General features: G+C 54.9%; 58 protein-coding genes, 1 tRNA gene, 1 other RNA gene and 1 other annotated feature (2 of these 61 running past the window's edge). Of the genes, 31 read left to right on the plus strand and 29 right to left on the minus strand.

What is annotated here, in order from left to right; genetic code table 11:
• A tRNA-Arg gene (locus AAGR08_RS13670) sits at window positions 1-43 on the minus strand; it reaches 34 nt to the left of the window's first position.
• Window positions 44-138: 95 nt separating this feature from the next.
• Entirely contained in the window at window positions 139-642 is a 504-nt protein-coding gene (locus tag AAGR08_RS13675) for a DUF1198 family protein (protein ID WP_345827123.1), read from the minus strand.
• A gap of 175 nt (window positions 643-817) precedes the next feature.
• Here AAGR08_RS13675 and folD point away from each other — a divergent pair, with 175 nt between their 5' ends.
• Complete coding sequence (gene folD / locus AAGR08_RS13680; RefSeq protein WP_097094650.1) at window positions 818-1684, plus strand: bifunctional methylenetetrahydrofolate dehydrogenase/methenyltetrahydrofolate cyclohydrolase FolD; 867 nt, start codon at window positions 818-820, stop codon at window positions 1682-1684.
• On the plus strand, window positions 1684-1896 hold the full coding sequence (gene ybcJ, locus AAGR08_RS13685; RefSeq protein ID WP_007890771.1) for a ribosome-associated protein YbcJ: 213 nt from the start codon (window positions 1684-1686) through the stop codon (window positions 1894-1896). Before folD ends, ybcJ begins: the two co-directional genes overlap by 1 nt.
• A gap of 144 nt (window positions 1897-2040) precedes the next feature.
• Here the strand turns inward: ybcJ and AAGR08_RS13690 are convergent, their stop codons facing one another.
• Complete coding sequence (locus AAGR08_RS13690; protein WP_345827124.1) at window positions 2041-3150, minus strand: AAA family ATPase; 1110 nt, start codon at window positions 3148-3150, stop codon at window positions 2041-2043.
• 32 nt (window positions 3151-3182) lie between these two features.
• The gene (cysS, locus tag AAGR08_RS13695) at window positions 3183-4568 is read right to left on the minus strand and encodes a cysteine--tRNA ligase (RefSeq protein WP_097094652.1); all 1386 of its coding nucleotides are present in this window, start codon (window positions 4566-4568) and stop codon (window positions 3183-3185) included.
• Between the two features lie 371 nt (window positions 4569-4939).
• On the opposite strand from cysS, the gene ppiB reads away from it, so the two are divergent.
• The 4 genes from ppiB (at window position 4940) to purK (ending at window position 7852) form a co-directional block, all read left to right on the plus strand.
• Window positions 4940-5434: a peptidylprolyl isomerase B gene (ppiB, locus tag AAGR08_RS13700; protein ID WP_097094653.1), complete on the plus strand. Its 495-nt coding sequence runs from the start codon at window positions 4940-4942 to the stop codon at window positions 5432-5434.
• Complete coding sequence (locus AAGR08_RS13705) at window positions 5434-6150, plus strand: UDP-2,3-diacylglucosamine diphosphatase (RefSeq protein WP_345827125.1); 717 nt, start codon at window positions 5434-5436, stop codon at window positions 6148-6150. Before ppiB ends, AAGR08_RS13705 begins: the two co-directional genes overlap by 1 nt.
• Window positions 6151-6281: 131 nt before the next feature.
• Window positions 6282-6791 (plus strand): 5-(carboxyamino)imidazole ribonucleotide mutase, encoded by a 510-nt coding sequence (gene purE / locus AAGR08_RS13710; protein WP_345827126.1) that lies wholly within the window; start codon window positions 6282-6284, stop codon window positions 6789-6791.
• A complete protein-coding gene (purK, locus tag AAGR08_RS13715; protein ID WP_097094656.1) occupies window positions 6788-7852 on the plus strand; it encodes a 5-(carboxyamino)imidazole ribonucleotide synthase in 1065 nt (354 codons plus the stop codon). The genes purE and purK overlap by 4 nt, the downstream gene beginning before the upstream one ends.
• A gap of 80 nt (window positions 7853-7932) precedes the next feature.
• On the opposite strand, the gene ybbP is transcribed toward purK, so the two are convergent.
• Both ybbP and ybbA read right to left on the minus strand, forming a co-directional pair.
• Complete coding sequence (gene ybbP / locus AAGR08_RS13720) at window positions 7933-10350, minus strand: putative ABC transporter permease subunit YbbP (protein ID WP_345827127.1); 2418 nt, start codon at window positions 10348-10350, stop codon at window positions 7933-7935.
• Window positions 10347-11033 carry a putative ABC transporter ATP-binding protein YbbA gene (ybbA, locus tag AAGR08_RS13725; RefSeq protein WP_097094658.1) on the minus strand — a complete coding sequence of 229 codons (687 nt, stop codon included), beginning with the start codon at window positions 11031-11033 and terminating at the stop codon, window positions 10347-10349. Before ybbA ends, ybbP begins: the two co-directional genes overlap by 4 nt.
• Between ybbA and tesA the strand changes: the two genes are divergently transcribed.
• The 6 genes from tesA (at window position 11001) to AAGR08_RS13755 (ending at window position 16158) form a co-directional block, all read left to right on the plus strand.
• Window positions 11001-11627, plus strand: coding sequence for a multifunctional acyl-CoA thioesterase I/protease I/lysophospholipase L1 (tesA, locus tag AAGR08_RS13730; protein WP_345827128.1), 627 nt, complete (start codon window positions 11001-11003; stop codon window positions 11625-11627). The two genes, ybbA and tesA, sit on opposite strands and share 33 nt — an antisense overlap.
• Before the next feature lie 238 nt (window positions 11628-11865).
• A complete protein-coding gene (locus AAGR08_RS13735) occupies window positions 11866-12942 on the plus strand; it encodes an acyltransferase (protein WP_345827129.1) in 1077 nt (358 codons plus the stop codon).
• A 71-nt stretch (window positions 12943-13013) separates the two neighbouring features.
• Window positions 13014-13787, plus strand: a complete 774-nt coding sequence (locus AAGR08_RS13740) for an SDR family oxidoreductase (RefSeq protein ID WP_345827130.1) — start codon at window positions 13014-13016, stop codon at window positions 13785-13787.
• Window positions 13788-13866: 79 nt separating this feature from the next.
• Window positions 13867-14721 (plus strand): co-chaperone YbbN, encoded by an 855-nt coding sequence (locus AAGR08_RS13745; RefSeq protein ID WP_097094660.1) that lies wholly within the window; start codon window positions 13867-13869, stop codon window positions 14719-14721.
• A 64-nt stretch (window positions 14722-14785) separates the two neighbouring features.
• Entirely contained in the window at window positions 14786-15700 is a 915-nt protein-coding gene (locus tag AAGR08_RS13750; RefSeq protein WP_097094661.1) for an SPFH domain-containing protein, read from the plus strand.
• Window positions 15700-16158, plus strand: a complete 459-nt coding sequence (locus AAGR08_RS13755) for an NfeD family protein (protein WP_345829920.1) — start codon at window positions 15700-15702, stop codon at window positions 16156-16158. Before AAGR08_RS13750 ends, AAGR08_RS13755 begins: the two co-directional genes overlap by 1 nt.
• On the opposite strand, the gene cueR is transcribed toward AAGR08_RS13755, so the two are convergent.
• Window positions 16134-16550, minus strand: coding sequence for a Cu(I)-responsive transcriptional regulator (gene cueR, locus AAGR08_RS13760; protein ID WP_097094662.1), 417 nt, complete (start codon window positions 16548-16550; stop codon window positions 16134-16136). The two genes, AAGR08_RS13755 and cueR, sit on opposite strands and share 25 nt — an antisense overlap.
• Before the next feature lie 93 nt (window positions 16551-16643).
• Here cueR and copA point away from each other — a divergent pair, with 93 nt between their 5' ends.
• From copA to ybaK, 3 genes are all read left to right on the plus strand, one after another.
• Window positions 16644-19154 (plus strand): copper-exporting P-type ATPase CopA, encoded by a 2511-nt coding sequence (copA, locus tag AAGR08_RS13765; RefSeq protein ID WP_345827131.1) that lies wholly within the window; start codon window positions 16644-16646, stop codon window positions 19152-19154.
• Between the two features lie 68 nt (window positions 19155-19222).
• Window positions 19223-20023 carry a TraB/GumN family protein gene (locus tag AAGR08_RS13770; RefSeq protein WP_345827132.1) on the plus strand — a complete coding sequence of 267 codons (801 nt, stop codon included), beginning with the start codon at window positions 19223-19225 and terminating at the stop codon, window positions 20021-20023.
• A 264-nt stretch (window positions 20024-20287) separates the two neighbouring features.
• Window positions 20288-20767 (plus strand): Cys-tRNA(Pro)/Cys-tRNA(Cys) deacylase YbaK, encoded by a 480-nt coding sequence (ybaK, locus tag AAGR08_RS13775; protein WP_097094665.1) that lies wholly within the window; start codon window positions 20288-20290, stop codon window positions 20765-20767.
• On the opposite strand, the gene AAGR08_RS13780 is transcribed toward ybaK, so the two are convergent.
• Complete coding sequence (locus tag AAGR08_RS13780) at window positions 20764-21633, minus strand: LysR family transcriptional regulator (protein WP_097094666.1); 870 nt, start codon at window positions 21631-21633, stop codon at window positions 20764-20766. The genes ybaK and AAGR08_RS13780 overlap by 4 nt on opposite strands.
• Before the next feature lie 90 nt (window positions 21634-21723).
• On the opposite strand from AAGR08_RS13780, the gene AAGR08_RS13785 reads away from it, so the two are divergent.
• Window positions 21724-22155 (plus strand): multidrug/biocide efflux PACE transporter, encoded by a 432-nt coding sequence (locus AAGR08_RS13785; protein ID WP_097094667.1) that lies wholly within the window; start codon window positions 21724-21726, stop codon window positions 22153-22155.
• A gap of 269 nt (window positions 22156-22424) precedes the next feature.
• Here the strand turns inward: AAGR08_RS13785 and ushA are convergent, their stop codons facing one another.
• Complete coding sequence (ushA, locus tag AAGR08_RS13790) at window positions 22425-24176, minus strand: bifunctional UDP-sugar hydrolase/5'-nucleotidase UshA (RefSeq protein WP_345827133.1); 1752 nt, start codon at window positions 24174-24176, stop codon at window positions 22425-22427.
• A gap of 163 nt (window positions 24177-24339) precedes the next feature.
• Here ushA and AAGR08_RS13795 point away from each other — a divergent pair, with 163 nt between their 5' ends.
• Both AAGR08_RS13795 and ybaL read left to right on the plus strand, forming a co-directional pair.
• Window positions 24340-25536: an MFS transporter gene (locus AAGR08_RS13795; RefSeq protein WP_345827134.1), complete on the plus strand. Its 1197-nt coding sequence runs from the start codon at window positions 24340-24342 to the stop codon at window positions 25534-25536.
• A gap of 221 nt (window positions 25537-25757) precedes the next feature.
• On the plus strand, window positions 25758-27446 hold the full coding sequence (gene ybaL, locus AAGR08_RS13800) for a YbaL family putative K(+) efflux transporter (RefSeq protein WP_097094670.1): 1689 nt from the start codon (window positions 25758-25760) through the stop codon (window positions 27444-27446).
• A gap of 123 nt (window positions 27447-27569) precedes the next feature.
• On the opposite strand, the gene AAGR08_RS13805 is transcribed toward ybaL, so the two are convergent.
• From AAGR08_RS13805 to AAGR08_RS13820, 4 genes are all read right to left on the minus strand, one after another.
• Window positions 27570-28871: an inosine/guanosine kinase gene (locus AAGR08_RS13805; RefSeq protein WP_345827135.1), complete on the minus strand. Its 1302-nt coding sequence runs from the start codon at window positions 28869-28871 to the stop codon at window positions 27570-27572.
• 58 nt (window positions 28872-28929) lie between these two features.
• Complete coding sequence (gene hemH / locus AAGR08_RS13810; RefSeq protein WP_097094672.1) at window positions 28930-29889, minus strand: ferrochelatase; 960 nt, start codon at window positions 29887-29889, stop codon at window positions 28930-28932.
• 120 nt (window positions 29890-30009) lie between these two features.
• A complete protein-coding gene (gene adk, locus AAGR08_RS13815) occupies window positions 30010-30654 on the minus strand; it encodes an adenylate kinase (protein WP_097094673.1) in 645 nt (214 codons plus the stop codon).
• Window positions 30655-30805: 151 nt separating this feature from the next.
• Window positions 30806-31636 carry a DUF6024 family protein gene (locus AAGR08_RS13820; protein WP_345827136.1) on the minus strand — a complete coding sequence of 277 codons (831 nt, stop codon included), beginning with the start codon at window positions 31634-31636 and terminating at the stop codon, window positions 30806-30808.
• Between the two features lie 187 nt (window positions 31637-31823).
• Between AAGR08_RS13820 and AAGR08_RS13825 the strand changes: the two genes are divergently transcribed.
• Window positions 31824-32693, plus strand: a complete 870-nt coding sequence (locus AAGR08_RS13825) for a LysR substrate-binding domain-containing protein (RefSeq protein WP_097094675.1) — start codon at window positions 31824-31826, stop codon at window positions 32691-32693.
• A gap of 43 nt (window positions 32694-32736) precedes the next feature.
• On the opposite strand, the gene htpG is transcribed toward AAGR08_RS13825, so the two are convergent.
• The 6 genes from htpG to AAGR08_RS13855 all read right to left on the minus strand — a co-directional run bounded on the left by htpG (window position 32737) and on the right by AAGR08_RS13855 (window position 38917).
• Window positions 32737-34605: a molecular chaperone HtpG gene (gene htpG, locus AAGR08_RS13830; RefSeq protein WP_345827137.1), complete on the minus strand. Its 1869-nt coding sequence runs from the start codon at window positions 34603-34605 to the stop codon at window positions 32737-32739.
• Between the two features lie 105 nt (window positions 34606-34710).
• Window positions 34711-35316, minus strand: coding sequence for a recombination mediator RecR (recR, locus tag AAGR08_RS13835; RefSeq protein ID WP_345827138.1), 606 nt, complete (start codon window positions 35314-35316; stop codon window positions 34711-34713).
• The gene (locus AAGR08_RS13840) at window positions 35316-35645 is read right to left on the minus strand and encodes a YbaB/EbfC family nucleoid-associated protein (protein WP_097097583.1); all 330 of its coding nucleotides are present in this window, start codon (window positions 35643-35645) and stop codon (window positions 35316-35318) included. The genes recR and AAGR08_RS13840 overlap by 1 nt, the downstream gene beginning before the upstream one ends.
• A gap of 50 nt (window positions 35646-35695) precedes the next feature.
• Window positions 35696-37681, minus strand: a complete 1986-nt coding sequence (gene dnaX, locus AAGR08_RS13845) for a DNA polymerase III subunit gamma/tau (RefSeq protein ID WP_097094678.1) — start codon at window positions 37679-37681, stop codon at window positions 35696-35698.
• Window positions 36293-36354, minus strand: a sequence feature (DnaX frameshifting element). Its footprint overlaps the gene before it by 62 nt.
• A 151-nt stretch (window positions 37682-37832) precedes the next feature.
• Entirely contained in the window at window positions 37833-38384 is a 552-nt protein-coding gene (gene apt, locus AAGR08_RS13850) for an adenine phosphoribosyltransferase (protein WP_097094679.1), read from the minus strand.
• A 149-nt stretch (window positions 38385-38533) separates the two neighbouring features.
• Window positions 38534-38917 carry a DUF454 family protein gene (locus AAGR08_RS13855; protein WP_345827139.1) on the minus strand — a complete coding sequence of 128 codons (384 nt, stop codon included), beginning with the start codon at window positions 38915-38917 and terminating at the stop codon, window positions 38534-38536.
• 57 nt (window positions 38918-38974) lie between these two features.
• Here AAGR08_RS13855 and AAGR08_RS13860 point away from each other — a divergent pair, with 57 nt between their 5' ends.
• The 3 genes from AAGR08_RS13860 to rsmS are packed head-to-tail and all read left to right on the plus strand — an operon-like array spanning window position 38975 to window position 39952.
• A complete protein-coding gene (locus tag AAGR08_RS13860) occupies window positions 38975-39487 on the plus strand; it encodes a primosomal replication protein (RefSeq protein WP_345827140.1) in 513 nt (170 codons plus the stop codon).
• A gap of 52 nt (window positions 39488-39539) precedes the next feature.
• Window positions 39540-39785, plus strand: coding sequence for a hypothetical protein (locus tag AAGR08_RS13865; protein ID WP_345827141.1), 246 nt, complete (start codon window positions 39540-39542; stop codon window positions 39783-39785).
• 8 nt (window positions 39786-39793) lie between these two features.
• Window positions 39794-39952 (plus strand): pleiotropic regulatory protein RsmS, encoded by a 159-nt coding sequence (gene rsmS / locus AAGR08_RS13870; RefSeq protein WP_097094683.1) that lies wholly within the window; start codon window positions 39794-39796, stop codon window positions 39950-39952.
• Here rsmS and acrR read toward each other — a convergent pair.
• On the minus strand, window positions 39939-40577 hold the full coding sequence (acrR, locus tag AAGR08_RS13875; protein WP_097094684.1) for a multidrug efflux transporter transcriptional repressor AcrR: 639 nt from the start codon (window positions 40575-40577) through the stop codon (window positions 39939-39941). The genes rsmS and acrR overlap by 14 nt on opposite strands.
• Before the next feature lie 142 nt (window positions 40578-40719).
• On the opposite strand from acrR, the gene AAGR08_RS13880 reads away from it, so the two are divergent.
• The 4 genes from AAGR08_RS13880 to ykgO all read left to right on the plus strand — a co-directional run bounded on the left by AAGR08_RS13880 (window position 40720) and on the right by ykgO (window position 45638).
• Complete coding sequence (locus AAGR08_RS13880) at window positions 40720-41910, plus strand: efflux RND transporter periplasmic adaptor subunit (protein ID WP_345827142.1); 1191 nt, start codon at window positions 40720-40722, stop codon at window positions 41908-41910.
• Between the two features lie 17 nt (window positions 41911-41927).
• The gene (locus tag AAGR08_RS13885) at window positions 41928-45077 is read left to right on the plus strand and encodes an efflux RND transporter permease subunit (protein ID WP_345827143.1); all 3150 of its coding nucleotides are present in this window, start codon (window positions 41928-41930) and stop codon (window positions 45075-45077) included.
• Between the two features lie 147 nt (window positions 45078-45224).
• The gene (locus tag AAGR08_RS13890) at window positions 45225-45482 is read left to right on the plus strand and encodes a type B 50S ribosomal protein L31 (RefSeq protein WP_097094687.1); all 258 of its coding nucleotides are present in this window, start codon (window positions 45225-45227) and stop codon (window positions 45480-45482) included.
• A 15-nt stretch (window positions 45483-45497) separates the two neighbouring features.
• On the plus strand, window positions 45498-45638 hold the full coding sequence (gene ykgO / locus AAGR08_RS13895; RefSeq protein WP_345827144.1) for a type B 50S ribosomal protein L36: 141 nt from the start codon (window positions 45498-45500) through the stop codon (window positions 45636-45638).
• 43 nt (window positions 45639-45681) lie between these two features.
• Here ykgO and AAGR08_RS13900 read toward each other — a convergent pair whose 3' ends face one another.
• From AAGR08_RS13900 to AAGR08_RS13910, 3 genes are read right to left on the minus strand one after another with little or no spacing between them, the layout of a single operon-like run.
• Window positions 45682-46560, minus strand: coding sequence for a metal ABC transporter substrate-binding protein (locus AAGR08_RS13900; protein ID WP_345827145.1), 879 nt, complete (start codon window positions 46558-46560; stop codon window positions 45682-45684).
• A gap of 21 nt (window positions 46561-46581) precedes the next feature.
• Window positions 46582-47421, minus strand: coding sequence for a metal ABC transporter permease (locus AAGR08_RS13905; protein WP_345827146.1), 840 nt, complete (start codon window positions 47419-47421; stop codon window positions 46582-46584).
• Window positions 47418-48074 carry an ABC transporter ATP-binding protein gene (locus AAGR08_RS13910; protein WP_345827147.1) on the minus strand — a complete coding sequence of 219 codons (657 nt, stop codon included), beginning with the start codon at window positions 48072-48074 and terminating at the stop codon, window positions 47418-47420. The genes AAGR08_RS13905 and AAGR08_RS13910 overlap by 4 nt, the downstream gene beginning before the upstream one ends.
• A 339-nt stretch (window positions 48075-48413) precedes the next feature.
• On the opposite strand from AAGR08_RS13910, the gene AAGR08_RS13915 reads away from it, so the two are divergent.
• From AAGR08_RS13915 to AAGR08_RS13925, 3 genes are all read left to right on the plus strand, one after another.
• The gene (locus tag AAGR08_RS13915) at window positions 48414-48767 is read left to right on the plus strand and encodes a hypothetical protein (protein WP_097094691.1); all 354 of its coding nucleotides are present in this window, start codon (window positions 48414-48416) and stop codon (window positions 48765-48767) included.
• Window positions 48768-48913: 146 nt separating this feature from the next.
• The gene (tomB, locus tag AAGR08_RS13920) at window positions 48914-49291 is read left to right on the plus strand and encodes an Hha toxicity modulator TomB (RefSeq protein ID WP_097094692.1); all 378 of its coding nucleotides are present in this window, start codon (window positions 48914-48916) and stop codon (window positions 49289-49291) included.
• Window positions 49292-49315: 24 nt separating this feature from the next.
• The gene (locus AAGR08_RS13925) at window positions 49316-49534 is read left to right on the plus strand and encodes an HHA domain-containing protein (RefSeq protein WP_007886938.1); all 219 of its coding nucleotides are present in this window, start codon (window positions 49316-49318) and stop codon (window positions 49532-49534) included.
• 130 nt (window positions 49535-49664) lie between these two features.
• Here the strand turns inward: AAGR08_RS13925 and ffs are convergent.
• Window positions 49665-49761, minus strand: an RNA gene (gene ffs, locus AAGR08_RS13930) — signal recognition particle sRNA small type.
• 179 nt (window positions 49762-49940) lie between these two features.
• On the opposite strand from ffs, the gene AAGR08_RS13935 reads away from it, so the two are divergent.
• Window positions 49941-50252, plus strand: a complete 312-nt coding sequence (locus tag AAGR08_RS13935; RefSeq protein ID WP_097094698.1) for an MGMT family protein — start codon at window positions 49941-49943, stop codon at window positions 50250-50252.
• A gap of 180 nt (window positions 50253-50432) precedes the next feature.
• On the opposite strand, the gene AAGR08_RS13940 is transcribed toward AAGR08_RS13935, so the two are convergent.
• Window positions 50433-50990 carry a YbaY family lipoprotein gene (locus AAGR08_RS13940; protein WP_345827148.1) on the minus strand — a complete coding sequence of 186 codons (558 nt, stop codon included), beginning with the start codon at window positions 50988-50990 and terminating at the stop codon, window positions 50433-50435.
• A 203-nt stretch (window positions 50991-51193) separates the two neighbouring features.
• On the opposite strand from AAGR08_RS13940, the gene tesB reads away from it, so the two are divergent.
• Complete coding sequence (tesB, locus tag AAGR08_RS13945) at window positions 51194-52057, plus strand: acyl-CoA thioesterase II (protein WP_345827149.1); 864 nt, start codon at window positions 51194-51196, stop codon at window positions 52055-52057.
• 70 nt (window positions 52058-52127) lie between these two features.
• Here the strand turns inward: tesB and amtB are convergent, their stop codons facing one another.
• The 4 genes from amtB to AAGR08_RS13965 all read right to left on the minus strand — a co-directional run.
• Entirely contained in the window at window positions 52128-53417 is a 1290-nt protein-coding gene (gene amtB, locus AAGR08_RS13950) for an ammonium transporter AmtB (protein ID WP_345827150.1), read from the minus strand.
• Window positions 53418-53450: 33 nt separating this feature from the next.
• Window positions 53451-53789: a P-II family nitrogen regulator gene (gene glnK / locus AAGR08_RS13955; RefSeq protein WP_007886947.1), complete on the minus strand. Its 339-nt coding sequence runs from the start codon at window positions 53787-53789 to the stop codon at window positions 53451-53453.
• Window positions 53790-54048: 259 nt separating this feature from the next.
• Window positions 54049-55824 carry a SmdB family multidrug efflux ABC transporter permease/ATP-binding protein gene (locus AAGR08_RS13960; protein WP_097094702.1) on the minus strand — a complete coding sequence of 592 codons (1776 nt, stop codon included), beginning with the start codon at window positions 55822-55824 and terminating at the stop codon, window positions 54049-54051.
• Window positions 55817-56143 carry the final stretch of a SmdA family multidrug ABC transporter permease/ATP-binding protein gene (locus AAGR08_RS13965; protein ID WP_345827152.1) on the minus strand. Its footprint extends 1443 nt past the window's final position, so the window shows 327 of its 1770 coding nt (coding positions 1444-1770); the start codon falls outside the window, past its right edge — the gene reads right to left on this strand; it ends in the stop codon at window positions 55817-55819. The genes AAGR08_RS13960 and AAGR08_RS13965 overlap by 8 nt, the downstream gene beginning before the upstream one ends.

Below are 56143 nucleotides of genomic sequence, written 5' to 3' on the forward strand. Positions count from 1 at the left end.
CGGCTTAGAAGGCCGGTGCTCTATCCAACTGAGCTAAGGGCGCATAGTGATTGGGTCGGATTATACGTCCAGCGGCTCGCGCGTCAACGTTTTTGCCTCCCACGAGCAGCGGAGTGCTGCAAGATTAACCTAAACCCCTTAATGCCGCTTGCGCCAGTCGCTTAACGACACCAGATTGCCGCCTGCTTCTGTTTCGCCTTCCATCTCAATCCCTTGCTGGGTGAAGCGCGCATTATACTGGTCGCGCAGCGCATGCAGTTCCTGGCTGTCCGGCTCCAGCTGGCGCAAGAACCCCAACGCCAGCAACAATTGCTGCCTCGATATCAACGCAGAAAACCCCGCGCGGCTCAAAATGCCATGCCAGCGCTGCATATTCTCGTCGCTGCCATCGACAATCAGCACCTGCCAAATCAGCAGCACCGCCGCGCCGTTGTGCAGATGCGTGTCATTATCGCCGGCGATGTAATCGGTGAACTCTTTTGCCGCTTCTTTGCCCATCAGCGATAGCATCGATTCGATATGCACCGGCGGCAGCTGCAACCGTTTATTGAGCGCCTGCACCGCATGGCGCGAGCTGGCCGTCAGCAGCTGAAAACCTACCACGAACACCACCGCCAGCGTGGCGAGAATTAACCAAATCATCACGTCATCCATCTCATTCACTGCCGGGCATGATAAGCGCTAACGCGGCTTGGCGCCACGGCGAAAAGTCGGGAAAGCACCGTAGAGGGCGAATCTCTACCTGACAGCCGCACGCGCTTCTGACAGAATAGGCGCCATCCCCGATTTAACCCTCTACAGATGGATTTCCTCTCTGATGGCAGCAAAAATTATTGACGGTAAAACGATTGCGCAGCAGGTGCGCCTTGAGGTTGCCGAAAAAGTACAGCAGCGTCTGGCGGCCGGTAAACGTGCGCCCGGTTTGGCAGTGGTGCTGGTGGGTGAAAACCCGGCTTCGCAGATCTATGTCGCCAGCAAACGTCGCGCTTGTGATGAAGTGGGCTTCATCTCCCGCTCCTACGATCTGCCGGCCACCACCAGCGAAGCAGAGCTGCTGGAGCTGATTGATACGCTGAATAACGACAGCGATATCGATGGCATTCTGGTGCAGCTGCCGCTGCCAGCCGGCATCGATAACGTCAAAGTGCTGGAGCGCATCGTGCCGGATAAAGACGTGGATGGTTTCCATCCGTATAACGTCGGTCGTCTGTGCCAGCGCGCGCCGAAGCTGCGTCCATGTACGCCGCGCGGTATTGTCACCTTGCTGGAGCGCTACAATATTGATACTTACGGCCTGAACGCCGTAGTGGTTGGCGCATCGAATATCGTTGGCCGTCCGATGAGCATGGAGCTGCTGCTCGCCGGTTGCACCACCACCGTCACGCACCGTTTCACCAAAGATCTGCGTCATCACGTTGAGCACGCCGATCTGCTGGTCGTGGCGGTTGGCAAGCCGGGCTTTATTCCGGGCGACTGGATCAAACCGGGCGCGGTAGTGATTGATGTCGGTATCAACCGCCTCGAAAGCGGTAAAGTGGTGGGTGATGTGGAGTTCGACGCGGCGGCTGAGCGCGCCTCGTACATCACGCCCGTTCCAGGCGGCGTCGGTCCGATGACGGTCGCTACATTGATCCAAAACACGCTGACGGCGTGCGAAGAATTTCACGACATTGAGGAGGCATAATGGCCAGTTTTTCTCTCGGTAAACATGCCCACGTTGATTTGTGTGACCTGCTGAAGCTCGAAGGTTGGGTACAGAGCGGCGCGCAGGCGAAAGCGGTGATTGCAGAAGGCGAAGTGCGCGTAGATGGCGCAGTGGAAACGCGTAAGCGCTGCAAGATTGTAGAAGGCCAGAAGGTTGAGTTTGCGGGTTTTAAGATTACGGTTGTCGCGTAATTAAGTGCAGTAATTGATACGGTCACCATGAATGGTGACCCTACGTGGATATCGCCGGGTTTTCGTAGGGTGCGCATTCATGCGCACCTGCATAAAGAGACTTTTTTTGCTCAAGTGAGCGGCATTACGCCATTCATGGCGACCTTATAAAAGCCGTTCGTCACCCACCACGCGCGTTTCCCCTTCGATTTGCTCCAGCTCGATATGATTCACCGCGGTATGTTCAGCAATCAGCGTTGCCAGTTTCGGTGAATGGCTGGTGATCCACAGCTGGCTAAACTGGCTGGCTTCAGCGATCAGGCGCGCCAGCGCCGGCAGCAGATCTTCATGCAGGCTGTTTTCCGGTTCATTCAGCGCCATAAACGCGGGCGGGCGCGGGCTCAGCAGCGCCACCACTAAGCAAAGAAATCGCAGCGTGCCATCAGAGAACTCGGCGCTCTCCAGCGGACGCAAAATCCCGCGTCGCGACATCAGCATCTGAAAACGCCCGTTCTGCACATCCACGTGAAATTCCGTATCCGGAAAAGCCTCTTCCATCACCTGAAACAACAGCTCGTGATGGCCACGCTCGACGATGGTGGCCCACGCCGCCGCCAGATTGCTGCCATCGTGGCTCAGCACCGGCGCGCGCACGCCAATCTGTGGCGCACGAATTGGCGAACCGGGCCACACGGCAAACTCATGATAAAAGCGCCACTGGCGCAGCCGTTCGCGCACCTGCGAAAGCTCGGGATAAAGATGCGGTTCGCCCAGTTGCCCAAATAGCGACTCTTCCGGATGCAGCACCGCCGGATAACTCACGCGCTCGCCATCAACGTTATGCAGAAAAGCCGTTTGATTGCTGCGTTGCAGAATGCAGGAAGAGGGACGTCGCCGCTGGCCGCTCATCCACAAGCGTTCCTCTTTCACCAGCGGATCGAGGTTGAACATGCTGGTGGCCAACGGCTCAGGGAACCCGACATCGAGCTGGTAATCCATGTCGTCCATTACCACTGCCAATGAAAGACGTTTCGGATCGTGGCGACGATCGCCGCGCCGCAAGCCGCCCGCCCACATCGCTTTCTGGATGCCGCCCTCTTCCGCCAGCGCCAACGCTAAGCGCCCGATAGCCGCTTCGTGCAATAGCCGCACCGCTTTATACAGGTTGGATTTGCCGCAGCCGTTGGGGCCGCTTACCACGTTGAGCTGTTTCAGCGGCAACGTTAAGTTGCGTACCGAGCGGAAGCCGTAAATCTGAATCTGTTCAATCGCCATAATAAAAAAGGGCGATTTCTCGCCCTCTCCGGTTATTTGCGTCGCCAGCTGGAACCTTGTGGCCCATCCTCAACGATCACGCCCAACTCGTTGAGCTTATCGCGCGCCACATCCGCCTGCGCCCAATCTTTGGCTGCACGCGCGTCGGAACGGGCTTTCACCCAATGTTCGATTTCCGCCACTTCGTCGTCATTAACCTGCGCACCGCTTTGCAGGAACAGCTCCGGATCCTGCTGCAGAATGCCGAGCACATCGGCGATCTGGCGGAGTTTCGCCGCCAACGCATCGGCCGCCGCTTTGTCTTCAGTTTTCAGGCGATTCACTTCACGCGCCATATCGAACAACACCGAATAGGCTTCCGGGGTGTTGAAGTCGTCATCCATCGCGGTGCGGAAACGCGCTTCGAACGCTTCGCCACCCGCCGCCGTAGCGTTGGCGTCGGTGTGACGCAGCGCGGTGTACAAACGCTCAAGCGCCGCACGCGCCTGATTAAGGTTATCTTCGCCGTAGTTGAGCTGGCTGCGATAGTGGCCCGACATCAGGAAGTAGCGCACGGTTTCGGCATCGTAATGCTGCAACACATCGCGCACGGTGAAGAAGTTATCCAGCGATTTCGACATCTTCTCGCGATCAACCATCACCATGCCGGAGTGCATCCAGTAATTCACGTACGGACCATCGTGCGCACAGGTGGATTGCGCCACTTCGTTTTCATGGTGCGGGAACATCAGATCCGAGCCGCCGCCGTGAATGTCGAAATGGGTGCCGAGCTGTTTGCAGTTCATCGCCGAACATTCTATGTGCCAGCCTGGACGACCGTTGCCCCACGGCGAATTCCATGCTGGTTCGTCGGCTTTGGACATTTTCCACAGCACGAAGTCCATCGGATTGCGCTTCACGTCCGCCACTTCGACGCGCGCACCGGCCTGCAGCTGTTCCAGATCCTGACGTGACAGCACGCCGTAAGCTTTGTCGCTCAGCACGTCGAACATCACGTCGCCGTTGTCGGCGACGTAGGCGTGATTACGTTCAATCAGCGTGCCGACCAGCTCGATAATCTCATCGATATGGCGCGTGGCGCGCGGTTCCAGATCCGGCGGCAGAATGCCAAGTGCAGCGAAATCTTTATGCATTTCGGCGATCATGCGATTGGTCAGCGTTTCAATGCTTTCGCCGTTTTGATTGGCGCGCTTGATGATTTTGTCATCAATATCGGTGATGTTACGCACATACTTTAGCTGATAGCCCACGTAACGCAGATAACGCGCCACCACGTCGAATGCCACAAAGGTACGCCCATGGCCGATATGACAGAGGTCGTAAACCGTAATACCACACACGTACATACCGATTTCACCGGCATGGATGGGTTTGAATTCCTCTTTCTGTCGACTCAGGGTGTTATAAATCTTTAGCATTGAACGGTTCCGTTTGTTTTACGTGTGCGGGAATAGAACTATCAAAAATCTAGCTGTTTATTGCGTCAGCCGATCGGTTAAGCATGGTATTCAATGACCGCACATTCCGTAGCGGCGCGATTTATCGCGCAATAAATTGCGCCGCTACGATGTCTGCGCTCTGTATGATCTGTTTTCATCGCTTAACTGACCAACGTCAAGCCGGTTATTGTGCCGTATTTTTCTCAGTTGTGCATCGCTCGCTTGCCAACTGCCGTTGGGTTACTGACGCGTTATTGGAAATTGTGATATAAGGAGCGTCTACAAAAATGCCCCGCCGCCTCGCTGGCGCGGCAGCTGATACTGACGACAACCTTTACAGGAAGAATATAATGGTCACTTTCCAGACGAACCATGGCGATATCGTAATCAAAACCTTCGATGACAAAGCGCCGGCTACCGTAAAGAACTTCCTGGAATACTGCGCGGAAGGTTTTTACGATAACACTATCTTCCATCGCGTAATCAACGGCTTCATGATTCAGGGCGGCGGTTTTGAGCCTGGCATGAAGCAGAAAGATACCAAAGCAGACATTCGCAACGAAGCGAATAACGGCCTGAAGAATACCAAAGGCACGCTGGCGATGGCGCGTACTCAGGCTCCACACTCAGCCACTGCCCAGTTCTTCATCAACGTAGCAGACAACGACTTCCTGAACTTCCGTGACGAAAGCCTGCAGGGCTGGGGTTACTGCGTGTTTGCTGAAGTGGTTGAAGGCATGGACGTGGTTGAGAAAATCAAAGCGGTGAAAACTGGCCGTAGCGGCATGCATCAGGACGTTCCGGTTGACGACGTTGTCATCCAGAAAGTGACCGTTAGCGAGTAATGTCGCGCACGCTGTTTATCGCAGATCTGCATCTGTGTAATGAAGAACCGGCAATTACTGCCGGTTTTCTGCATTTTTTGCAGGGTGAAGCGCGTTCGTGCGATGCGCTTTACATTCTTGGCGATCTGTTTGAAGCCTGGATCGGCGACGACGATCCGAATCCGCTGCATCAGCAAATTGCGGCAGCGCTCACAGCGCTACCGGTGCCAACATTCTTCATTCACGGTAATCGCGACTTCCTGCTCGGCCAGCGCTTTGCGCGTGCCTGTGGCATGACGTTGCTGCCAGAAGAACAGGTGCTGGAGCTATATGGTCAGTGCGTGTTGATCATGCACGGCGATACCTTGTGCACCGATGACGAAGGCTATCAGCGTTTTCGCGCCAAAGTGCATCAGCGCTGGCTGCAGCGCCTGTTCCTCGCATTGCCTTTGCGCATGCGCATGCGCATTGCTGCGCGCATGCGTAATGGCAGCAAGCAGGCTAATCAGCACAAGTCGGTCAGCATTATGGACGTCAATCAGCAGGCCGTTGAGGAAACGATGACGCGCCACAAGCTGCGGATACTGATTCACGGCCACACGCATCGCCCGGCGATTCATCACTTCCCGCTGCATGGCGAAAACGCCCAGCGCGCGGTGCTCGGTGCCTGGCATGAGAATGGCTCGATGATTCAGCTTGATGCCAGCGGCGTAAGCCTAATCGAATTCCCCTTCTAACATCCGGGCGTAAATGCCCGTTTTCCGCCTACGCAACCGTTTTCCTTGCTGCCATCTCATGCTATTCTCTGTGCCCTTCTTCACCTGCCCGCCCGGCCAGGTTCGTTTGCATATTCACAGGAGTTGACCGCATGTCATCCAACGCCACCCCGGCCCGTATCGCCATCGTCATGGGTTCTAAAAGTGACTGGGCTACCATGCAGTTCGCCGAGGAAATTCTTAACAGCCTGGATGTGCCCTTCCACGTTGAAGTGGTCTCAGCTCACCGTACGCCCGACAAACTGTTCAGCTTCGCGGAAACCGCCGCCGAGAACGGTTTTCAGGTGATCATCGCCGGTGCTGGCGGTGCTGCCCATCTGCCGGGCATGCTGGCCGCCAAAACGCTGGTGCCGGTGCTGGGCGTGCCAGTGCAAAGTGCCGCGCTGAGCGGCGTTGATAGCCTCTACTCCATTGTGCAGATGCCGCGCGGTATTCCAGTGGGTACGCTGGCGATCGGTAAAGCCGGTGCCGCCAACGCTGCACTGCTGGCGGCGCAGATCCTGGCGATTCACGACAGCGCGCTGGCCGCGCGCATCGCCAACTGGCGTCAAACGCAGACCGATGAAGTGCTGAATAACCCGGATCCGCGGGAGGAAGCATGAAGCCGGTTTGTGTATTAGGCAACGGTCAGTTAGGCCGCATGCTGCGCCAGGCGGGTGAACCGCTCGGCATCGCGGTGTATCCGGTGGGTTTGGATGCAGAACCGTCTGCGCTGCCGATCGCTGAAAGTGTAATTACTGCCGAAATCGAGCGCTGGCCGGAAACCGCGTTAACCCGCGAACTGGCTAGCCATCCTGCATTTGTGAATCGCGATATTTTCCCGCGTCTGGCCGATCGCCTGACGCAAAAACAGCTGCTGGATCAGTTAAACCTGGCCACCGCGCCGTGGCAGCTGCTGGCCGATAAAGCCGAGTGGCCTAAGGTGTTCAATACCCTTGGCGAACTGGCGATTGTCAAGCGTCGCACCGGCGGCTATGACGGTCGCGGCCAGTGGCGCTTGCGCGCCAATGAAACCGACGCGCTGCCGGATGAGTGCTACGGTGAATGCATCGTTGAGCAAGGCATTAACTTCAGCGGCGAAGTGTCGCTGGTGGGCGCGCGTGGACACGATGGCAGCACGGTGTTTTATCCGCTGACGCATAACCTGCATCAGGACGGCATTCTGCGCACCAGCGTGGCCTTCCCGCAGGCCGATGCCGCACAGCAACAGCAGGCTGAAACAATGCTCAGCGCCATTATGCATGAGCTGAATTACGTCGGTGTGATGGCGATGGAGTGCTTCATTACGCCAGCAGGATTACTGATTAATGAGCTCGCTCCGCGCGTGCACAACAGCGGCCACTGGACGCAGAACGGCGCGTCAATCAGCCAGTTCGAGCTGCACCTGCGTGCGGTGCTCGGTTTGCCGCTGCCGCAGCCGGTGGTGTTTGCGCCGTCGGTGATGGTAAATCTGATTGGTACCGATGTGAATCTGGCGTGGCTGCAACAGCCGCTGGTGCATTTGCATTGGTACGATAAAGAAGTGCGCGCCGGTCGTAAGGTGGGACATCTTAATCTGACCGATAGCGATCGCCCGCGTTTAGCCTTAGCGCTGAATGCACTGGTGCCGCTGCTGCCGGAGGAGTATGCCAGCGGGATTGCCTGGGCAGTGGAGAAGCTCTAAGTCACCAGGTCGCCATGAATGGCGACCCTACCTGCCTCGGTAGCATTTTTCAGGGGCGGCATTCAAGCTGACCCTGTGCATTAAGCCGCCTCAAACCGCCTGAACAGCGCCTTGCCTTGCAGCAACCTTACGCCCAGCCAACCGCCGCACAGCGATAACAGCAGCGCACCACCGATCGGCAACACGATCCATAGCGTCCAGTCTGGCTGCCATGGGAAATCAAAGATCTTGCGCTGCAATCCCCACAGCGCCGCTTCCGCCCCCAACGCCGCCGCAATGCCCGACACCACGCCAAGCAGTGCAAACTCGCACCACAGCGTCCCACGCAGCAGTCGTTTGCTGGCACCCAGCGTGCGATAAACCACCAGCTCCTGGCGGCGCTGACGCATGCCCACCTGAATCTGCGCCAGCAGCAGCAGTACGCCGCACACCGTCACCAGCACCACCATCACTTCCAGCGCCTGGCTCACCTGCGTCAGCACCTGGCCTATTTGGCGCAGCATGCTGCCAATATCCAGCAGGCTCAGCGTAGGAAACGCCCGATTAAGCTGGGCCAGCAGCGCCGGATTGTTATCCATGCGGAAGCTGGTCAGCCATGTTTGCGGCTGTTGATCAAGTGCGCCCGGCGGGAAGATGAAGAAGAAATTCGGGCGCAGACTTTCCCAATCAACCTTACGCAAGCTGGTAATTTTGGCGCTGAACTGCTGAGTATCGCCACTGAAGATCAAGGTATCGCCGAGCTTCACGCCAAGACGATCCGCCAGCTCGACTTCCATTGAGACTTCACCGGCTTTTGGCGGCCAGCTGCCGGAAATCAGCGGATTGTGATCCGGACGATCGGCTTGCCACGTCAGATTGAGCTCGCGATTGAGCGCGTTATCCAGCTTCGGATCCGCCTCTTGGCCGTTCAACTCGGTCAGGCGCGCGCGAACAATCGGATAGAAGGTTTCAGGTTTAATGTGATGCCCATTCATAAAATCGCGAACCTGCGGCACCTGCTCTTGGGTGATATTCAGCAAGAAATAGTTCGGGCTATCCGCAGGGAGCTGCTGTTGCCAGCGATCGAGCAGATCGCCGCGCATCACCAGCAGCAGCGCCAGCAGCATAAACGACAGCGAAAACGCCGCCAGCTGGCTGAGCGTCATTGCCGGTTGCCGCAGCAGGCGGTTTATCGCCAGCCGCAGCGCCAGATTGCGCACCACCAGCTTTCGCAGCAGCAGTAGCGTGCCCCAGCCGAGCAACGCCAGCAATAGCGCCAGCATCACCACGCCCGCCAGCAGCGCCCACAGCATTTTGCTCCCGTCCATGAGTAGCGCCAGCAGCCCCATGACGATCAGCGCCATGGCGGGCAGATAAAAGCGCAACGGCCACACATTTGCCACCGCATCGCGACGCAATACGCGCAGGGGCTGAGTAGCCATCAGCAGACGATAAGGACGCGAACCGACCAACAGCGAGATAACGAACATCGCGCCAATTGCCCACAGCCACGGCCAGAAACTGGCGGCCGGCAGCGCGGCGGGCAGCACCGGTTTCAGCATTAACAGCAGGATGACTTCAATACCCTGCCCCAGCGCGCTGCCGACGATGGCGGCCAGCAACAGCACCGCCAGCCATTGTCCGATGATTAATCGCTGCAGCGCTTTACGCGTCGCGCCCAGCGTTTTCAGCACCGCCACCAAATCGTAGCGGCTGCGGCAATAATGGCTCATCGCCACCGCCACCGCAGCAATCGCCAGCATTAACGTTAGCAGCGCAGAGAGCAGTAAAAATTGCTGCGCACGCTGCATCGATCGCCCTAGCGCATCTTCCGAATTCTCGACGCTGACCCAGCGCTGATCGGCGTTTAGCTGTGGTTCGATCCATCGATCATAGCGTGCCAGCGGTGCCGGTTCACCCGAGAACTTATAGCGCCAGCTCAGGCGGCTGCCCGGCTGAACGGCCCCTGTTTTCTCTACGTCTGCCAGATTCATCAGCAAACGCGGCGCAGTCTGAAACGGATTGAAGCCGCCATCCGGCTCCTGGATCACTTCACCGGCAATGCGCAAGGTGGTGTCGCCGACGTCTACGCTGTCACCCACTTTCAAATTCAATAACGCCAGCAAACGCGGCGCGGCCAGCACCGTTCCCGCTTGGGGGCGCAGCCCCGGTGGATCAGTTTGCAACGTGCCAAACATCGGATAGGCATCGTCAACGGCTTTAACGTCCGCCAGCTGCGGCGTTTCTTGCGCGAAAGTCATGGTCATAAAGCTCAGCTGGCGGCTGACAGACAAACCTTCGTCACGCGCTTTACTCAGCCATGCTTGCGGCGCGGGTGCGCTGCTGCGCAAGGTGCGATCGCCCGCCATAAAGTCACGGCTCTGCTGGCTCAACCCTTTTTCCATGCGATCGCTGATCGATCCCAGCGCCAGCACGCAGGCCACCGCCAGCGTGAGCGCCAGCCAGACTATCAGCAGCGAGGGCGATCGCCACTCACGCCAGAACCAGCGCCAAATCATGCTTCCTCCCACAATTTGCCGTCACGCAGCCGTAAGCGGCGGTCGCAGCGCGCCGCCAGTTGTTCATCGTGCGTCACCAGGATTAGCGTGGTCGCAAAATCGCGGTTGAGGGAGAACAGCAGATCGGCGATGCGATCGCCGGTTTTGCGATCGAGGTTGCCGGTGGGTTCATCGGCAAACAGCAGACCGGGACGACCGCTAAAGGCGCGCGCCAGCGCCACACGTTGCTGCTCGCCGCCAGAAAGTTGTGCGGGCAGATGATGCAGACGATCTTTCAGCCCCAGCACGCTCAAAAGCTCCACGGCCTGGGTGCGGCTTTCACGATCGCTATCGCCACGCAGCAGCGCCGGCAGCTGAACATTTTCCAGCGCGTTGAGCGTCGGCACCAGCATAAAGGATTGAAAGACAAAGCCGACTTCACGCGCGCGCAGGGCCGCTCGCTGCTCTTCGTTCATGTTGTGTAGCGGCTGGCCCAGCAGGTGCACCTCGCCGCTGCTGCCATCGTCCAGGCCCGCCAGAATACCCAGCAGCGTGGATTTACCCGAGCCAGATTCGCCAATTAAGGCGATGGTCTCGGCTGGTTTGACAACCAGCTCAACTCCGGTAAGGATGGTCAGCTGATGCTCTCCCTGACCGACGGACTTAGTAAGATGATGAACTGCAACAATGTTTTCCGCTGGCATTATCCCTTCCTGTTGTTATTGCTTCTGCTGGTGTCGCGTATCGCTGCCGCCGATACCTTGCTGGTGTTGGGCGATAGCCTGAGCGCCGGGTATCGCATGTCGGCCACGACGGCCTGGCCCAGCCTGCTGAATAAAACGTGGCAACAGCAGCCCAATGTGGTGAACGCCAGCATCAGCGGAGATACCGTAGGCCTTGGGCTGGCACGTTTGCCTGGCCTATTAAAACAGCATCAACCGCGCTGGGTGTTAATCGAATTGGGCGGTAACGATGGCCTGCGCGGTTTCCCTCCGCAGAACATCGCTGCCGATCTGACCAAAGTGATCGACGAAGTGAAAGCCGCTAAGGCGCAGCCGCTGCTGATGCAGATTCGTCTACCTGCCAATTATGGACGTCGCTATACGGAGGCGTTCAGCGCGATTTATCCGCGCCTGGCACAGCAGTACAACATTCCTCTGGTGCCCTTCTTTATGGAGCAGGTCTACCTGAAGCCGGAGTGGATGCAGCAGGACGGCATTCACCCCAATCCGGATGCTCAGCCGTTTATCGCCAATCTGATGGCGACCGAACTGGCTCCGTTAGTAAAGCATGATTAATCCAGACGCGTGATTTTAACGGGTAATTATATGAAATATAAACCAGCATACTGAAAGACGCTTGCAACGCGCTGCGTAATCGCGGCGCGTATGGGTATCGTCTCACTATTTATCGCAAATATCCTTTCGATAAGCCTACAGTCTTAACTTTTGGTGGTCTCATTCTTAACAAAATGATGTAAAATTCTTCTCTTTAGACAGCGTGTTAGCAAGACGCGATCCTGGCGAAGATTATTTTATGAACAGAAGTTATTTTAAAGGTGTTCAGGCACTCAGAGGACTGGCTGCCTTAAGCGTGATGTTATTCCATTTTCGCTGGAACATTAACGAATCATACCCAAACCTGGGTGACCGGCTGTTTGGTTGGGGTGCAACAGGTGTTGATCTCTTTTTTTTAATTAGTGGTTTCGTTATCGCTTTAACCGTTAAAACTACACCGGCAACCTTTTCTGGCGCTGTAAATTTTCTCAAACGCCGTGCATTCCGTATTCTACCTGCCTATTACGCTCTTCTTATTATTACGTTTATGTTGTCCGGCGCCATGAGTACATTCCATTATGAAGATAAAGCGCTTAATTTTTTTACCTCTTTAATTTTTCAGCCAGCTTATCACGATCATGCTCCTTTTTACATCGACGATAGTGGGATGTATGGCATTCGCTGGACACTCAATTATGAGGTTTATTTTTATCTGGTAATTGGATTGTTATTAATGTTACCAATGCGCTGGCTATTTATCACTCTTTGGTTTATCGCATCTTTGGTACTTCTTCCATGGTTCAATGGTTACGCTATAAATTTCTCTCCTACCGGCTATGGCTTCTCTAGCGGGCAGTTAAACCTTATTTCGAATCCGATGATTTTGCTTTTCATCGTCGGTATGATAATTGGTGCTTCCATTTCATATATCCAACGCATTAATAGCAAACTGATGGCACTATTAGCTTTTGCATCCTTAATTTTTGCCTATAGCCAATTCAGTGAAGGGAAATTTTTAGCGCATGGCTTATTATCTTCAGGCTGGATTTACGCGCTAGTATTGCTCTTTGTTATCGGTGCTGAAAGATCTATTGAAAACTGGGTTCCGCAATGGTTACTCAAGCTGGGTGATATTTCATTTTCTCTCTATCTTATTCACAATCTTTTCAATTACGGATTGGCCAAACGTTTCGACAGCACGGGTATCGAACCTGGTATGCTGCGTTTTACCCTCTCGATAGTGTTATCTTTGCTATTAGCATGGTTATCGTGGCGCTATATTGAAAAACCCGCCTATAGAATTGGCAAAAGGCGCGAAAAGATATCGGCCACATAATAGACAAGGGTTGACTATGTCATAGCAATTCATTGATTCTGATAATAATCAAAATCATTGACTTAATTGCTATGCAAAAAACAATTCTCATCACCGGCTGCTCCAGCGGCATTGGCCTGGTTGCCGCGAATGATTTACTGGCGCGTGGCTATCGCGTGATTGCCGCCTGTCGTCGCGCTGAAGATGTGGCACGCATGGAAGCGCTGGGATTTATTGGCGTGCAGCTGGATCTGGATGATGCCGCCAGCGTCGATGCTGCGGCCGATCGCGTGCTGGAACTGACCGATCATCGCCTGCATGCGCTGTTTAACAACGGCGGTTTTGGCCAGTATGGGCCGCTCAGCAGCGTATCACGTCAGCAGTTGGAAAAGCAGTTTTCCACCAACCTGTTTGGCACCCATCAACTGACCATGCGACTGCTGCCTGCACTACAAGCCAGCGGCAACGGACGCATCGTCAATACCAGCTCGGTGCTGGGATTGATCTCCACGCCGGGACGCGGTGCCTATGCCGCCAGCAAATGGGCGCTGGAAGCCTGGAGCGATGCGCTACGCCTCGAAGTGCGCAATGCCGGCGTGCGCGTCAGCCTGATTGAGCCGGGCCCGATCAGCACCCGCTTTACCGACAACGTGCATCAGGGCGAGCAAGACAAACCGGTGCGTAATCCCGGCATCGCCGCGCGCTTTACTCTGCCACCTGAAGCGATTTTGCCGAAACTGCGTCACGCATTAGAGAGCAAACATCCGCGCCTGCGTTATCCGGTGACGCTGGTGGCCTGGGCAATGAGTCTGCTGAAACGGCTGTTGCCAGGTTGGATACTGGATCGCATTTTGCGCAGCAACTAAGCTGCAACGCAGAATCGAACTTGAACATGGGCAGCTTGCCCCCATATCCTCAACACACTTTCTGCCAAGAGACGTACTCATGTCACACGCTTTGATTATCGACATCAACGAATCCAACCTGCAACAGACGTTAGAGCAGTCGATGCAGCTGCCGGTGCTGTTCTATTTCTGGTCCGAGCGCAGTCAGCACTGTCAGGAGTTGACGCCGGTGCTGGAACGTCTGGCGCAGGAGTATGCCGGACAGTTTATTTTGGCGAAGCTGGATTGCGATAAAGAGCAGATGGTGGCGTCGCAGTTTGGCCTGCGTTCCATTCCTACCGTCTACCTGTTCCAGAACGGTCAGCCGGTTGACGGCTTCCAGGGCCCGCAGCCGGAGGAAGCGATTCGCGCTCTGCTGCAAAAGGTCTTGCCGCGTGAAGAAGAAGTAAAAGCGCAGCAAGCCATGCAATTTATGCATGAAGGCAAACCGCTGGATGCGCTGCCGCTGCTGAAAGATGCCTGGCAGCTCAGCAATCAAAACAGTGAAATTGGCTTCCTGCTGGCCGAAGTCCTGATCACCCTGAACCGCAGCGATGAAGCGGAAACGGTGTTGGATAAGGTGCCGCTGCAGGATCAGGATACGCGTTATCAGAGCCTGGTTTCACAAATTGACCTGCTGAAGCAAGCCGCCGATACGCCTGAAATTCAGCTGTTGCAGGAGCAGCTGGCGAGCGATCCCGCGAATGCTGAGCTGGCTGCTAAACTCTCCTTACAGCTGCATCAGGTTGGCCGCAACGAAGAAGCATTAGAACTGCTGTTTAGCTTCCTGAAAAGCGATCTCAGCGCCGGTGACGGCCAGGTGCGTAAAATGTTTCAGGAAATTTTAGCGGCACTGGGCACCGGCGATACCCTCGCCACCCGCTATCGCCGCCAGCTTTACTCGCTGCTGTACTGATCGGTACCGCGCGTTAAACGGGCCGAAGCGACTCGGCCCGACAATCTGACAGCCAGGAGGTTATATGTTAACGGTGATTCCCGTCATTATTGTGCTCGCACTCGTCACCGTGTGGGCCGGAGTAAAAATTGTTCCACAGGGTTATCAGTGGACGGTAGAACGCTTTGGCCGTTACACCAAAACGCTGGCACCTGGCTTAAATCTTCTCATCCCGTTCATGGATCGTATTGGTCGCAAAATCAATATGATGGAACAAGTACTGGATATTCCCTCGCAGGAAATCATCTCTAAAGACAATGCCAACGTCACGATTGATGCCGTGTGCTTTATTCAGGTTGTCGATCCGGCACGCGCCGCCTATGAAGTCAGCAATCTTGAGCTGTCGATACTTAATCTGACGATGACAAATATCCGCACCGTGCTCGGCAGCATGGAGCTGGATGAGATGCTGTCACAGCGCGATAACATCAACACCCGCTTGCTGCATATCGTCGATGAAGCCACCAATCCCTGGGGTGTAAAAATCACCCGTATCGAAATCCGTGATGTGCGTCCGCCGCAGGAGCTGATTGCGGCAATGAACGCGCAGATGAAAGCGGAAAGAACTAAACGCGCCGACATTCTGGGCGCGGAAGGTGTACGTCAGGCCGCGATTCTGCGCGCCGAAGGTGACAAACAGTCGCAGATCCTTAAAGCAGAAGGTGAACGTACCTCGGCCTTCCTGCAAGCCGAAGCGCGTGAACGCCAGGCCGAAGCCGAAGCCAATGCCACGCGCATGGTGTCTGAAGCTATAGCCGCCGGGGACATTCAGGCGGTGAACTATTTTGTGGCGCAGAAATACACCGATGCCCTGCAAAAAATCGGGGAGGCTAACAATAGCAAAGTGGTGATGATGCCGCTTGATGCCAGTAGCTTGCTTGGCGCGATAGGCGGGATCAGTGAACTGCTGAAGGAGAGCCGTCAGGAGCGCAGACCATGATCCTCATGGAGCTGATTGCGCACCCCCACTGGTTCTGGCTCACTCTGGGCGGCCTGCTGCTTGCCGCCGAAATGCTGGGCACCAGCGGTTACTTACTGTGGAGCGGCTTAGCGGCGGTGGCCGTGGCGCTGATTGAATGGATTGTTCCCATCTCATGGACCAGCCAGGGAATTATGTTTGCGGTGATGACGCTGCTGAGCGTTTTTTTCTGGTACCGCTGGATGCGCTATCGTGAATCGTCACAGCAGCCCAATACGCTCAATCAGCGCGGCAGCCAATTAATGGGGATGCAGCTCACGCTGGATAACACCCTAAAAAATGGCCTGGGCCACGTGCGCATTGGTGACAGCAGCTGGCGCGTGCAGGCGGAGAGCGATCTGCCTGCCGGTACGCCGGTGATTGTGACCGGCGTCATCGGTATTACGCTAATCATTCAGCCGCGCTTTCCCTCGGCCTGATGGCAGCACCCCGCCAGATGATTGATAATCGGACACTCCGCACCGTCATCGCCCGGACAGGCTTCTGCTAGCGCCAGCAACCGCGCGCGCATGGCATGTAACTCTTCAATATGTGCGGCAATCTCGGCGGCTTTCTGCAAGGTACGCGCTTTTACATCGGCGCTGTGACGCGCGGGATTGTTAAAAAGCGCCACCATTTCACGGCACTCTTCCAGCGTAAATCCTACCTGTCGCGCCTGACGCAGCAGGTTGAGCTCATCAATATGATGCGCAGCGTAATGGCGATAACCATTGTCACTGCGCGCTGGCGGCGTCACCACGCCTTTCTCTTCGTAAAAGCGAATCGCTTTGCTGGTAAGCCCGGTTTTTTTTGCCACATCGCTGATGTTCATATTCACCTCTTGACCTTCCCCTGAATGGAAGGTTTAGGCTCTATATCTAATGCAAATTTTGCATGCAGTCAAAACCAACATGAGGAATAAACCATGTCACACACACAACTGCTGGCGCTGGACGGTTTGTCATGCGGCCACTGTGTAAAACGCGTTAAAGAAGCGCTCGAACAGCGCAGCGATGTCGAGCAGGCGGAAGTTACCCAGCAAGAAGCCCGTGTTATTGGCGCAGCCAGTGCCAGCGATCTGATCGCCACGGTGGAACAAGCTGGCTACCACGCCGTGCTGAAAGATGGCGCTGCCAGCCCAAAGCCTGATCCGTTGACAGCTACAGAGCCGCCGCCGGAGGCGCTGACAACGGAGTCGCAACCGGCAGAAGAAAATCTTGCCGTGCATCACTTACTAATTGGCGGCATGAGCTGTGCCAGCTGTGTCAGCCGCGTGGAGCAAGCGTTACAAAAAGTGCCCGGCGTGAGTCAGGCTCGCGTCAATCTCGGTGAGCGTAGTGCGCTAATCGTGGGTGATGCTACGGCCGAAGCGCTGGTTAGCGCGGTTGATCAGGCCGGTTATTCCGCCGAAGTGATCGATGATGAACAGACCCGCCGGGAGCGTCAGCAGGTTAGCGCTCAACAAGCCATGCGCCGCTTTAGCTGGCAGTCAGCGCTGGCGCTGCTGCTCGGCGTACCAATGATGATTTGGGGCATGCTCGGCGACAACATGATGCTGAGTGCAGATAACCAAACCCTGTGGCGTACGCTGGGTATCATCACCTTGCTGGTGATGCTGATTGCTGGCGGGCACTTCTACCGCAGCGCATGGCGCAGCCTGCGTCACGGCACCGCCACCATGGATACGCTGGTGGCGCTGGGAACCGGTGCAGCATGGCTCTACTCCATGAGCGTGGCCATCTGGCCAGAATTTTTCCCACATCAGGCGCGTCATCTCTATTTCGAAGCCAGCGTGATGATCGTTGGCCTGATTAATCTCGGTCATGCGCTAGAACAGCGCGCACGGCAGCGCGCCTCAAAAGCACTGGAACGACTACTGGATTTGACGCCCGCGCAGGCGCGCGTCGTTAATGAACACGGTGAAACGCTGCTACCGCTGAGCGATGTTCAGCCAGGCATGCGACTAAAATTGGTGACCGGCGATCGTGTGCCGGTAGATGGCGAGGTTGCCAACGGTGAAGCCTGGCTTGATGAAGCGATGCTCACCGGTGAGGCGGTACCGCAGGCCAAACAGCCCGGAGACAACATCTTTGCCGGGACGCTGGTGCAGGACGGCACGCTGCAGTTTGTCGCGCGCGCTACCGGTAGCCACACTACGCTGGCACGCATCATCAATCTGGTGCGTCAGGCGCAGAGCAGCAAGCCGGATATTGGCCGCCTTGCGGACCGCATCTCCGCAGTATTTGTGCCGGTAGTGGTGGCGATTGCGCTGCTCAGCGGCCTGATGTGGTATCTGGTTGGCCCGCAGCCACAGCTGGCTTATACCCTGGTGATTGTGACTACCGTACTGATCATCGCCTGCCCTTGCGCGTTAGGCTTAGCCACGCCAATGTCGGTCATCGCGGGCGTAGGTCGGGCGGCGGAACTCGGCGTGCTGGTGCGTGACGCCGATGCACTACAGCGCGCCAGCGAAGTTGACACCATCGTGTTTGATAAAACCGGCACCCTGACGCGCGGCATGCCGCAAGTGAGCGATGTGGTGCTGTACGGGGACTGGGATCGCCAGCAGGTTTTGAAGGCGGCGGCACAACTGGAACAAGGCTCCAGCCATCCGCTGGCCAAAGCAATTCTCGACGCGGCACCGTCGGAGAGCGCCGAGGCGGTTAAGCAATTTCGTACAATACGCGGCAAAGGCATCAGCGCTAAAGTTGCCGACAGAACGCTGCTACTGGGTAATCAGGCGTTACTGAACGAGCAGCACATTGATTACAGCGCGGCACAGGCGGATATCGAGCGCTTCGCGGCGCAAGGCGCTACGCCGGTGTTGTTAGCGGATACGCACCAATTGCTCGGTTTAATCGCGCTGCGTGACAGCCTGCGACCAGAGAGCAAAGCGGCGTTACAGCGCCTGCATCAGCAGGGCTACCGCTTAATTATGCTGACGGGCGATCATCAGAAAACCGCACAGGCGATCGCCGCCGAAGCGGGGATTGATGAAGTGATTGCCGGCGTACTCCCCGACGGCAAAGCCCAGGCCATTATCCAGCTGCAGCAGCAAGGTCGCAAAGTGGTGATGGTTGGTGACGGCATCAATGATGCACCGGCGCTGGCGCAGGCAGATGTCGGCATTGCAATGGGCGGCGGTAGCGACGTAGCGGTGGAAACCGCCGCAATGACGCTAATGCGCAACGATTTGCACTGTGTTGCCGATGCACTGGCGATAGCGGGCGCTACCTTGCGCAATATGCGCCAGAACCTATTGGGTGCTTTTATTTACAACAGCCTGGGTATTCCGATTGCTGCCGGTGTGCTCTATCCCTTTACCGGTATGTTACTCAGCCCGATCGTAGCAGGCGCTGCAATGGCGCTGTCGTCCATTACCGTGGTGAGTAACGCTAACCGATTGTTGCGATTCAAGCCCGCGCAACGGCAATAGCCACTCCGGCCCTGTTTTTCAGTGAGTGAAATCGCTAGCATGGATTTTTGACTTCAAAAGGACAGGGAATGAGACACGGTCTGTGGCACAGCATCCAACAACGGATCGCGATCCTTTTCCCGGCCAGTTACAGCTGGCCGGCTATGGATATCCATCTGGATAACCGCCGCCTGCATCTGGCTGGCAGCATTCATATGGGCACGCGTGACATGCAACCTTTGCCCGCCGGTTTACTGCGCCAGCTGAATAAAGCCGACGCGCTGATTGTTGAAGCGGATATCACTCAAGGCGGATCGCCCTTCAGCAACGATGATGAATATCCGCCGCTGGCAACGCGGCTCGACGCAGAGGTTTTGCTACGGCTGCAGGCGCTGTGTGATGAGCTATCGCTATCAATTAGCCTGTTCGACACGCTGCCATTTTGGCAAATCGCGCTTATGTTACAGGCGCAGCAGGCGCAGCGGCTGGGGTTGCGTCCACAGTTTGGCATTGATTACCAGCTGTTACAGGCAGCGAAAGCCGCCAATAAACGCATCATTGAACTGGAAGGTCCGGAAACTCAGATCGCCCTGCTGAAATCACTGCCGCAGGATGGATTGCCGCTGCTGCTGGATACCCTTGAGCATTGGCATACCAACGCGCGTCTGCTGCAAACCATGATCAGCTGGTGGCTGGATGCCCCGCCAAAGCAGCAGCCGGTGGCGCTGCCCACCACCTTTAGCAGTGAGTTGAATGACACGCTGATGCGAAATCGTAATCAGCACTGGCGTGAGCTGCTGCTGGCGTTACCGAAAGGGCGATATGTGGTGGCAGTAGGGGCGCTGCATCTGTATGGCGACGATAATTTGCCGGGATTGCTGAAGCGTTAGGCCATTGCGGTGCGCCAGGATTGGCATTGCCCATCGTAGGGTCGCCATTCATGGCGACCGGTTAGAAGGGTGCAAATAACAATAAAAATCACAAAAAAAGAAGGCCAATAATAATATTGGCCCGTCAAAGAGGAATTTGTTTATGATTTTGGTTATCACCAGCAATCTCTTGCTGGCGCGGGCCAATTCTCGCGCAAAGTTCAGAATTTCGCCACTCTTTTTCCATTCAAAATGAAATAAGAATCTTCCTAACAAGGATTAAATATGACGCCTGCGGTAAAACTGCTGGAAAAACAAAACGTCACCTTTACCCTGCACCCTTACGATCACGATAGCCATGAAACCAATTTTGGTGACGAGGTGGTACGTAAACTGAATCTGGATGCGCGTCAGGTGTTCAAAACCTTACTGGTCGCGCTAAACGGTGATGCCAAAGCACTGGCGGTGGCGGTCACGCCCGTCTCATCGCAGCTGGATCTAAAAAAAGTGGCGAAGGCGCTGGGCGCTAAAAAGGCCGATATGGCCGATCCGCAGCTGGCGCAGCGCGTGACCGGTTATCTGGTAGGGGGAATTAGTCCACTCGGACAAAAAAAACGTCTGCCAACAGTAATCGATCAGCAGGCTGCGGAATTCGCCACCATCTTTATCTCCGGAGGCAAGCGCGGGCTGGATATTGAGCTGGCCGCGCAGGATTTGTCGCGCCTGCTGGATGCACCGCTGGCCGATGTGGCGCGTCGAAGCTAATCAGGCTGCTGAGCACAGAGCTGGTCGATCATCCAGCGACCAGCCGGTCCCGGCGGATTACGTCGCGACCACACCACATCGACCGCAATACGCTGCGGCCAGCCCGGCACCGGCAGCTCTTTTAGTACCTGATGCCCAAATTGCTCCACCAGCCAGCGCGGCAACACGCTCCAGCCGAAACCCTGCTCTGCCATCTCCAGCAGCAGCAAATAGGATGGCGCTGACCATACGCGACCCGCGGGCAGCGGCTCACGCGTTTGCACCCAGGTATTAAGCCGTAAATGCCGCAGCTCACCCAACTGCCCTTCACTCACCTGCTGCAGCTGCGATAAAGCATGATCCTGATGCAGATAGATCGCCATCTGTGCCCCCACCTGCAAGCGCGCAACCGCCAAATCTGGCGGCAGTTGCGGCTGAGCTCGCACCACACCAAGATGCACCCGCCCGGCCTGTAAAAGATCCAGCGCATCAGCATCCTCGGCAATCATGCATTCGAACTCAATATCCGGATAGCGTTGGTCAAAGCGATTAAGCAGATTTTGGTGATGATCGGCCTGCCAGAAATCTGAAATCGCCAGGCTGAGCCGCGGTTCCACGCCTTGCGACAAACGCACCGCCAGCTCATCCAGCCGCTGGCTAGCGGCGAGAATTTGCTGCACCTGCGCGAAGGCGCGCTGGCCATGCTCGGTTAGCACCGGCTGACGCCCACTGCGATCGAACAGCGTAAAACCCAAATCATCCTCCAGGTTTGCGACCGCACTGCTGATGGTTGACTGGCTTTTTGCCAGCGCACGCGCAGCAGCGGAAAACGATCCGCTGGCCACGGTTTGCACAAAGGCTTCTAGAGATTCCGGGGAGTACTTCATAGTGATCCATCGCTTTTATCGATAGGTGATCATTTTATCTTAGCATTACAGAGTGCCAAAATGTGCGACATCACTAATCAGGAGGTTTATATGCGTACCCGTTCGCTGAAAGAACGTTTTTGTCATGCCGCAGGCTTTGAAGGGTTGGCACTTATCACTGTTGCGCCGCTGGCTGCCTGGATCATGGAGAAACCGCTGTTTCAGATGGGCGCGTTAGCGATAATGCTGTCGACCGTCGCCATGCTGTGGAACATGATCTATAACACCGGCTTTGATCGCATCTGGCCGCCACAGGTTAAACGCGGCTTCGGTCTGCGTGCAATGCATGCGCTGGGTTTTGAAGGGGGCTTTATCCTGATCGGCTTGCCGATTGCGGCCTGGATGCTGAATATTTCGCTGCTGGACGCTTTCGTGCTGGAAGTGGCGTTCTTTCTGTTCTTCCTGCCTTACACCATGGTCTACAACTGGGTGTGGGATAAGTTGCGTCAACGTTGGGTGACGCAGAAAAATTGCCAGGCTTGATAAACCGGTCACCATGAATGGCGACCCTACGTGGATATCGCCGGGTTTTTGTAGGGTGCGCATTCATGGCGTAATGCTCGTCAGTTAAGCGTGAATCGGTCACCATGAATGGTGGCCCTACGTGGATATCGCCGGTTTTTTGTAGAGTGCGCATTCATGGCGTAATGCTCGTCAGTTAAGCGTGAATCGGCCACCATGAAGGGTGGCCCTACGTGGATATCGCCGGGTTTTTGTAGGGTGCGCATTCATGCGCACCGGGAAATCGGCGTTCAGTGTTGTGCCGCGCGCGGCCAAATCCACGCCAGAATCATCTGCGGATAGCTTGGCTTCCGCTCCTTCTCCTGGGCTTTATTACGCTGTTCAATCTGTGCTTCCGTCAGATGCACAATACCGGTTGGTACAAAATCATCAACTTTCAAGGGTGAATGCTGGCTGACAAATTCACGCAGCGCATCCGCATCGCGCAGCCCGCTATTGCTGAATCCGGCATGGTTTTCGATCACCGGATAACCGTCGCCACCGCTGGCATTAAAGCTATTCGTCGCCATACGGTAGGTTTTATCCTTTTGCAGCGGTGCGCCGTCGATCTTCACCTCGCTAACGCCTTTGCCATCCGCCACCAGACTGATGTTGGTGAACTGCGCGAAGCCGCCTGAATCCACTTTGATATTGGCCACCGTTGCCAGATAGTTCAGCAACTCATTGCCAGTGAGCGTAACCGACACCACCTGATTGCCGAACGGCTGCACCTGCAGCAGATCGCGCCAGCTGAGATTACCCTTGTCCAGCGAAGCGCGAATGCCACCGCCGCTCATAACCGCAAAGTCTGCTTTGGTCGCCGCCATTTGCGCACGTAAAATCAGCTGGCCAAGATTGGTTTGCTCAAAACGCACCTTGTCGCGCTCACCGACAAACACACCGTCACTGCTGCCGACGTTAACATCCAGCTTCTTGCCTGCGCGCAGCTGGTAAGGGGTTAACAACTTCATCATCGCGCTGTTTTTCGGGATCTCTTCCTGCCAGGTGAGCCAGGATTCGCTGCCGTCGAGGTTCTTCACTTTGTGCTTTAGATTAACCGGGATCAGCTGGTAGCTATCCAGCGTCAGCTCGCCGTTGCGGAAGGTGAAGTCGCCGCGACCAACAAACTTGCCCCACTCTTTGGCCTGCATAATCCACACGCCGTTCTGGCGATCCGGCTGGCAAGGTTGGCCCGGCTGATAATCTTTCACGCTGACATTCTCTTTTGCCATGCACACGGCATCCTGCGAGTGACCACCAACAATCACGTTGATGGTACCCGGCGGCAGGCTGCGCGCTAACTCCACATCGCCCGGCGCATTACTGCCATGCTGGCCATCGTCATAATGGCCCATGTGCGTCAGCGCGATGATAACGTCAGGTTTTTCAGTGGCACGCAGCTCAGCCACCGCTTTCTCGGTCTCTTGCACCGGATCGCGAATATCTATCGTCGCGATGTTCTCAGGATTGGCGATGCGCAGCGTGTCGGTCGTCGTCAGGCCAATTACGGCAATCTTCAAGCCCATACGATTAAATGTCGCCCACGGCTTAAATAAGCGCTTATCGGTGCCTTTTTGATAGATATTGGCCGAAAGGAAGGGGAATTTGGCCCACTTTTGCTGCTTTTGTAGCACACTAAGCGGTTTATCAAACTCATGATTACCCAGCGCCATGGCGTCATAGCCCACGAGATTCATGCCGCGTATATCCGGTTCAGCATCCAGCATATCTGACTCTGGCACGCCGGTGTTCACATCACCTGCCGACAGGATCAGCGCACCGCCACCTTTGGCCTGAACATCATAGCGCTGTTGATCCATCAATGTTTTTTGAGCGGCCAGGCCGTATTCACCTTGTGCATTAGTCCAGTAACGTCCGTGATGATCGTTGGTATGCAGAATACTGAAACGATAGCTGCGATCCGTTTGCCATGCTTGCGCCAGCATCGGCAGCAGTAACATCAGCAGCGCCACCCAGCGCCCTCTTCGCGGTAATAAAAACAAAGCCGATCTCCTTATTCTGCGTTTTTCCACTGAGCTGTGGACTAAATGTGCTTTATCGCCCACCTGTGTCGCACAGATGGCACTTTAACTCAAGACGAAAGGCTTATAGAGTCAATCAGTAAGTAACAATCTGATAACGATAACCGCCCTTTTCAGGATTATTATGGCAAGTGAACTCGCATCCCCGGCACGCGCACCGGGCCGCACCGCTTTTGGCATCTTAGGCGCCATCAGTCTCGCGCATCTGCTTAACGATATGCTGCAATCTTTGTTGCTAGCCATCTATCCGATGTTGCAGAAAGATTTCAACCTCAATTTTGTACAGATCGGCTTGATTACACTGACTTTTCAGGTCACCGCCTCGCTGCTGCAACCGCTGATTGGTCACTACACCGATAAGTACCCCAAACCCTGGTCGCTACCGGTGGGCATGGGCTTTACGCTATGTGGGTTGATTCTGCTGACCTTTTCCACGACCTATCCGCAAGTGCTGCTGGCTGCCGCGCTGGTGGGAAGCGGTTCGTCAGTATTCCATCCGGAATCTTCACGCGTGGCGCGTATGGCTTCCGGCGGTCGTCACGGTTTGGCGCAGTCGTTGTTTCAGGTAGGCGGCAACTTTGGCAGCGCACTGGGGCCACTGCTGGCGGCGATGATCGTGGCGCCTTACGGCAAAGGCCATCTTGGCTGGTTTGTGCTGGTAGCGCTGCTGGGTATTATCGTGCTGCTGCAGGTGAGCCGTTGGTATAGCCACCAGCAGCGTGCAAGCAAATCCAGCACCACCGTGGCGCCGGTGAATCCGCTGCCGCGTAAAAAAGTCGCACTGGCCATAAGTATTTTGCTGCTGCTGATCTTTTCCAAGTACTTCTATCTCACCAGCATCAGCAGCTATTACACCTTCTATTTAATACAGAAATTCGGGCTTTCCGTGCAGGCTTCGCAATTCCACCTGTTTGCCTTCCTCGGCGCGGTGGCTGCAGGCACCATTATCGGTGGGCCTATTGGCGATAAGATTGGGCGAAAATACGTAATTTGGGTGTCTATTCTTGGCGTTGCCCCGTTCACACTCCTCTTGCCGCATGCCAACTTAATGTGGACCAGCGTACTGAGCGTGATCATCGGGCTGATTCTTGCCTCGGCATTTTCCGCCATTTTGGTCTACGCCCAAGAGCTGATGCCGGGACGTATCGGTATGGTTTCTGGGCTGTTTTTCGGCTTCGCCTTTGGTATGGGTGGGCTGGGAGCCGCCGTGCTCGGCGTAGTGGCCGACCACACCAGTATCGAATGGGTTTATCAAATCTGCGCCTGGCTTCCCCTTATCGGCCTTTTAACCGCTTTCCTCCCCGATAATCGCCACGCCTGACCTTCTTTCGCGGGGGCAACTGCTTTTCCTTGCCCCCTCTCGCTCTGCATGTTTCCTGCCGATAACCTGAGATAAGTGATGAAAATGCAGCTTCAGCACCGTTTTTATCTCATTTTTTCAATTTAGCGACTTTTTACCGCTCAAATGTTTAAACGCGGTTAGCGATTGTGCATTACACTAGGTTGTTACAAGCGGATACATTTGCACACAAGGAGACAGGCATGCATCACACCACACCGTTGATCACTACCATTGTCGGGGGATTGGTCCTCGCATTTCTCCTTGGTATGCTGGCAAATCGCCTGCGCATCTCACCGCTGGTCGGCTATTTATTGGCGGGCGTGCTGGCCGGCCCTTTCACACCAGGCTTTGTCGCGGATACCAATCTTGCCCCTGAACTGGCTGAACTCGGTGTGATTCTGCTGATGTTCGGCGTCGGTTTGCACTTCTCGCTCAAGGATTTGATGTCGGTAAAGTCTATCGCCATTCCCGGCGCCATCGCGCAAATCGCCGTGGCGACGCTGCTGGGAATGGGGCTTTCCTGGACGATGGGCTGGTCGTGGATGACCGGCCTGGTGTTTGGGCTGTGTCTCTCAACCGCCAGTACCGTGGTACTGCTGCGTGCGCTGGAAGAACGTCAGCTCATTGATAGCCAGCGCGGACAAATCGCCATTGGCTGGCTAATCGTTGAAGATTTGGTGATGGTGCTGACGCTGGTGCTACTGCCTGCCATCGCCGGCATGCTCGAACAGGGCAACGCCAGCCCAACGCTGCTGCTGTGGGATCTGCTGCTCACCATCGGCAAAGTGGTCGCCTTTATGGTGCTGATGATGGTGGTAGGACGTCGCGTGGTGCCGTGGATTCTGGCAAAAAGTGCCGCTACCGGTTCGCGTGAGCTGTTTACCCTTGCGGTTTTGGCGCTGGCACTCGGTATCGCCTTTGGTGCGGTCGAATTCTTTGATGTCTCCTTTGCACTCGGCGCCTTCTTTGCCGGCATGGTGCTGAACGAATCGGAACTGAGCCACCGCGCGGCACACGATACACTGCCGCTGCGCGATGCCTTCGCCGTGCTGTTCTTTGTTTCCGTTGGCATGCTGTTTGACCCGATGATTCTGATTGAACAGCCGCTGGCGGTGCTCGGCGCGCTGGCGATTATCGTCCTCGGTAAATCGATCGCCGCGTGGCTGCTGGTTACGCTACTGGGTCATTCACGCCGCACCGCCATGACCATTTCAGTGAGTCTGGCGCAGATTGGTGAATTTGCCTTTATTCTGGCCGGCCTCGGTATTTCGCTGGGTATGTTGAGCGATGAAGGCCGCAATCTGGTGCTGGCGGCGGCAATTCTCTCCATCATGCTCAACCCCATTCTGTTTACCGTGCTGGAGCGCTACCTCGATAAAACCGAGACCATGGAAGAGCAGACGCTGGAAGAAGCTATCGAAGAAGAGAAGCAGATTCCGGTGGATATCTGCAACCACGCGGTGCTGGTCGGCTATGGTCGCGTCGGCAGCCTGCTGGGGCAAAAACTGATGGATGCGGATGTGCCGCTGGTGGTGGTGGAGAATTCCCGCCCACGCGTTGAAGCGCTACGTGAGCAAGGTATTAAAGCGGTGCTGGGCAATGCGGCTCGCGTTGATACCATGGAGCTGGCGCGGCTCGACTGCGCACGCTGGCTGCTGCTGACGATTCCAAATGGGTATGAAGCGGGCGAAGTCGTTACGGCGGCGCGTGAGAAGCGTCCCGACATTGAGATTATTGCGCGTGCGCATTACGACGATGAAGTGACCTATATTATGGAGCGCGGCGCCAATCGCGTGGTGATGGGTGAACGTGAAATCGCCAATAGCATGTTGCACGTGCTGGAAGAAGAGATTGCGCAGAACCCGATTGTGCGCGAGTGCCCGATTTAAATGAGTGCGGTCATTGTTAAGATCCCCATAAATGGCGTAATGCTCGTCAGTTAAGCGTGAATCGGTCACCATGAATGGTGACCTTTTTTGTAGGGTGTGCATTCATGCGCACCGATGCCATCATCAACGATCCCAGTACGACTCTTCTAAACTGTCTTCCCGCTCCGGCAGGCCGCGCGTCAGGCGTGGTGAATGCTGGTTCAACACTTGATAACTCACCCGGTTGGCGTATTTACACACCTGTGCCAGCGAGGAATACGTCAGATAGGCTCGTCCGTGTTTGCTGGAGTTAGGCACCTTTTGGCGGTGGAAGTTGTTGGCGGTGATATCATGCAGCAGTGCCGCCAGCGCGCCATCGCCCGCGCCATTGGTGTTCATAATCTTTTCTGGTCCGCCCATGTAAGGCGCGATATGCGAGAAAATACGCAGCGGCTGGTTGCAATCCTTGTGACGCATCGCCCGACTAAATTCATATTGGTTGAACTCAGCCAACGCGCCCGGCAGCAGCGGATGGTTGGTTTTGCGCTTGAATTCCTCTTCCGTGAAGCCGGCCATGTACAAACCGGTTGGCCCAGCGGTGCACAGCACCAGATCCACCCAATCCAGCGCCATGTTCGATGCCAGCAAAGGGTCTTGCTCACCGGTTAACGCGAAAGCCTCTTCTTCATTCATCGCGACAATCGAGACGTGATCGCGCAGGAAGTCGCGCCAGAACTGCGGGTTATCCTGAATCACATATTTAGTGCCGAGCGTTAGCACCACCGGCACATTGTGTTTCTTTGCGTATTCAATAGCACGCAGCGTCGCTTCCGGCATCGGTTCGCCCGGCTGGCAGCGCACCAGATACGACGTCAGCACCAGCGCCGACGCGCCGGCAATCACCTCTTCCGGAATGTTGCTGGCGTGCAGCTGGTTCATTAAACCCGGACTGATGGCAAAGGTGCGTTCGCCCTGCTCGCCAATCAGCGTGAAGCAGCGGCCAATGGCGCCGTCCACGCCCTGCAGGAAGTTAAGATCCATGCGGCTGGACGTGTTGCACAGGTAGCGATAGGCATAGCCGCCAATCTGGATGTTGTTACACATCACGCCCAGCAGCACCGAACGATCGTCGGCGAGTACCGAGTAGTTGTGCAGCGTATTGCCGATGGTGCCACCCGCGAATTGATGGCTGATGAGCTCTTCACGCATCAGTTCGTTATAGAGTGCTTCGGCAGTCGCATCGTCAATAACCAGCGAATGGCCGGCGCTAAGGCCGTAACGCTGCAAAAAGTCATCATCGACTTTAGCTTCAATATCCACCAGCGTCTGGTCGATACCCACCACCCAGCTGCCCTCTTCCTGCTCTTGCTGCGTAGCTTGCAGCAGCGGATCTCGCGCGTTAACGGGGAAATAGTGTTTGGATTTGCGTTTGCCGGGAAATTTCATCGAGAGTGCCGTCAGGGAAAATCAGGCAGAGAATGATATCACACTCTCTGCCGCACCATTAACGGCGTGCGTTGACCAGCTGCAGCATCATTTCAATGTGCTCGGCATCATCGTTGAGCGCAGGAATGTACTCGAACTTTTCACCACCGGCATGCAGGAAGATCTCGCAGTTTTCTCCGCTGATCTCCTCTAGCGTTTCCAGGCAATCTGCAGCAAAGCCGGGGCTCATCACCTGCACATGCTTGATACCTTTCGCCGGCAAACTCTTCATGGTTTCATCGGTGTACGGCGTCAACCACGGCTCACGGCCAAAGCGCGACTGGAAGGTCATCATGATTTTATGCGGCGCAATACCTAACGCGGCCGCTAACGCAGCGGTGGTGTCTTTGCAGCGCTGCGGATAATCATCACCTTCATTGGCGAAACGCTGCGGAATGCCGTGATACGACAGCACCAGCAGATCCGGTTCGCCATGCTGCGCGAACGAGCGTTCTACCGAGGCTTTCAGGGCAGCGATATAGGCCGGGTGTTCGGCATAATCGCGAATAAAAGCCACTTCCGGCAGCGAGCGCAGCGGTTTAAAGCTCGTGGCTAACCCATCCCAAACGGCGGCTACCGTTGAGCATGAGAACTGCGGATAGAGCGGCAGCACGATCAGTTTAGTGACGCCCTGCGCCAGCAGGCGCTGCAGCGCGCTATCCAGGCTTGGCTGGCCGTAGCTCATGCCGAGCTCAACCGGCATATCCAGGCGCTGTGCCAGGGCTTCACGCTGGCGCTTGCTGAATACCATCAAGGGTGAACCTTCGTCCATCCACACGGATGCATAGAGTTTCGAGACGCGCGGCGAGCGGAACGGCAGGATGATGAAATTGAGAATCGGCCACCATAACCAACGCGGCGTATCAACCACGCGTGGATCGCCGAGAAATTGTTTTAGATAGCGCTTAACCGCAGGTGTGGTGGGTGCCTCTGGTGTACCTAAATTAACCAGTAAAACCCCGGGCTTTTCTTGCCTCATTGTATTTCCTTGATGTCGAAACGAATGGGTCAAATCAAAATCAGGGGAAATTGTAGCGGAAATCGAGGGAGGAGAAAGCAATTGCTGCAAAAGGGCCGGACAACCGGCCCTCTGGACGCCTTAGCCGAGGATCGTGGCCAACTGCGTGCTCACTTCAGCGACGGGACGCGTGCCGTCGATTTTGTGATATTCGGTATTGCCGTCTTGCGCTTCTTTGCCGTAGTAGGCAATCAGCGGTGCGGTCAGCTGATGGTATTCCACCAGACGCTTACGCACGGTCTCTTCCTGGTCATCTTTACGCGTGGTCAGCTCTTCGCCGGTCAGGTCATCTTTACCTTCCACTTTCGGTGGATTGTAGGTGACGTGATAAACGCGGCCCGATGGCGTATGCACGCGACGACCCACAATACGATCCACAATCAGCTCGTCGGGTACGGCAAACTCCAGCACGTAGTCAACTTTGATGCCCGCTTCTTTCATGGCGTCAGCCTGCGGGATGGTGCGTGGGAAGCCATCGAGCAGGAAACCGTTTTTGCAGTCTTCCTGCGCGATACGCTCTTTAACCAGCGCAATCACCAACTCGTCAGTCACCAGTTTACCGGCATCCATGATCGCTTTTGCCTGCTGGCCCAATTCGGAGCCCGCTTTCACTGCCGCACGCAGCATGTCACCCGTGGAGATTTGCGGAATACCGTATTTCTCCATGATAAATTGAGCCTGAGTGCCCTTACCTGCGCCCGGTGCTCCGAGCAGAATAATACGCATTGCGTAATTCCCCTTGCGAATCGCATTGTTCAATCTGAGAAGGCGAAGAACATACCATTATGCCCCGCGCACCACAAGGAAACGGGCGCGCTTCTGACGAAAGGTCTACTTTGACCTGCTTTGTCAGGGAATACTAGCAGAGTGCCTGTTTTTAGGAATTTCGGCTACGTATCAGCGCTTCCTTCAGTCGTGTTTTTAAGGTGTTAGTGACGTTGAGATGTTTGTTCACGCTGCCACGAACGTTAGCACGCAGACGTAAGCGCTGCGGAGAAGATAGCACCTGAATATCCTGAGGAAACGTGCTGACATTCAGCCCGATAGGTAAGGGAAAAAGGGCGAACGGCAACCCCGGTTGCTGAATTGATCGCAGCAATAGCGGGGCTTCAAGCGCGATACTTTCTACCGTTGCGATGTTGAACGGCCGCCAGTCGTCGTTCTCCATTATCGCCAGCGCTTGTTCGGCTGCGGCGCCGAAAGCAAGCCCCTGCTCAAACAACCGCAGCTCACTGCGTACCAGGGTGCTGAAATCAGCAGTACGTAAAGCGATCAGCACCAGATCGCTACACAAGGCGGCGTGTCGATCCAAACGCGTAACAAAGAGCCGCGCATCGCTGATAAGACGTTTATGCAGCTGGGTGGCAAAGGATTCTGAGGCATCCGTAACCCCCTGACTCTGGCATTCGCTCAGCGCCCGCACGCGCCCGTGCTGCATATCGATATGTTCCACCAGCGCAATGTTGCCCGCCATCATCGGCAAGGTAGGCAGCACGCTGAGTTCGCTAACCGGATAGTGCGACGCGTAGCGGGTTTGGTTACGCGCCTGTTCCTGACGCAGAAATAATTGGGAAAGCAGCACCCGGGCAATATGCAACGAGGGTGCAAAGAAGAGGTCGTAATTTTCAAGCCGGTAGTGACGGGAAAGCAAGCCGCGAAGCTTATCGCGCGCCGCCGCCGCCCTGGCAGTAGCAAGTTGTGGAGCCATCGCGTGATATTTCTCTTGTTATTGTGCTGTGTGCGGGAGGTGCAACGTGACGGCGATTTCTGGCAAAACCACAGAGAGGCTTAGCCGTCAACCGCCAGAATCTGGGGGAAAGGTTAGGCCAATGCGGCTGGACATTAAAATGATATAAACTGACAATCCCTGTTAGGTTTTTACACAGGGGACGAGTATGACCGCGCTTCCATCGTTACGTGCACTGCACTATTTCCACCAGGCGGCACTGTATTGCAGTTTTAGCGTGGCAGCCGAACGTCTGCATGTCACCCACAGCGCCATTAGCCATCAGGTGCGGCAGCTGGAGAGCTGGATGGGCAAGCCGCTGTTTGTGCGCACCAACGGACGCGTCAAATTAACCTCACACGGTGAACGTTTGCTGGTGAGCTGTCAGAAAGCCTTTAGTGAACTCTCCACCAGCTGCGAAAGTATTCGTACCGGCATGCGCCATCATCTCAGCGTCTCCTGTGCGCCCAGCTTCCTGGCGCAATGGCTGATTCCACGCATCGCCAGCTTTTATCAACGCTATCCCGATATTGAAGTGCAGTTTCAGCCGCTGGTGGACATTGACCAACTGCGCAGCGAGCACACTGACGTGCTCATTCTCAGCGCAGAGCAATCGCCGGATGAGGATATTGATGCCACTTTGATTAGCGATGATTACATCGGCCCACTATGTGCTCCGCAGTTTGCCGTGCGTTTTCGAAATGAGCAGGATCTTGCCGCGCTGCCGCTGCTGCACGCCGATACGCGGCTGCATGCGTGGGCCGAATGGGCAAAAACCAGCGGCGCGCGCGGTAATTTCTGGATCGGCAAGCACTTCGATAATTTAACGTTAGGCATTCAGGCAGCCAGAAATGGCTTAGGCGTGATTATGGCACCGCGTCTGTTGGTGCGTCAGGAGTTGAGTGACGGAACGTTGATCGCACCGTTGGGCTTTGTACGCGTAGATCGCGCGACGCTGATGATGACCAAGATATCGCGCCAGCACGATGCGGAGATAACGCTGTTTCGCGATTGGCTGCGCGATCAGGCGCAGATATAAAAAAGGTCGCCATGTGAATGGCGACCCTGCGAGTTTGGTGCGATTACGCCGTCAGCAGTTGATTCATACGACGGATAAATTGGTTCGGATCGTCCAGCGTGCCGCGTTCTGCCAGCAGCGCCTGATCCAGCAGCAGCTCAACCCACTCCGCAAAGCGCGTTTCGTCCTGCGTATCAGCCACACGTTTCACCAGCGTATGATCCGGGTTAATCTCGAAGATGTACTTCACGTCCGGCACGTCCTGACCGGCCGCAGCAAACAGCTTCGCCATCTGCGTGGTCATTTCGTTGGCATCGGTGGTAACAATCGCTGGCGTGTCGGTGAGACGATGTGTCAGACGCACCTCTTTCACGCGCTCGCCCAGCAGGGTTTTCACGCGTTCAACGAACGGCTCCAGCGCTTTCTCCGCTTCTTTCTGCTCTTCAGTCTCTTCGTCAGCCAATTTGCTCAGGGAATCATCCGCTTTGCTCACTGACTGGAAGGTTTTGCCGTCGAACTCGGTGAGGTAGCTCATCATCCATTCGTCGATACGATCGGAGAGCAGCAGCACCTCAATGCCTTTCTTACGGAACAGTTCCAGATGCGGGCTGCTCTTCGCGGCGGCATAGCTGTCAGCGGTGATGTAGTAAATCTTGTCCTGACCTTCTACCATGCGGCTCAGATAATCTTCCAGCGAAATGGTCTGCTCGGCGCCTTCACTCTGGCTGGTGGCAAAGCGCAGCAGTTTGGCGATGGTTTCCTGATTCGCGTTGTCTTCAGCCGGGCCCTCTTTCAACACCAGACCAAACTCTTTCCAGAACTGCTGATATTTTTCTGCGTCGTCTTTCGCCAGTTTTTCCAGCATCTGCAGGCTACGCTTGGTCAGCGCGCTACGCAGGCTCTGAGTGACACGGCTGTCCTGCAGGATTTCACGCGACACGTTCAGTGGCAGATCGTTAGAATCTATCAGGCCACGGACAAAGCGCAGGTAGTTCGGCATGAACTGCTCAGCGTCGTCCATGATGAAGACGCGCTGCACATAAAGTTTCAGGCCGTGCTTGCTGTCGCGGTTCCACATGTCGAACGGCGCACGCGCCGGGATGTAAAGCAGGCTGGTATATTCCTGTTTACCTTCTACACGGTTGTGGCTCCAGATCGCCGGATCGCTAAAATCATGGGCGATATGCTTGTAGAACTCGTTGTATTCGTCGTCGCTGATCTCGGACTTGTTACGCGTCCATAGCGCCTGGGCTTTGTTGATCTTCTCCCATTTGCTTTCGCCGGTTTCTTCGTCTTTGCTTTCAATTTCAACCGGCAACGCGATGTGATCGGAGTATTTGCTGATCACATTACGCACACGCCATGCATCGAGGAAATCGTCCTCGCCTTCACGGAAGTGCAGCGTGATGTCGGTGCCGCGATCGGCTTTCTCAATCTCCGCCAGCGTGTATTCACCTTCGCCGGCTGATTCCCAGAACACCGCTTCATCGGCTTTTGCGCCGGCTGCGCGGGTGCGCACGGTAACTTTATCCGCCACGATGAAGGCTGAATAGAAGCCTACGCCGAACTGGCCGATCAGCTGGCTGTCTTTCGCCTGGTCGGAACCCAGAGATTCCAGGAAGGATTTGGTACCCGATTTCGCGATGGTACCTAGGTTCTCAATCACCTCATCACGGCGCATACCGATACCGTTATCGCTAAGCGTCAGGGTGCGGTTTTCCGGATTGACCGAGATGCGCACGCGCAGCTCACCATCGCCTTCATACAGATCTGGCGTCGACAGCGCACGGAAGCGCAATTTATCGGCGGCATCTGAAGCGTTGGAAATCAGCTCGCGCAGGAAAATCTCTTTATTTGAATAGAGGGAATGGATCATCAGGTGCAGAAGTTGTTTTACCTCTGACTGGAAGCCACGCGTCTCTTGTCCTTTCATGGTCATTGCTACCTCAACTGAATCGGGGTTGATGATACGTTGAGAGAGAAATGGGGATGAAGGGCAGGATTTCAAGCCGATATCCGTGAAGACATCGGCAAGTGATTAGAAATTAATCTTATGACGTCCAGCGAGCGAGTGCGACAGCGTGGTGCCGTCCACCATTTCCAGCTCACCGCCAACCGGTACACCGTGCGCAATGCGGCTGGCATCAACGCCATATTGCCCGCACAGCTCGGCGATGTAGTTGGCCGTTGCTTCTCCTTCCACCGTGGGGTTGGTGGCGAGGATCACTTCGGTTAGGGTTTCGCGCTCCAGACGCTGCTCCAGCCGATCCAGACCAATATCCTGCGGACCAATGCCATCCAGCGGTGACAAATGGCCCATCAGCACAAAGTAGCGTCCGCCGAACTGGCCGGTTTGCTCAATGGCGTGGATATCAGCCGGGCTTTCCACTACGCAAACCTGGCCGTTTTGCTGACGGCGCGGATTGGCGCAGATGGTGCAGATCTCCTGCTCGGTGAAGGTTCGGCAATCGGCGCAGTGGCCGATTTCCGACATGGCGCGGGTCAACGCCTGCGCCAGACGCATGCCACCGCTACGATCGCGCTGCAACAGCTGAAAAGCCATGCGCTGCGCCGACTTCGGGCCAACGCCCGGCAGGCAACGCAACGACTCCATCAAAGATTCAAGCAGTGGACTGGTTTGCATTAGAACGGCATCTTGAAGCCAGGCGGCAGCTGCATGCCACTTGATACAGAGGCCATTTTCTCTTTCTGCGTTTCGTCGATACGGCGTGCAGCATCGTTAAAGGCCGCGGCGATCAGATCTTCCAGCATGTCTTTGTCATCTTCCAGCAAGCTAGGATCGACTTCAACACGACGGCAGTTGTGCGCACCGTTGATGGTAACTTTAACCAAGCCCGCGCCTGATTCACCGGTCACTTCGATCGCGGCGATCTCTTCCTGCACTTTGGCCATTTTGTCTTGCATCTGCTGGGCCTGTTTCATCAGGTTGCCCAATCCGCCTTTACCAAACATAGTTTTCTCTCTCTGCTGGGGCTGCGCGCAATCAACGCGCGGCAGCATGTTCACACCGGTCGAATACTCTCTTCATCCAAATCGGCATCGAAGAATCGACGCAATGTCTGAATATGGGTATCACTTTCGATCGACTGTCGCGCCTGCGACAGTTTCTCTTCGTAAATGGCCTGGCGCCACTCCAGTGGCGTCAATACCGTGGGATTATCGTCTTCAATAATGGTCAATTCAACCGGCTGGCCGGCAGACTGACTTAATGCTTCCGCTAAAGTTTGCTGAGCGGAAGCGGAATTCAGATGGCGCTGGCTGCTGCGCAGATGCAGCGTAATGCCTTTTTCACTCACTTCTTTCCATGCGTTGAGCGCCACTTGCTGCACCAGTTTCGGTAACGTCAGCGTGGCAATTTCCGCTGCCCACGCATCGCGTTGCTGGGCCTCTTCCGCCAGACGCAGCGCCAGCTCAGGCGTTTTCTCATGCTCCAGAGCCGAACGCAAGGCTTTTGGCGTCGCTACCGGCTCTGGTTTTACCTCGGTCGGCAGCTGCGTTTTCCAGCGGTAGGCTTCCGGTTTAGCCGGCGCTTTTACCGTGGACTCAGAGGCGCGCTGCTGTACACGTTCGGTGACGTTCGCGAGACGTTCCAGCGCCGGATTCGCCGGCCGCGCGGAACGCGCTGCCGGCTCACTCTTTTTTGCTTTACCGGCTCCCTGACGCAGCAACTGCGTTCGCGCCTGTAACAGCTGGCTGGTGGAATCGGGTAACGGATCGGGCGCTGTTTGCATGTCAGGATAATCATCCGAAACTGGCGGCGCCTCGTTAACGGGTGGTGCCATTTGTGGCTGTGCAGCCTGCGCAGATGGCGCTTTGGCTGCCGCAGGTGCAGGTGCAGCAGCAACCTGCGGCGCGCTTTGTGGCGTTAATACCGGACGGGCGACGGGCTCAGCAATCGTCGCCTGCGGATGGAATGCCAATGCGCGCAGCAGCGTCATTTCCACGCCCAGGCGACGATCCGGTGCCAGCGGCAGATCTTTTCGCCCCATCAATAGCGTTTGGTAATAGAGTTGTACATCGGCCGGTGGCAGCACGCGCGCTAACTCACGCAGGCGATCGGCCTGGCTGAGATCATCCTCGCTAAGCGAGCTCGGCAACAGCTGCACCATCGCAATGCGGTGTAGCAAACGCAGCATTTCCACCAGCAGCGCTTCCCACTCCACACCGCGCGACGCCGCCTGATTCAGCAGCGCCATCACCTGTTCGCCTTGCCCCTCCACCAGCGCTTCAATCAGCGCCAGCGGCTGCTCATCGTCCAGCGTGCCAAGCATCTGCGCTACGGTATCACGCGTGACGCTGCCCTGCCCCATGGCGATAGCCTGATCGGTCAGGCTGAGCGCATCACGCATGCTGCCATCAGCGGCGCGGGCCAGCAGATGCAGCGCGCGCGGTTCGGCAGCGATGTGCTCCTGCTCTAACACATGCGCCAGCTGCTGCTGAATTTGCTCGACATCGAGCGCTTTAAGATGGAATTGCAGGCAGCGTGACAGAATCGTCACCGGCAGCTTTTGCGGATCGGTGGTCGCCAGCAGGAATTTAACGTGTGATGGCGGCTCTTCCAGCGTTTTTAGCAGCGCGTTGAAGCTGTGGCGCGACAGCATGTGCACTTCATCGATCAGGTAAACCTTGAAGCGACCACGCGCCGGCGCGTACTGCACGTTATCGAGCAGATCGCGCGTATCTTCAACTTTGGTGCGCGATGCAGCATCAATCTCAATCAGATCGACAAAACGGCCCTGCTCAATCTCACGGCAGTTATCGCATTGTCCGCAGGGTGTTGCGGTTATGCCGGTTTCACAGTTTAGGCCCTTGGCCAGCAGACGGGCGATCGAGGTTTTCCCTACGCCGCGGGTGCCGGAAAAGAGATAAGCATGATGGATTCGTCCCAGTGACAATCCGTTGGCCAGCGCAGTCAGCACATGTTCCTGACCGACTACGTCAGCGAAAGCCTGGGGACGCCATTTTCGCGCAAGTACCTGATAGCTCATGTGGATTCAATCACTGGATTTTAAGGAGAAGGGAGAAGATGCAGCTTCGCAAACCCTGTTTATTTTGGCAGTAGTTTAACAGCCACAACCGGATCAGCAACCGATAACTTTACGGAGGTTGCGCCCCGCCACACAGCGGAGCGCACAGGCCTTAGTGGCCGGGGAAATTCACCAGGCTATAGCATTTGACGCCCATGGCGGTCAGACGGGCTTCGCCGGTCAGATCGAACAGATTAATCACGAAGGCGGCATCTTGCACTTCACCACCGGCGCGGCGGATCAGTTTCACCGTGGCTTCAATGGTGCCGCCGGTTGCCAGCAGATCGTCGACGACCAGCACCACGTCACCTGGCTTGATCGCATCTTTGTGCAGCTCCAGCGCGTCGGTACCGTATTCCAGCTCATAACTTTCACTAAAGGTGGCACGCGGCAGTTTGCCAGGTTTACGCACCGGCACAAAACCCACGCCCAACCCCAGCGCCACTGGCGCACCAAACAGGAAGCCGCGCGCTTCCGTTCCCACCACCTTGGTGATGCCCTTGTCACGATAACGCTCAACCAGAATGGCGATCGACGCGGCGTAAGCCTGCGGATCTTCCATCAGACTGGTGACGTCACGGAAAAGAATGCCCGGCTTCGGATAGTCAGGAATGCTTTTGATGCTGTTTTTGATGAGTTCAAGCTGCTGCGCAGTTGCGGTCATAAATGTTACGCCTGGAGAAAATATCTAATACGCGCGACTTCTCAAGCGCCAAAAACCGGAAACCGGGTTAAGCGAAGAGGTTTATAAGGGAAGCCACGCACGAAGATGCCCAAATCTATGCAAATACCTCGCTAAATGCAACCCTAACGCTAAGGTTGCGGCGGGTTGTCATTCTCGTCCACCACCGGGATTCGCCACATAAACAGCAGCAGCAGGCACAGCATCACGCCTAACAGGATGCGCACCCACAGCAGGTTCACCAGATAAATGGACACCGAAAAGGTAATCACAATCAGCAATATGGCGCGTCCTTTAGCGCCGGGCGGCATAGCATGATGCTGCTGCCAGTGGCGAATAAAGCGGCCAAATGGCGATCGCCATAGCAGCCAGTCATGAAAGCGCGGCGACGAGCGCGCAAAACACCAAGCCGCCAGCAACACAAATGGCGTTGTAGGTAATAAAGGTAATACAATGCCGAGCGTACCTAGCACAATCGCCAGCCAGCCAAGGCTCAGTAGTAAAATACGCTGCATGCCGGATGCCTGAAAGAGTCAAAACAGCGTTACGTTAACACAGTCGGAAACCGAGTGATGCCCCAACCATCCGCACAACAGCGCCTTGGCGCGACACTGGATTTATTACGCCAGCAGATTGCGCAGCAGCCGGATGGTGCCTGTCGTCAGCCACGCTTTGATTCACAACTGTTTCGCACCTCCGGCACACGCCTGGCGGATTATCTCCTCGAACTGGAAGGCAATGTCGCGCAGTTAACCGCTGCTAATACTGATGTGGCACGGCGCCAATGGCTGGCGGATAAAGTGCTGGATCAAATCGCCGCGTTGCAGCGGGAGTGTCAGAGCCAACAGCTGCGCGTGCAGCGCGAGCGTCCACGTATCGATTCACGTCAAAAAAAGCGTGAAGAGTACCAAGGCTACGAGCAGCGATTGCTGGCAATGATTCAGCAACGCGAACAGCATCTGGCACGTGCTGAAACCCTGAGCGTTCAGCAACAACTGATGCGAGAAGTCGATCAGCTGCAAGAGCGGCTGGCGCGCTGCCGCGCTGCTATCTATAAACTGGCGCTGCCATCTACGCCACGCTAAACGCGACGCATTTTCCTCTATACTCCTTTTAGTCAGAAAGAGGAGAAAAATCATGACGCTGGTTTTTTGGATGGTGATTGGATTAGCCGCAGGTTGGCTAAAGCGGGTGATTTTTCCCGGTCGTCCGGGGGGGTTTGTGCCCACGCTGGTGCTGGCGGTGATTGGTGCGCTGATTGGCGGCTACATTGCTACCTACTTTACCACCGGCGATCTGGCAAGCTTAGCCCCCGCTGGTTTCGCCTCGGCACTCGCTGGCGCCCTCTTTATGCTGCTGGTCGCGGCAAAATTACGTATTTAGGAGAAACAATGTCACTGGATAGCGCACCAGACGAAATTAAGCTTGCCGTCGATCTGATTCAATTGCTTGAAGAGAATCACGTCCCCACCACCACCGTGCTGGCGGCATTAGCGATAGTTCAACGTGATTATGAGCAAAAAAAAGCGGCGGAGGTTAAGGCTGACTAATCAGCGTTGGGCTCAGGCGCAGCATATCCAGGAACGCATCCACCAGCTGTGGCGCATCTGCAGCTAAATCAAAGCTTTGTGGATTGAATAACCAGCTTTCCATCATGCCATTAATATAGCCACGCATCAGTAGCGCAGCTTGACGTGTATTAAGGCCGGCAGGTAATTTGCCAGCTTCAATACAAAGGCGAAGTACGTTTTCAATTCGATCGTAACACTCTTGCAGTAAGCTCTGCTGCATATCCTGTAACGTGGACATTTCGCCAACAAACTCACATTTATGAAAGATAATCTCCATTAATGCGCGTCTTTGCGGATCCTTTGCTGTGGCGTCAAGGATATAGATCAACATCGAGCGAACAACAGAAAGTGGATCGCCGGGGTATTTTGTCTGATACTCAAGTTCCACATCGTCCAGACCAGCGTCACAACGTAGCCAGATCTCATGTAAAAGATCGGCTTTGTTTTTGAAATGCCAGTAGATAGCACCGCGCGTGACGCCGGCCGCTGCTGCGATATCCGCCAGAGACGTGGCGGCCACACCGTGTTTTGAAAAGTGTGTCAATGCGGCGTCAAGAATTTGATGCCGTGTTTCAAGAGCTTGCGCTTTGGTTTTTCGTGCCATAAAGGGCTTTTTTTACAAACTTGTAAGTTTACATACATTTGTGAATGTATGTACCATAGCACGACCCGTGTTTTAACGCAGCAATGGGTTTATCGGTTTGTGATCCATTGATCATTTGATATCGGACACTAGAGGTTTATTTATGAATAAAAACAGAGGATTAGCGCCTCTGGCGGCCGTCCTGATGCTTTCAGGCAGCTTTTTGTTAACAGGATGTGATGATAATAAATCCCAGCAAGCCGCCCAGCAGCAGCCCCCAGAAGTGGGTGTTGTCACGTTAAAAAACGAACCATTGAAAATTACTACCGAGCTGCCGGGCCGTACCTCGGCTTTTCGCGTTGCTGAAGTTCGCCCTCAGGTGTCAGGTATTATCCTTAAACGCAATTTTGTGGAAGGAAGTGACGTCAAAGCCGGTCAATCGCTGTATCAGATTGATCCCGCCACCTATCAGGCAGCATACGACAGTGCCAAAGCGGATTTAGCGCAGGCAGAAGCCAATGCCCGCGTTGCGCAGTTAACCATTACGCGTTACAAGCCGCTGCTGGGTACTAAGTACATCAGTCAGCAGGATTATGACAACGCAGCAGGTACAGCAGCACAAACTGCTGCCGCTGCACAGGCTGCACGTGCCAACGTTGAAACTGCACGCATCAATCTGGCGTATACCAAAGTGACCTCGCCTATCAGCGGTCGTATTGGTAAATCATCAGTGACCGAAGGTGCGTTGGTTTCCAATGGGCAAACCACTGCGCTGGCGACCGTGCAACAGCTCGATCCTATGTATGTCGATGTGACCCAATCCAGTGATGATTTCCTGCGTTTGCGCGCAGAGCTGGAATCCGGTCAGCTGAAACAGAACGACGGTAAGGCCAACGTCACCCTGCTGATGCAAAACGGTAGCGCATACGCTCAGACAGGCACATTGGAATTCTCTGATGTGAGCGTCGATGAAACCACCGGTTCGATTACCCTGCGCGCCATCTTCCCGAATCCGGACAACCGCCTGCTGCCAGGCATGTTTGTTCGCGCTCGTCTGGATGAAGGCACCAACCCAACGGCACTGCTGGTACCGCAACAGGGCGTAACGCGCTCTCCAACCGGTCAGGCAACAGCGTTGGTGGTTGGCGCGGATAATAAAGTGGAATCTCGTAACATCACCGCTAATCAGGCATTTGGTAACAAGTGGCTGGTCACGGACGGTCTGAAAGAAGGCGATCGGGTGATTACCACCGGTATCCAGCGTGCCAAACCGGGTGCGCAGGTGACGCCACAAGAAGTCTCCGACGATGCCAAAGCTGCACCAGAATCACCGTCTGCTAAATCATCGTCATAAACAGGAGCCACTGATACATGGCTAAGTTCTTTATTGATCGCCCCATTTTTGCGTGGGTGCTCGCCATCATCATTATGCTGGCCGGCTTGCTGTCGATTATCAGCCTACCGATTGAGCAATATCCCAATGTTGCGCCACCGGCAGTTGAAATCCAGGCGACCTACCCAGGTGCTGATGCGAAGACGCTGCAGGATTCGGTAACCCAGGTTATCGAGCAAAACATGAACGGGATTGATGGCCTGATGTATATGGCCTCAAGCAGTGACTCGTCGGGTACGTTGACGCTGACGCTGACTTTCCAATCCGGTACTGATGCCGATATCGCGCAGGTTCAGGTACAAAACAAACTGCAGCTGGCAATGCCATTACTGCCGCAGGAAGTACAGCAACAGGGTATTCAGGTTAAAAAATCCTCCAGCAGCTTCTTGATGGTGGCCGGCTTTGTGAGCGATGACGACAACATGACGCAGAATGACATCTCTGACTATGTTGCCTCTAACATCAAAGACCCGATTAGCCGTACGCCCGGCGTAGGTGATACTCAGGTGTTTGGTGCCCAGTATGCGATGCGTATCTGGCTGGATCCGCACAAGCTGAACAACTATCAGCTGACGCCAGTAGATGTCATTAATGCACTGAAAATTCAGAACACCCAGGTTGCAGCGGGCCAGTTGGGCGGAACACCGCCGGTACCAGGCCAACAGCTTAACGCCTCGATTATTGCGCAAACCCGTCTGACATCGACAGACGAGTTCGGCAATATCATGCTGAAAGTGAATCAGGATGGTTCGCAGGTGCGTCTGCGTGACGTGGCGAAGATTGAACTGGGTGGTGAAAACTACGAGATCATCGCACGTTATAACGGCAAACCGGCTTCCGGTATCGGTATCAAACTGGCAACCGGCGCGAATGCACTGGATACTGCGGATGCCGTAAAAGCGGAACTGGCTAAACTGCAGCCGTTCTTCCCGTCAGGCATGAAAACCGTTTATCCGTACGACACTACGCCGTTCGTTAAAATTTCGATTTTCGAAGTGGTGAAAACGCTGTTCGAAGCGATCGTGCTGGTGTTCCTGGTGATGTATCTGTTCCTGCAGAACTTCCGTGCAACGCTGATTCCAACTATTGCCGTTCCGGTGGTCTTGCTCGGTACCTTTGCGGTTATCAGCGCCTTTGGCTATTCGATAAACACCCTGACGATGTTCGGGATGGTGCTCGCCATCGGCCTGCTGGTGGATGACGCCATCGTGGTGGTAGAGAACGTCGAACGTGTTATGGCCGAAGAGGGTTTACCGCCTAAAGAAGCCACGAAACGTTCGATGGAGCAGATTCAGGGCGCACTGGTGGGTATCGCACTGGTTCTGTCTGCGGTATTTATTCCGATGGCCTTCTTCGGCGGTTCAACCGGCGTAATCTATCGCCAGTTCTCGATCACCATCGTTTCTGCGATGGCGCTGTCGGTACTGGTGGCGTTGATCCTGACGCCAGCGCTGTGTGCCACCCTGCTGAAGCCGGTGGCAAAAGGTAACCACGGTAAAACCACCGGTTTCTTCGGTTGGTTCAACCGGCTGTTCGATAAGAGCACCAACCACTACGTGGATAGTGTTGGCCATATCGTGCGTAGTACCGGTCGCTACCTGCTGATTTATCTGGTTATTGTCGTCGGTATGGCCTACCTGTTCCTGAAACTGCCTACCTCGTTCCTGCCGGAAGAGGATCAGGGGCTGTTACTGGCACAGGCACAGCTACCCGCCGGTGCAACTCAGGAACGTACGCAGAAAGTACTGGATCAGGTAAGTGACTACTTCCTGACCAAAGAGAAAGACAGCGTTAACTCGGTGTTTACTGTTAACGGCTTCGGCTTCGCCGGTCGTGGTCAGAACACCGGTATCGCGTTTGTTAGCCTTAAGCCGTGGGATGAGCGTGGCGATGCCAACCTGAAAGTGCCTGCGATTGCCGGACGTGCTATGCAGGCGCTCGGACAGATCAAAGATGCAATGGTGTTCCCGTTCAACCTGCCGGCGATTATCGAATTGGGTAACGCCACTGGCTTCGACTTCATGTTGACCGATCAGGGTAACCTGGGTCACGAGAAGCTGACTGCCGCGCGTAACCAGCTGTTTGGCATGATTGCCCAGCATCCGGATACGCTGGTGGGCGTACGTCCAAACGGTATGGAAGATACGCCGCAGTACAAACTGATCATCGATCAGGAAAAAGCGCAGGCGTTGGGTGTGTCGCTGTCTGACATCAATACCTCGCTGGGCGCGGCCTGGGGTGGTTCCTACGTCAACGACTTCATCGACCGCGGTCGCGTGAAGAAAGTTTACGTCATGGGCCAGGCCGATTCGCGTATGTTGCCGGACGATATCAGCAAATGGTATGTGCGCAACGGCACTGGCACCATGGTTCCATTCTCGGCCTTCGCATCGGCGAAATGGCAATATGGTTCGCCACGCCTTGAGCGTTACAACGGCTTGCCGTCAATGGAGATTCTTGGCCAGGCTGCGCCAGGCAAGAGCTCCGGTGATGCCATGAACCTGATGGAACAGCTGGCAGGAAAACTGCCTGCGGGCATCGGATACGACTGGACGGGTATGTCCTACCAGGAACGCTTGTCCGGCAACCAGGCGCCGGCGCTGTATGCCATCTCGCTGATCGTGGTGTTCCTGTGTCTGGCGGCCCTGTATGAGAGCTGGTCGATTCCGTTCTCAGTAATGTTGGTGGTACCGCTGGGTGTTGTTGGTGCACTTCTGTTTACCACACTGCGCGGCTTGAGCAACGACGTCTACTTTGTGGTGGGCTTGTTGACCACCATAGGATTGTCGGCGAAGAACGCCATCCTGATCGTTGAATTCGCTAAGGATTTGATGGAGAAGGAGGGCAAGGGGTTGGTTGAATCAACGCTGGAAGCATCACGTATGCGTCTGCGTCCGATTTTGATGACCTCACTCGCCTTCATCCTCGGCGTAATGCCGCTGGCGATCAGTACTGGCGCAGGTTCTGGTGCGCAGAATGCGGTAGGTACTGGCGTTATGGGCGGGATGGTAACCGCGACAGCGCTGGCTATCTTCTTCGTTCCGGTGTTCTTCGTGGTGGTGCGCCGCCGCTTCAGCAAGAATAAATCTGAGCTGGAGCAGGGTCATCCGGTGGAACATAAGCACTAAGTTTTACCCTTCTCTAAAAGGCCGCTGATGCGGCCTTTTTTATTGTTATCTCCTCCCCCTTAGAATCCCTGTATTTAACACGGTTGCAATCGACATCCTTCAGGTTCATACTATTGTTATATTATAACATTACATAACGAGGTCATTATGAAACCGAATATTCATCCCCATTACCGTCCTGTTGTGTTCCACGACACCTCAGCTAACGAGTACTTTAAGGTCGGTTCTACTATCAAAACTGAACGGACTATTGAGTATGAAGGTGAAGTGCTGCCCTACGTGACGCTGGATGTCTCTTCTAAATCTCATGTGTTCTACACCGGCAAGCAGAAAGATTTCGCCAAAGAAGGCAGTACCGCACGTTTCAACCAGCGTTTTGGCAGCTTTCTTACGCGCAACAAGTAACACGGGAGATGAGGCATGCAGGTATTGAGTTCATTGCGGTCTGCTAAGACTCGCCATAAAGATTGCAAAGTCGTGCGGCGCAAAGGTCGCGTTTATGTCATTTGTAAAACGAATCCGCGCTTTAAGGCGGTTCAGGGAAGAAAGAAAAAAAGGTAGGAAAGTGTCGTGATAATTGGCCGGGATGCTCCCCGGCCTTTTTTTATTGCATGCTATGCAGTATAGCGTCAACGTTGTGTTTGAATGCCGCAACGTAGGTTGCAGCAGGGCCATTAGCCTCAGACAACGCTTCCGGATAGAGTTCCCCGCCCGGCTGCGCACCGGTTTCGCTGGCAATCTGTTTCACCAAACGTGGATCGGTCTGGTTCTCCATAAAGTAGGTGTTGATGTGCTCAGCCTTCAGCTGTTTGATGATTGAGGCCACATCGCTGGCACTGGCTTCTGCTTCGGTAGAGAATCCAACCGGCGCGAGGAAGCTTACGCCATAACGCTGGCCGAAATAGCCGAAGGCATCATGGCTGGTTAGCACCTTACGCTTACTTTTCGGCACTTTATTAAAGGCAGTTTTCGCCCAGCTATCTAATTTCTGCAGCTGCTGAATGTAGCTTTCACCGCTTTTACGGATATCCGCCGCATCTTCAGGATCCGCTTTGATGAGTGCATTCATCACATTCGTGGCGTAAATCACACCGTTTTGCATACTGTTCCAGGCGTGCGGATCGGTGACGCTTTTACCGTCCTCTTCCATCTTGCGTCTATTCACTCCATTCGATGCCACCACAATCGTGCCTTTGTAGCCTGACGCGCTAATTAGGCGATCCATCCACCCTTCCATCCCTAAACCGCTGACAAACACCACATCAGCCTTTGACAGCGCCTGGCTATCCTGCGGCGTAGGTTCAAAGGTGTGTGGATCGCCGTTAGGCCCCACCAGAGACTTCACATTGACGTGCTCGCCGCCAACCTGCTTAACGATATCTGCCAGCACGGTAAAACTGGCGACAACATCGACGCTTTTAGCCAGCGTCAGTGGGCTTACCAGCATTACACCAATCGCCAGACTCAGCGGTAACTTCTTCATTCCTATCCCCTTATAGTGTGGTTATCGACGGCGCACCAGGCCGCCACATGGTCCTGTCAAAACAGAAATCAGAAATAGCACCGCAGCGCTTAGCACCACCGCCGGGCCGGCGGGTAGCGAGAAATGCCACGATAGCATCAGGCCAATCAGCGCAGAGACGACGGCCAACAGCATGGCGATACCCAGCATGCAGGCCAGATGGCGACTCCAGAAACGCGCGCTGGTAGCGGGCAGCATCATCAATCCCACCGACATCAGCGTACCGAGCACCTGAAATCCAGCCACTAAATTGAGTACCACCAGCATCAGGAATAAGCCGTGTACCAGCGGTGCGCTCCATTTACCCTGAGCTCGCAGAAAATCGGGGTCAAAGGCATCAATGACCAGCGGACGGAAAATCACTGCCAATAGCAGCAGAGTGAAAGCCGCAATCCCGCCAACCAGCACAATGGCTGCGTTATCCACCGCCAAAAGTGACCCAAACAACACGTGCAGCAGATCAACGCTTGAACCACGCAGCGACACCAGCGTGACGCCAAGCGCGAGAGAACCGAGGTAAAAGCCGGAGAAACTGGCATCCTCTTTCAGATGTGTATAGCGGCTGACAGCGCCAGAGAGTAATGCCACCGCCAAACCGGCAATCAGGCCGCCGATGCCCATCGCCACCAGCGATAAACCTGACACCAGATAACCAATCGCCGCACCGGGCAGCACGGCATGCGACAGCGCATCGCCGACCAAACTCATGCGGCGCAGTGAAAGAAAGACACCCAGCGGCGTAGCGCTGATCGCCAATGCAACGCAGGCGACCAGCGCGCGGCGCATAAAACCAAATTCGATAAAGGGCTGGATTAATGTCACGACGCTACCCTGCCCAAGGGTGGCGTGTCCGCGGCGCCAGCTACGTCGAGCGACAACACATCGCGGAAATAACGCGCTACCAGTGGACGATCGTGCAATACGACTAATAATGTGGTGCCAGCCTGTTGCTGCTGTTCGAGGATCGACATCAGTAAGGTGACGGTTTGCGTATCAATGCCATTGAAGGGTTCATCTAATAGCCACAGCTGGCTGCGCTGCAGCATCAAACGCGCGAAGAGCACGCGCTGCAATTGTCCGCCGGAGAGGGTTGAGGGCTGAGCATCCGCGAATTCACGCATGTGTACAGCATCAAGTGCGGCATCGATTTCCCGACGTAACGCGCGATTGATGCCACCGAACCATCCACAGCGCGGCCAGCATCCCATGGCAACCAGCTCATAAGCCGTAAGAGGAAAACGTGTTTCGAGTTCACTGCGTTGCGGTAACCATCCGAGCGCTTTGCGCGGCATCTGCAATTCACAACAGCCCGAAATGGGAGGCAGTAAACCCGCAATGGTTTTCAGTAAGGTTGATTTACCCGTGCCGTTAGCGCCGACCAATGCCGTCATGCTGCCTTTCATCAATGCACCATTGACGACCGGCGTTACCGCGCGCCCGTGATACCCTGCTTGTAAGTCCTTGAAATGTATCATTACTGCAGGCCCCACCAAATTGAAAGCGCCAGCAGAGAAATCAGCAACAGCGCGATCAGCACACGCCCGCTAAGGGATAGAAGTAATCCACTGTGATTCATACTCTACAACCAAAAATGTTATAACATAACAATTACGTTACCCGATCTCCCTGTGTTATGCCTGAGCAAAAGTGTTTCAAAAGTTGTTCTTTACCGAAGACATCAGCAGAAATTCAATGCTTTCGCCTGATTAAGTTATGAAACCCATCACAACGATTGCTGTTTCTGTTTATTAGCGACTTGCAATGTTGCGTAAGAAGCCCAATGATAGAAACGTAACTCTTTTACTGGATACAAAATGGCGTCTATTATTCATTGTGATATTGCTATGGATGAGGACGATTGCGAAAAGTTGCAAAGAATTATCCAGGGGAATATTCTCAAAATAGCCGAGGCATTAGCCGGTGATTTACAGTGGTATTCTCAAAACGCGCAATTAGTTCCCAATAGCTTCCATGTTATTTCTATTCAACCTTCAGACGATTATCGATTTAAAATGCTTTACGATTTTAGCTGGAATTTATTTAATCCTTGCCTGGATTTAAATGAAACTTTTAAGCGTCGTGAAGAAGTGCTGTTCCAGGTATCGCCCGGCGCACTGGTGTTTGCGGTGATTGATAATGCGCGCCCCTCTCCTGCCGATGAATTGTAATATTTGGTAATTGAGGTGAGCAAAGCTAATGATTGTGGATTACATTTAAGGAGTCGCTAAGACATTTTTATTCGTAATCGCTTCCTGGTAGCTTTTCCTAATCTCGCCGCACTGCGGTAACTGTGCTAGCTATGGAGGGGAAAAAGATGGACGAATACTCACCGAAACGGCATGATATTGCCCAGCTTAAATACCTGTGTGAGAACATGTTCGACGAAAGTATGGCAACATTGACTGATAGCCATCATGGTTGGGTTAATGATCCTACTTCGGAAAGCAATTTACAGCTCAACGATTTGATTGAGCACATCGCTTCTTTCACGATGAATTACAAAATTAAGCACGTTGAAGATGAAGCCCTGATAACGCAAATCGATGAATATCTTGACGATACCTTTATGCTGTTCAGCAGTTACGGAATCAATACTCAGGATTTACAACGGTGGCAGCGTTCTGCAAAACGTTTATTTAATCTGTTTGCCGAAGAGTGTGCTTATCTCCAACAACCTAGCCATTCCTTTTAGCACCAGACTGAGACCGGTTTATTTATGAGCAACCAAGCCTTAACAAAAACAGACTATTTGATGCGACTGCGCCGCTGTCGCTCAATCGACACCCTTGAACGGGTAATCGAAAAGAACAAGTACGAATTACCTGACAATGAACTCGCAGTATTCTATTCGGCAGCCGATCATCGTCTGGCTGAACTGACGATGAATAAGCTGTATGACAAAGTACCGGTTTCTGTCTGGAAGTTCGTCCGCTAAGTTTCTCCTCTATCTGCCGTTCTGCAACGACATTGTATTCATCAAGGAGTGATTCCCCGGCAAAGGAGTGCCAGATTTCTCTGTGCGTCGCATTCAGTGAAGTTTTTAGGTGGGTACAAATGGGTGGGGGCCCTGCCAGCTACATCCCGGCACACGCGTCGCCTGCTGCGGCTGCTTCCTTCCGGATCTGACCGAGTTCACAAGTTAGCGTTGCGGGAGAACCAACAGGGCCCCCATTGACGAACCCTCATTTCGAGAGCGCAGGCATTATCAAGTAACCCCCTGGCAATTGCAAGCGCAGGCCGGACAACCGTTGTTTTCTTGCACAAGCACACAGCTAAGCGCTGTTGTCTACCCTTCTGCATGCTAAAGTTTAGCCCTTTCCTCAATAAAAATAGGTGCGCACATGAGCGACCAAAACAACTTCTCAGAGCGCGTCTGGCAGATCATTGCGGCCATTCCGGCGGGAAAAGTCACCACTTATGGTGATGTGGCGCAGCTGGCAGGATCGCCACGTGCAGCGCGTCAGGTGGGCGGCGTATTACGCCGTTTGCCAGAAGGCAGTAAATTACCCTGGTTTCGCGTCATCAATCGCCATGGGCGCATTTCACTGCAGGGCGATGACCTGTTTCGTCAGCGTGATGCGCTAGAAGCGGAAGGGATTGAAGTGAGTGATGCTGGGGAAATCGAATTAGAAAAATATCGGTGGCAAATTTAGTGGTGCTCTATGTCGCGCTCAGACAGCCCACCAACCGCACTCAACTTAACACGCTGGAAGTCGTCGTTGTGGAGTAAAGCGGCACACGCCATGGATGGCGTGTGCCGAGCGATCAGGGACGAGACAGCGGCTTTACGGAACAATGTTGACTTCCGGCGCGCGCTCGCCCCAATGATCGATTTAGAGACTCGTCGGTGCTGGCACCGAAGCCGATGGCGTAACCTGCGTCGGTGAAGTAGAAGGCACCGTGGTCGCTGCGCCCGGCTGGGTTGGCATGGCGACGTTAGTTACCGGCACCAACAGCAGCTCCGCTTTGGTTCCACCCTCATTAATCACCGGTTTCACCGTATCGGTAATAAACGCCAGCTTGCCATCAATCGCAATCGCCGCGCTTAACAAGATGCGCGCGTTTGGCTGAATGTCTGCCGGATTAAATGGCAAGATAAACTGGAACGGCGCCTGCTTACCTTCCGTGCGCACCACGCGCTGCGAAAGTACCTTAGACGGTGCATCAGCCAGCGAAGCATCCGAGAGCGTTACGGTCAGCACCGCATCCGGCGGCAGCGCAATACGTTGGCGGATATACACCGAACCACTGACGTTAGGCTGCGTGATCGCAGCCTGCTGCCCTGCTACTGCCGAACCCAGCGTAGGTGTTGCCACCGGCTTGCTGTGATCAGCACAACCTGTAATCGCTGCCGCCAAAGTCATACCGCTAATAACTTGCCAGAGTTTCATCGATGTCGTCTCCTTGTGAACATATGATTATCGGCGGTGAATATGTTGGGTAGCTTTTCAGCCGCCGAATGTCCTTAATTCTGGCACAAAAATCGGCATTGCGCCCAAAGCCGCCAGCAGCTTGCTGAAATCGCGGCAAAATCATTGACGGAAACTGGTCGGATCTTTCACACTGACGCGAAAGACACACAGAGGAATCCGCAATGAGCCAGGCACTGCACAACCTGCTTAATTTATTGAATCTGGAAAAACTGGAAGAAGGCCTGTTTCGGGGTCAGAGCGAAGATCTTGGGCTACGCCAGGTGTTTGGTGGCCAGGTGGTGGGTCAGGCGCTGTACGCCGCAAAACAAACGGTGCCTGAAGAACGCATCATCCACTCTTTTCACAGTTACTTCTTGCGGCCTGGCGATAGCCATAAAGCCATCATTTATGATGTTGAAACGCTGCGTGACGGTAAAAGCTTCAGCGCTCGCCGCGTAAGTGCGGTACAGAATGGTCAGCCGATCTTTTACATGACGGCCTCATTCCAGGCGCCAGAAAGTGGTTTCGAACATCAAAACAGCATGCAGCAGGTGCCGGGCCCGGAAAATCTCCCCTCGGAACAAGACTTAGCGAAAAAGCTGGCCGCGCACTTGCCGCTCAAGCTGAAAGAAAAATTCCTCGCCGAACGTCCACTCGATATCCGCCCTGTGCAGATTCACAACCCGCTAAAAGGGCACGTTGACGAACCGGTTCGCCAGGTGTGGATCCGCGCCAACGGCGAGCTGCCAGAAGATCGCCGTATTCACCAATACTTGCTGGGTTATGCTTCCGATCTCAACTTCTTACCCGTTGCTCTGCAGCCGCACGGCAAAGGCTTCCTTGAGGCCGATATGCAAGTCGCCACCATCGATCACTCTATGTGGTTCCATCGCCCGTTCGACTTATCAGAATGGCTGCTGTACAGCGTGGTGAGCACCTCTGCGTCCAGCGCACGGGGCTTTGTGCGCGGTGAATTTTACAAGCAGGATGGCACCCTTGTGGCAACCACGGTACAGGAAGGCGTGATGCGCCAACGCGACGCATAAAAAAGGGGCGAAATCATCGCCCCTTGTACTTTTTATAGTTTTAGCGCACTGCTCTTCTTCAGCCCGATACTTACTGGTTGTAAGCGTTCTCGCCGTGGCTGTTCACATCCAAACCTTCACGTTCCTGATCTTCCGGAACACGCAGGCCAACAATCATATCCGCCAGTTTGAAGCCGATAAAGGCAACAACTGCGGTCCAGACGATGGTTACACCAACGCTGAACAACTGCACCCAAACCTGATGTCCCATGGTCACGCCTTCTGCGTAGCCCACGCCGCCCAGTGAAGAGGAGGCAAATACACCCGTCAGGATACAGCCGAGGATACCGCATACGCCGTGCACACCGAACACATCACACGGGTCATCAACGCGCAGCCATCTTTTCAGCGTCGTCACGCCCCACAGACCGGCTAAGCCACCCGCCAGGCCGATGATCAGCGCGCCGCCGACACCAACGTAACCACAGGCAGGAGTAATCGCCACCAGGCCCGCGATGAAACCTGAGCACGCCCCCAACAGAGAAGGTTTACCACGCACCGCCCACTCGCCAAACACCCACGACAAAACAGCGCCCGCAGTTGCCACGACGGTATTCAGGAAGGCCAGCGCAGCGATTTCGTTCGCAGAGGAAGCTGAACCGGCATTAAAACCAAACCAACCGACGTACAGGATCGCAGTACCGAGGAACACCATCGGCAGGTTATGCGGTTTGAACGCTTCTTTACCGAACCCTGCACGCTTGCCAACCAGGTAAGCCCCCACCAAACCAGCAACTGCGGCATTGATATGGACAACGGTACCACCTGCAAAATCGAGCGCGCCATCTTGTGCCAGCAAGCCACCCGCCCACACCATGTGTGCGATTGGCAGATAAGCCAGCGTCAACCACACGACGACGAAAATCAGCACCGCAGAGAAGCGAATACGTTCTGCCAGGGCGCCCACAATCAGGCCGACGGTGATACAGGCAAATGATGCCTGGAAAGCCACGTGAATATATTGGTAGAAACTGCCCATCACGGCTTTCAGCTCAATATTCTTCAGCATCGCCCACTGGAAGTTCCCGAAGAAGGCGTTGCCTTCACTGAAGGCCAGTGAGTAGCCATAAATCACCCACAGCACGCATACCAGCGAGAAAGTCACGGCAACCTGGGTCAGCATGGAGAGCACGTTCTTACCGCGGATCAAACCGCCGTAGAACAAAGCGATACCCGGAATGGACATGAACAGTACCAGCGCGGTACAGATCATCATAAAGGCATTATCGGCTTTATCGGCTACGGCAGGCGCGGCCGCAATGGCCAGCGAGGGTAACAGCGCGAGGCTGGTGAGGCCCAACTTCGTCATTACTTTATTCATTTCTTTCCATCCCATCACAATTCAGAGCCCCAGTTACAGTGCTGCTTCGTCGGTCTCGCCGGTGCGAATACGAATGACGCGCTGCAGTTCCGCGACGAAAATCTTGCCGTCGCCAATTTTGCCGGTATAAGCGGCTTTGCTGATGACATCGACCACTTCGTCGAGTTGATCGTCCGCAATAGCGATATCAATTTTTACTTTTGGCAGGAAGTTAACGCTGTACTCGGCACCGCGATAAAGCTCTGCGTGACCTTTCTGGCGACCAAAACCTTTAACTTCGGTCACTGTCAGTCCCTGAATGCCAATAGAGGATAAGGCTTCACGCACGTCCTCCAGCTTAAATGGTTTGATTACCACGGTAACCAGCTTCATACGTTCCCCTCCGGATAAGAAATTGAGTGAGTCTTCGCGGACACGTAGGGATATAAGCAAAGGCTGTGCCATAAATAAAAAAAGTGGAATGTCAGTAGAATAGGCGCGCTGCATCACGCTTCGTTATGTGAAGCGCGACGCAATTTTGGCAGAGGGAAAGAGTAAGGTGTTGCAAAGTTGCACTGTTCTGGTGCCCACAGCCTCAAAGCAGTGCATCAATACAGAACATTCCGATAAAACTGTGCAAAAAAGGTGCAGATCACCCTTCAGCATGTACGGGAATGCCCGCTGCGAGTTCATCGCCAGCCTGCTGCAGCTGATACATTTGCCAATAACGTCCCTGCTGAGCCAGCAATTCAGTATGCGTACCGCGCTCAACCACCTGTCCACGGTGCAGCACTAAAATCTGGTCGGCTTCCGTGATGGTGGAAAGCCGGTGTGCAATCACCACCAACGTACTGTGCTGCCGCAGAGCGCGTAATGCGTGTTGAATTGCTTGCTCAGTCCCGGAATCGATATTGGCAGTGGCTTCATCAAGGATCAGAATCTGCGGCAATGACACCAGCACGCGCGCCAGTGCCAGCAGCTGTTTCTGTCCAACCGAGAGATTATTGCCCTGCTCGCCAAGGCGCGTGTAAATCCCATCAGACATGCTGCGCGCCAGCGGTGCCAGCTGCACGGTTTCCAGCGCTTGCCACACTTGCTCTTCTGGGATGTCGCGCCCTAAGCGGACGTTGGCCAGCAACGAATCTGCCAGCACCACCGGATCCTGCTGCACCATGGCGATGCTTTGGCGCAGGGCTGCGTGTGATAGCTGCGGCAGCGGACGACCATCCAGTTCGATAGTGCCGCGCGTCACCGGATAATAGCCCATTAACAGGTTGGCTAAGGTACTTTTCCCGCTGCCGGTATGCCCAACCAGCGCCACAAAATTGCGCGCCGGCACGTCAAGATTAATATTGCTCAGTACGTCGCGGTTATCACGATAAGCAAAGCTCACATCGCGCAGGGAAATCTCTCCTGACGCCAGCGGCCGATCATCTGCGCCGTAGCCTTGCTGCACGGCATCCATCAGTTCAAAAATGCGTTCGCCTGATACCACCGCCTGTTGCAGCATCGACTGCTGCGTGGTTAATTCAATCAAGGGTTCATTGAGTCGGCCAAGATACGTGATGAACGCATAAAGCACGCCAACCTCAAACACGCCCGGCGTGGCGAAGCTAAACAGCATCAACAAACCGCACAGAATCATGGCGGAGAACAAGCTCAGCAACGGACGCAACAGAAAACCGTCCAGCCGCAGCGTTTCCATCCGCGCCAGATAGTGCGAACGACTCGCTTCGCCCATGCGCTCACCAAACCGTGCCTGCTGGCGAAACTGTTGGATCACGCTCATGCCGTTGATCACTTCATTGAAACCGTTATTGATGTCGGCCAGATAGCTGCGCACGCGTCGGGCAATTGGCGTACTGAAGCGTTGATAAATCATCATCACCGTCAGCACCAGCGGGAAAATCACCAGTGCCACCAGCGCCATACGCCAATCAAGCGAGAACATCGCCACCAGCATCGCACCAATCAGCGCAGCAGCGCGCAATACGGTGGCGACCACGGTGACGTAGAGATCTTTGATCACTTCGGTGTCATTAGTGACGCGCGAGATTATTTGTCCGACCGGCTGCGTATCAAAAGCGCTGAGCGGTTGACGCAGCGCCGCGTTCATCACATCAACGCGCAGTTGCTGCACTACGCCAATGGCCGCACGGTTAAACAGCAGCGCCTGAAAATAGTGCAAACCGGCCGCCAGCAATTGCAGCAGAACAAAGCTCACCAGCAGCCCAGCCGCAATCCCCCACGGCATCTGATGTTTCGCCACCAGATTATCGATAAAGTAGCTGACCAGCACGGGCCCGGTAACTTCCGCAGCAGCTGCAATCCACAGCATTCCTACCGCCAGCCATAGCGATTTACGCCACGGTTTGCCGTACGCCAGTAATCGTTTCAGCGTTGGCCATAAACGTTGTGATTTAGCCACGGCGTGCTCCTTCTGCCACTTCATCCTCATCTAATGCGGCTTCTAGCTGCTGATAGCGGTACATATCGCGATACCAGCCCTCTTTGGCTGTTAAGGTGTCATGATCGCCACGCTGCGCCACCGCGCCATGCTGCAGCACCAGAATTTCACTGGCCTCGGTCAGCGCCGACAAACGGTGCGCACTGATAATTAACGTGCGGCCTTTTCCCCACTGACGCAGGTTATGCAGGATGTCATGTTCCGTGCGACCATCAACCGCCGACAGCGCATCATCAAGAATCAGGATTTCGGCATTCAGCAACAGCGCACGCGCAATTGA

Source organism: Pantoea sp. BRR-3P (genome assembly GCF_039621635.1).
GTDB lineage: Bacteria > Pseudomonadota > Gammaproteobacteria > Enterobacterales > Enterobacteriaceae > Pantoea > Pantoea floridensis.

Coding starts and splice junctions, on each gene's coding strand:
- tomB (WP_097094692.1), top strand. CDS start 48,914: ATGGACGAATACTCACCGAAACGGCATGATATTGCCCAGCTTAAATAC.
- ybbP (WP_345827127.1), bottom strand. CDS start 10,350: ATGATTTGGCGCTGGTTCTGGCGTGAGTGGCGATCGCCCTCGCTGCTG.
- acrR (WP_097094684.1), bottom strand. CDS start 40,577: ATGGCACGAAAAACCAAAGCGCAAGCTCTTGAAACACGGCATCAAATT.
- amtB (WP_345827150.1), bottom strand. CDS start 53,417: ATGAATAAAGTAATGACGAAGTTGGGCCTCACCAGCCTCGCGCTGTTA.
- ybbA (WP_097094658.1), bottom strand. CDS start 11,033: ATGCCAGCGGAAAACATTGTTGCAGTTCATCATCTTACTAAGTCCGTC.
- AAGR08_RS13925 (WP_007886938.1), top strand. CDS start 49,316: ATGAGCAACCAAGCCTTAACAAAAACAGACTATTTGATGCGACTGCGC.
- htpG (WP_345827137.1), bottom strand. CDS start 34,605: ATGAAAGGACAAGAGACGCGTGGCTTCCAGTCAGAGGTAAAACAACTT.
- AAGR08_RS13805 (WP_345827135.1), bottom strand. CDS start 28,871: ATGAAATTTCCCGGCAAACGCAAATCCAAACACTATTTCCCCGTTAAC.
- AAGR08_RS13915 (WP_097094691.1), top strand. CDS start 48,414: ATGGCGTCTATTATTCATTGTGATATTGCTATGGATGAGGACGATTGC.
- AAGR08_RS13675 (WP_345827123.1), bottom strand. CDS start 642: ATGATTTGGTTAATTCTCGCCACGCTGGCGGTGGTGTTCGTGGTAGGT.
- AAGR08_RS13735 (WP_345827129.1), top strand. CDS start 11,866: ATGAACAGAAGTTATTTTAAAGGTGTTCAGGCACTCAGAGGACTGGCT.
- AAGR08_RS13940 (WP_345827148.1), bottom strand. CDS start 50,990: ATGAAACTCTGGCAAGTTATTAGCGGTATGACTTTGGCGGCAGCGATT.
- ybaL (WP_097094670.1), top strand. CDS start 25,758: ATGCATCACACCACACCGTTGATCACTACCATTGTCGGGGGATTGGTC.
- ybcJ (WP_007890771.1), top strand. CDS start 1,684: ATGGCCAGTTTTTCTCTCGGTAAACATGCCCACGTTGATTTGTGTGAC.
- AAGR08_RS13880 (WP_345827142.1), top strand. CDS start 40,720: ATGAATAAAAACAGAGGATTAGCGCCTCTGGCGGCCGTCCTGATGCTT.
- AAGR08_RS13770 (WP_345827132.1), top strand. CDS start 19,223: ATGAGACACGGTCTGTGGCACAGCATCCAACAACGGATCGCGATCCTT.
- AAGR08_RS13935 (WP_097094698.1), top strand. CDS start 49,941: ATGAGCGACCAAAACAACTTCTCAGAGCGCGTCTGGCAGATCATTGCG.
- copA (WP_345827131.1), top strand. CDS start 16,644: ATGTCACACACACAACTGCTGGCGCTGGACGGTTTGTCATGCGGCCAC.
- AAGR08_RS13865 (WP_345827141.1), top strand. CDS start 39,540: ATGACGCTGGTTTTTTGGATGGTGATTGGATTAGCCGCAGGTTGGCTA.
- purK (WP_097094656.1), top strand. CDS start 6,788: ATGAAGCCGGTTTGTGTATTAGGCAACGGTCAGTTAGGCCGCATGCTG.
- AAGR08_RS13705 (WP_345827125.1), top strand. CDS start 5,434: ATGTCGCGCACGCTGTTTATCGCAGATCTGCATCTGTGTAATGAAGAA.
- dnaX (WP_097094678.1), bottom strand. CDS start 37,681: ATGAGCTATCAGGTACTTGCGCGAAAATGGCGTCCCCAGGCTTTCGCT.
- AAGR08_RS13690 (WP_345827124.1), bottom strand. CDS start 3,150: ATGGCGATTGAACAGATTCAGATTTACGGCTTCCGCTCGGTACGCAAC.
- tesB (WP_345827149.1), top strand. CDS start 51,194: ATGAGCCAGGCACTGCACAACCTGCTTAATTTATTGAATCTGGAAAAA.
- hemH (WP_097094672.1), bottom strand. CDS start 29,889: ATGAGGCAAGAAAAGCCCGGGGTTTTACTGGTTAATTTAGGTACACCA.
- purE (WP_345827126.1), top strand. CDS start 6,282: ATGTCATCCAACGCCACCCCGGCCCGTATCGCCATCGTCATGGGTTCT.
- AAGR08_RS13855 (WP_345827139.1), bottom strand. CDS start 38,917: ATGCAGCGTATTTTACTACTGAGCCTTGGCTGGCTGGCGATTGTGCTA.
- glnK (WP_007886947.1), bottom strand. CDS start 53,789: ATGAAGCTGGTTACCGTGGTAATCAAACCATTTAAGCTGGAGGACGTG.
- AAGR08_RS13910 (WP_345827147.1), bottom strand. CDS start 48,074: ATGATACATTTCAAGGACTTACAAGCAGGGTATCACGGGCGCGCGGTA.
- cysS (WP_097094652.1), bottom strand. CDS start 4,568: ATGCTAAAGATTTATAACACCCTGAGTCGACAGAAAGAGGAATTCAAA.
- AAGR08_RS13900 (WP_345827145.1), bottom strand. CDS start 46,560: ATGAAGAAGTTACCGCTGAGTCTGGCGATTGGTGTAATGCTGGTAAGC.
- ykgO (WP_345827144.1), top strand. CDS start 45,498: ATGCAGGTATTGAGTTCATTGCGGTCTGCTAAGACTCGCCATAAAGAT.
- adk (WP_097094673.1), bottom strand. CDS start 30,654: ATGCGTATTATTCTGCTCGGAGCACCGGGCGCAGGTAAGGGCACTCAG.
- AAGR08_RS13795 (WP_345827134.1), top strand. CDS start 24,340: ATGGCAAGTGAACTCGCATCCCCGGCACGCGCACCGGGCCGCACCGCT.
- AAGR08_RS13840 (WP_097097583.1), bottom strand. CDS start 35,645: ATGTTTGGTAAAGGCGGATTGGGCAACCTGATGAAACAGGCCCAGCAG.
- AAGR08_RS13820 (WP_345827136.1), bottom strand. CDS start 31,636: ATGGCTCCACAACTTGCTACTGCCAGGGCGGCGGCGGCGCGCGATAAG.
- apt (WP_097094679.1), bottom strand. CDS start 38,384: ATGACCGCAACTGCGCAGCAGCTTGAACTCATCAAAAACAGCATCAAA.
- tesA (WP_345827128.1), top strand. CDS start 11,001: ATGATGAACTGCAACAATGTTTTCCGCTGGCATTATCCCTTCCTGTTG.
- ppiB (WP_097094653.1), top strand. CDS start 4,940: ATGGTCACTTTCCAGACGAACCATGGCGATATCGTAATCAAAACCTTC.
- AAGR08_RS13750 (WP_097094661.1), top strand. CDS start 14,786: ATGTTAACGGTGATTCCCGTCATTATTGTGCTCGCACTCGTCACCGTG.
- AAGR08_RS13890 (WP_097094687.1), top strand. CDS start 45,225: ATGAAACCGAATATTCATCCCCATTACCGTCCTGTTGTGTTCCACGAC.
- recR (WP_345827138.1), bottom strand. CDS start 35,316: ATGCAAACCAGTCCACTGCTTGAATCTTTGATGGAGTCGTTGCGTTGC.
- cueR (WP_097094662.1), bottom strand. CDS start 16,550: ATGAACATCAGCGATGTGGCAAAAAAAACCGGGCTTACCAGCAAAGCG.
- AAGR08_RS13885 (WP_345827143.1), top strand. CDS start 41,928: ATGGCTAAGTTCTTTATTGATCGCCCCATTTTTGCGTGGGTGCTCGCC.
- AAGR08_RS13740 (WP_345827130.1), top strand. CDS start 13,014: ATGCAAAAAACAATTCTCATCACCGGCTGCTCCAGCGGCATTGGCCTG.
- AAGR08_RS13785 (WP_097094667.1), top strand. CDS start 21,724: ATGCGTACCCGTTCGCTGAAAGAACGTTTTTGTCATGCCGCAGGCTTT.
- ybaK (WP_097094665.1), top strand. CDS start 20,288: ATGACGCCTGCGGTAAAACTGCTGGAAAAACAAAACGTCACCTTTACC.
- AAGR08_RS13780 (WP_097094666.1), bottom strand. CDS start 21,633: ATGAAGTACTCCCCGGAATCTCTAGAAGCCTTTGTGCAAACCGTGGCC.
- AAGR08_RS13745 (WP_097094660.1), top strand. CDS start 13,867: ATGTCACACGCTTTGATTATCGACATCAACGAATCCAACCTGCAACAG.
- rsmS (WP_097094683.1), top strand. CDS start 39,794: ATGTCACTGGATAGCGCACCAGACGAAATTAAGCTTGCCGTCGATCTG.
- AAGR08_RS13860 (WP_345827140.1), top strand. CDS start 38,975: ATGCCCCAACCATCCGCACAACAGCGCCTTGGCGCGACACTGGATTTA.
- AAGR08_RS13825 (WP_097094675.1), top strand. CDS start 31,824: ATGACCGCGCTTCCATCGTTACGTGCACTGCACTATTTCCACCAGGCG.
- folD (WP_097094650.1), top strand. CDS start 818: ATGGCAGCAAAAATTATTGACGGTAAAACGATTGCGCAGCAGGTGCGC.